The organism is Streptomyces sp. MB09-01, from assembly GCF_033794505.1.
Classification (GTDB): Bacteria; Actinomycetota; Actinomycetes; order Streptomycetales; family Streptomycetaceae; genus Streptomyces.
Window position 1 is genome coordinate 1 of record NZ_JARAYQ010000042.1, and the last position, 40724, is coordinate 40724.

General features: G+C 70.8%; 38 protein-coding genes and 1 pseudogene. 12 read left to right on the forward strand and 27 right to left on the reverse strand.

Features of this window, described 5'->3' with window-relative positions:
* Nucleotides 1-256, forward strand: a pseudogene (locus tag PV721_RS11970) (hypothetical protein); the annotation flags it as partial.
* Between the two features lie 258 nt (nucleotides 257-514).
* On the opposite strand, the gene dapD reads toward PV721_RS11970, so the two are convergent.
* Together dapD and PV721_RS11980 are read right to left on the reverse strand one after the other, a co-directional pair.
* Entirely contained in the window at nucleotides 515-1495 is a 981-nt protein-coding gene (gene dapD, locus PV721_RS11975) for a 2,3,4,5-tetrahydropyridine-2,6-dicarboxylate N-succinyltransferase (protein ID WP_319723165.1), read from the reverse strand.
* Nucleotides 1496-1504: 9 nt separating this feature from the next.
* Entirely contained in the window at nucleotides 1505-2707 is a 1203-nt protein-coding gene (locus tag PV721_RS11980; RefSeq protein ID WP_319723221.1) for an MFS transporter, read from the reverse strand.
* A gap of 119 nt (nucleotides 2708-2826) precedes the next feature.
* Between PV721_RS11980 and PV721_RS11985 the strand changes: the two genes are divergently transcribed.
* Nucleotides 2827-3702, forward strand: coding sequence for a winged helix-turn-helix transcriptional regulator (locus PV721_RS11985; protein WP_319723166.1), 876 nt, complete (start codon nucleotides 2827-2829; stop codon nucleotides 3700-3702).
* 35 nt (nucleotides 3703-3737) lie between these two features.
* Here PV721_RS11985 and PV721_RS11990 read toward each other — a convergent pair whose 3' ends face one another.
* Nucleotides 3738-4289 (reverse strand): TetR family transcriptional regulator, encoded by a 552-nt coding sequence (locus tag PV721_RS11990; protein WP_319723168.1) that lies wholly within the window; start codon nucleotides 4287-4289, stop codon nucleotides 3738-3740.
* Nucleotides 4289-4609: a multidrug efflux SMR transporter gene (locus PV721_RS11995; protein ID WP_319723170.1), complete on the reverse strand. Its 321-nt coding sequence runs from the start codon at nucleotides 4607-4609 to the stop codon at nucleotides 4289-4291. Before PV721_RS11995 ends, PV721_RS11990 begins: the two co-directional genes overlap by 1 nt.
* 124 nt (nucleotides 4610-4733) lie before the next feature.
* Here PV721_RS11995 and PV721_RS12000 point away from each other — a divergent pair, with 124 nt between their 5' ends.
* Nucleotides 4734-5576: a hypothetical protein gene (locus PV721_RS12000; protein ID WP_319723172.1), complete on the forward strand. Its 843-nt coding sequence runs from the start codon at nucleotides 4734-4736 to the stop codon at nucleotides 5574-5576.
* On the opposite strand, the gene PV721_RS12005 is transcribed toward PV721_RS12000, so the two are convergent.
* The 9 genes from PV721_RS12005 to PV721_RS12045 all read right to left on the reverse strand — a co-directional run bounded on the left by PV721_RS12005 (nucleotide 5560) and on the right by PV721_RS12045 (nucleotide 12382).
* Nucleotides 5560-5715 (reverse strand): hypothetical protein, encoded by a 156-nt coding sequence (locus PV721_RS12005; RefSeq protein WP_319723232.1) that lies wholly within the window; start codon nucleotides 5713-5715, stop codon nucleotides 5560-5562. The two genes, PV721_RS12000 and PV721_RS12005, sit on opposite strands and share 17 nt — an antisense overlap.
* Before the next feature lie 73 nt (nucleotides 5716-5788).
* Nucleotides 5789-6133, reverse strand: a complete 345-nt coding sequence (locus PV721_RS12010; RefSeq protein ID WP_030388904.1) for a metal-sulfur cluster assembly factor — start codon at nucleotides 6131-6133, stop codon at nucleotides 5789-5791.
* On the reverse strand, nucleotides 6130-6591 hold the full coding sequence (gene sufU, locus PV721_RS12015) for a Fe-S cluster assembly sulfur transfer protein SufU (RefSeq protein ID WP_319723175.1): 462 nt from the start codon (nucleotides 6589-6591) through the stop codon (nucleotides 6130-6132). The genes PV721_RS12010 and sufU overlap by 4 nt, the downstream gene beginning before the upstream one ends.
* A 36-nt stretch (nucleotides 6592-6627) precedes the next feature.
* Nucleotides 6628-7884, reverse strand: a complete 1257-nt coding sequence (locus PV721_RS12020) for a cysteine desulfurase (protein WP_319723176.1) — start codon at nucleotides 7882-7884, stop codon at nucleotides 6628-6630.
* Entirely contained in the window at nucleotides 7881-8645 is a 765-nt protein-coding gene (sufC, locus tag PV721_RS12025) for a Fe-S cluster assembly ATPase SufC (RefSeq protein WP_319723177.1), read from the reverse strand. The genes PV721_RS12020 and sufC overlap by 4 nt, the downstream gene beginning before the upstream one ends.
* Nucleotides 8646-8652: 7 nt before the next feature.
* On the reverse strand, nucleotides 8653-8970 hold the full coding sequence (locus PV721_RS12030) for a bifunctional 3-phenylpropionate/cinnamic acid dioxygenase ferredoxin subunit (protein ID WP_319723179.1): 318 nt from the start codon (nucleotides 8968-8970) through the stop codon (nucleotides 8653-8655).
* Nucleotides 8970-10148, reverse strand: coding sequence for a Fe-S cluster assembly protein SufD (sufD, locus tag PV721_RS12035; RefSeq protein ID WP_319723181.1), 1179 nt, complete (start codon nucleotides 10146-10148; stop codon nucleotides 8970-8972). Before sufD ends, PV721_RS12030 begins: the two co-directional genes overlap by 1 nt.
* A 60-nt stretch (nucleotides 10149-10208) precedes the next feature.
* On the reverse strand, nucleotides 10209-11624 hold the full coding sequence (sufB, locus tag PV721_RS12040) for a Fe-S cluster assembly protein SufB (RefSeq protein ID WP_214930288.1): 1416 nt from the start codon (nucleotides 11622-11624) through the stop codon (nucleotides 10209-10211).
* Nucleotides 11621-12382, reverse strand: a complete 762-nt coding sequence (locus PV721_RS12045; RefSeq protein WP_319723184.1) for a helix-turn-helix transcriptional regulator — start codon at nucleotides 12380-12382, stop codon at nucleotides 11621-11623. The genes sufB and PV721_RS12045 overlap by 4 nt, the downstream gene beginning before the upstream one ends.
* A 389-nt stretch (nucleotides 12383-12771) precedes the next feature.
* Here PV721_RS12045 and PV721_RS12050 point away from each other — a divergent pair, with 389 nt between their 5' ends.
* The 4 genes from PV721_RS12050 (at nucleotide 12772) to PV721_RS12065 (ending at nucleotide 16673) form a co-directional block, all read left to right on the forward strand.
* Nucleotides 12772-13698 carry an ABC transporter ATP-binding protein gene (locus PV721_RS12050; RefSeq protein WP_319723185.1) on the forward strand — a complete coding sequence of 309 codons (927 nt, stop codon included), beginning with the start codon at nucleotides 12772-12774 and terminating at the stop codon, nucleotides 13696-13698.
* The gene (locus PV721_RS12055; RefSeq protein WP_319723187.1) at nucleotides 13695-14477 is read left to right on the forward strand and encodes an ABC transporter permease; all 783 of its coding nucleotides are present in this window, start codon (nucleotides 13695-13697) and stop codon (nucleotides 14475-14477) included. Before PV721_RS12050 ends, PV721_RS12055 begins: the two co-directional genes overlap by 4 nt.
* A 68-nt stretch (nucleotides 14478-14545) precedes the next feature.
* A complete protein-coding gene (locus PV721_RS12060) occupies nucleotides 14546-15679 on the forward strand; it encodes a hypothetical protein (RefSeq protein WP_319723189.1) in 1134 nt (377 codons plus the stop codon).
* Between the two features lie 4 nt (nucleotides 15680-15683).
* The gene (locus PV721_RS12065) at nucleotides 15684-16673 is read left to right on the forward strand and encodes a COX15/CtaA family protein (protein WP_319723191.1); all 990 of its coding nucleotides are present in this window, start codon (nucleotides 15684-15686) and stop codon (nucleotides 16671-16673) included.
* A 119-nt stretch (nucleotides 16674-16792) separates the two neighbouring features.
* Here PV721_RS12065 and PV721_RS12070 read toward each other — a convergent pair whose 3' ends face one another.
* The 3 genes from PV721_RS12070 to PV721_RS12080 all read right to left on the reverse strand — a co-directional run bounded on the left by PV721_RS12070 (nucleotide 16793) and on the right by PV721_RS12080 (nucleotide 19313).
* A complete protein-coding gene (locus PV721_RS12070) occupies nucleotides 16793-17887 on the reverse strand; it encodes an amidohydrolase family protein (RefSeq protein WP_319723193.1) in 1095 nt (364 codons plus the stop codon).
* A gap of 94 nt (nucleotides 17888-17981) precedes the next feature.
* Nucleotides 17982-18350 (reverse strand): hypothetical protein, encoded by a 369-nt coding sequence (locus tag PV721_RS12075; protein WP_416371078.1) that lies wholly within the window; start codon nucleotides 18348-18350, stop codon nucleotides 17982-17984.
* 15 nt (nucleotides 18351-18365) lie between these two features.
* Nucleotides 18366-19313 carry a heme o synthase gene (locus PV721_RS12080; protein WP_319723223.1) on the reverse strand — a complete coding sequence of 316 codons (948 nt, stop codon included), beginning with the start codon at nucleotides 19311-19313 and terminating at the stop codon, nucleotides 18366-18368.
* A 327-nt stretch (nucleotides 19314-19640) separates the two neighbouring features.
* Between PV721_RS12080 and tkt the strand changes: the two genes are divergently transcribed.
* The 5 genes from tkt to pgl all read left to right on the forward strand — a co-directional run bounded on the left by tkt (nucleotide 19641) and on the right by pgl (nucleotide 26387).
* Entirely contained in the window at nucleotides 19641-21728 is a 2088-nt protein-coding gene (tkt, locus tag PV721_RS12085; protein WP_319723195.1) for a transketolase, read from the forward strand.
* Nucleotides 21729-21762: 34 nt separating this feature from the next.
* Nucleotides 21763-22881 carry a transaldolase gene (gene tal / locus PV721_RS12090; protein ID WP_319723196.1) on the forward strand — a complete coding sequence of 373 codons (1119 nt, stop codon included), beginning with the start codon at nucleotides 21763-21765 and terminating at the stop codon, nucleotides 22879-22881.
* A 5-nt stretch (nucleotides 22882-22886) separates the two neighbouring features.
* Nucleotides 22887-24413: a glucose-6-phosphate dehydrogenase gene (gene zwf, locus PV721_RS12095; RefSeq protein WP_416371079.1), complete on the forward strand. Its 1527-nt coding sequence runs from the start codon at nucleotides 22887-22889 to the stop codon at nucleotides 24411-24413.
* Complete coding sequence (opcA, locus tag PV721_RS12100; protein WP_319723197.1) at nucleotides 24410-25465, forward strand: glucose-6-phosphate dehydrogenase assembly protein OpcA; 1056 nt, start codon at nucleotides 24410-24412, stop codon at nucleotides 25463-25465. The genes zwf and opcA overlap by 4 nt, the downstream gene beginning before the upstream one ends.
* Nucleotides 25466-25607: 142 nt before the next feature.
* Nucleotides 25608-26387, forward strand: coding sequence for a 6-phosphogluconolactonase (gene pgl / locus PV721_RS12105; RefSeq protein ID WP_319723198.1), 780 nt, complete (start codon nucleotides 25608-25610; stop codon nucleotides 26385-26387).
* A gap of 58 nt (nucleotides 26388-26445) precedes the next feature.
* Here pgl and pgi read toward each other — a convergent pair whose 3' ends face one another.
* The 11 genes from pgi to uvrC all read right to left on the reverse strand — a co-directional run bounded on the left by pgi (nucleotide 26446) and on the right by uvrC (nucleotide 40612).
* Entirely contained in the window at nucleotides 26446-28101 is a 1656-nt protein-coding gene (gene pgi, locus PV721_RS12110) for a glucose-6-phosphate isomerase (RefSeq protein ID WP_319723227.1), read from the reverse strand.
* 151 nt (nucleotides 28102-28252) lie between these two features.
* On the reverse strand, nucleotides 28253-28588 hold the full coding sequence (locus tag PV721_RS12115; protein WP_010352468.1) for an RNA polymerase-binding protein RbpA: 336 nt from the start codon (nucleotides 28586-28588) through the stop codon (nucleotides 28253-28255).
* Nucleotides 28589-28770: 182 nt separating this feature from the next.
* Complete coding sequence (gene secG / locus PV721_RS12120) at nucleotides 28771-29001, reverse strand: preprotein translocase subunit SecG (protein ID WP_030388924.1); 231 nt, start codon at nucleotides 28999-29001, stop codon at nucleotides 28771-28773.
* Between the two features lie 130 nt (nucleotides 29002-29131).
* Nucleotides 29132-29908, reverse strand: a complete 777-nt coding sequence (gene tpiA, locus PV721_RS12125; RefSeq protein WP_319723230.1) for a triose-phosphate isomerase — start codon at nucleotides 29906-29908, stop codon at nucleotides 29132-29134.
* 18 nt (nucleotides 29909-29926) lie between these two features.
* Nucleotides 29927-31141: a phosphoglycerate kinase gene (locus PV721_RS12130; RefSeq protein WP_319723200.1), complete on the reverse strand. Its 1215-nt coding sequence runs from the start codon at nucleotides 31139-31141 to the stop codon at nucleotides 29927-29929.
* A 131-nt stretch (nucleotides 31142-31272) separates the two neighbouring features.
* Nucleotides 31273-32280, reverse strand: a complete 1008-nt coding sequence (gene gap / locus PV721_RS12135) for a type I glyceraldehyde-3-phosphate dehydrogenase (RefSeq protein WP_319723202.1) — start codon at nucleotides 32278-32280, stop codon at nucleotides 31273-31275.
* Nucleotides 32281-32489: 209 nt separating this feature from the next.
* Complete coding sequence (locus PV721_RS12140) at nucleotides 32490-35450, reverse strand: M14 family metallopeptidase (RefSeq protein WP_319723204.1); 2961 nt, start codon at nucleotides 35448-35450, stop codon at nucleotides 32490-32492.
* Between the two features lie 142 nt (nucleotides 35451-35592).
* Nucleotides 35593-36588, reverse strand: coding sequence for a DNA-binding protein WhiA (gene whiA / locus PV721_RS12145; protein ID WP_030009075.1), 996 nt, complete (start codon nucleotides 36586-36588; stop codon nucleotides 35593-35595).
* Nucleotides 36579-37634 (reverse strand): uridine diphosphate-N-acetylglucosamine-binding protein YvcK, encoded by a 1056-nt coding sequence (locus PV721_RS12150; protein WP_319723217.1) that lies wholly within the window; start codon nucleotides 37632-37634, stop codon nucleotides 36579-36581. The genes whiA and PV721_RS12150 overlap by 10 nt, the downstream gene beginning before the upstream one ends.
* Nucleotides 37631-38578: an RNase adapter RapZ gene (rapZ, locus tag PV721_RS12155; protein ID WP_030720410.1), complete on the reverse strand. Its 948-nt coding sequence runs from the start codon at nucleotides 38576-38578 to the stop codon at nucleotides 37631-37633. The genes PV721_RS12150 and rapZ overlap by 4 nt, the downstream gene beginning before the upstream one ends.
* Nucleotides 38579-38611: 33 nt before the next feature.
* On the reverse strand, nucleotides 38612-40612 hold the full coding sequence (gene uvrC / locus PV721_RS12160; RefSeq protein ID WP_319723219.1) for an excinuclease ABC subunit UvrC: 2001 nt from the start codon (nucleotides 40610-40612) through the stop codon (nucleotides 38612-38614).
* Between the last annotated feature and the right edge of the window lie 112 nt (nucleotides 40613-40724).

Sequence of the window (40724 nt, forward strand, 5' to 3'; positions counted from 1 at the left end):
CTCCCCTCCGGCCCCACCCCCGACCAGAGCGCACGTACTCAGTCGCGACCGAGTAGCAGCCGCTACGCCGCCGAGCGCTCTGGCAGGAGCCCGGGTTCTGCTCTTCGACAGCCCCCACGTAGCCGCGGAACTGGTTCAGTGGTGGGGCGACCACTACGAGCTCTGCCCCGATGATCTCCTGGTTGAGCTGAACGGTGCTGCCGACCACGCGAAGATCACCGCTCTCCTCAAGCGGTACGGGGCACAGAAGCGCTGAGTCTTCGTGCCCCATGCGTGCCCGTCGCGGCGGGGAACCGAAGGGTGTCAGCAGTGATAGACGGCGCCACACACCAAACGGCCCCTGACCATGTCTCCTGGTCAGGGGCCGTTCACCTGCGGTGGGCGTGGGATTGAACCCACGGCGACTCGCGCCACGACGGGTTTTCAAGCTTGTGGCCGCTGGCGTCGCGACAGCTCAGCCGTAGGTCAGCGCGCGAGGGTCGGTTGCTCAGCCGCAGGTCAGGGCAGCCGGGCGTCAGTTGTGGCTGTGCAGGACCTCGTTCAGGCCGCCCCAGGCCGCCTTGTACGGGCGGGCCTCGACGGCGCCGGTGACCGAGTTGCGGCGGAAGAGGATGTTGTTGGCGCCGGAGAGCTCCAGGGCCTTGACGATCTGGCCGTCCGGCAGGGTGACGCGGGTGCCCGCGGTCACGTACAGGCCGGCCTCGACGACGCACTCGTCGCCCAGCGCGATGCCGACGCCTGCCTCGGCGCCGATCAGGGTGCGCTCGCCGATCGAGATGATCTGCTTGCCGCCGCCCGAGAGGGTGCCCATGGTGGAGGCGCCGCCGCCGATGTCGGAGCCGTCGCCGACCACGACGCCCGCGGAGATGCGGCCCTCGACCATGGAGGTGCCGAGGGTGCCGGCGTTGAAGTTGACGAAGCCCTCGTGCATGACGGTGGTGCCCTCGGCGAGGTGCGCGCCGAGGCGGACACGGTCCGCGTCGGCGATGCGCACGCCCTTGGGGGCGACGTAGTCGGTCATCCGCGGGAACTTGTCGATCGAGGTGACCTGGAGGTGCAGGCCCTCGGCGCGCGCGTTGAGGCGGACGGTCTCGACCTGGTCGATCGCGACCGGGCCGAGCGAGGTCCAGGCGACGTTGGCGAGCAGGCCGAAGACGCCGTCGAGGTTCTGGCCGTGCGGCTTGACCAGGCGGTGGCTGAGCAGGTGCAGGCGCAGGTACGCGTCGTGCGCGTCGAGCGGCTTGTCCTCCAGGGAGGCGATCACCGTACGGACGGCTACGACCTCGACTCCGCGGACCGCGTCCGTACGGATCGCCTTGGCCGCGGCGGCGCCGAGGAGCTCCACGGCCTGCTCTGCGGTGAGGCGCTCGGTGCCGGCCGGGCCGGGCTCGGCGACCAGCTCGGGGGCGGGGAACCAGGTGTCGAGGACGGTGCCGTCGGCGGTGAGGGTGGCAAGTCCGGCGGCGACGGCGCCGGTGGTACGCGTAGCAGTCATATCCGAAACCTAACCGGCGACGGCCTTCGGTTGCGAACCGGTCTCATGTGCCGGTCGCGCCGGTCGCGGCGCATGCCGTTGCTGCCTGGCGTGGGCCCACAGGACCGCCGCTCCGGCCCCCGCCGCCAGCACCACGCACAGCGGCCACAGCAGCCCGGGCGCGGCGGAGTACAGCGCTCCGCCGAGCGGCGGGCCGAGCACGACGCCGCTGGCCGACACCCCGGCGTACAGGCTCTGGTACAGCCCGATGGCGTGTGCGGGCGCCTGGTCGGCGACGTAGGCGGTGGCGGGGGTCTTGTAGAGGATCTCGCCGAGGCTCAGCAGCACCATCATCGCGACGGCGGCCGCGATCCCGGTCCCGAGCAGCAGCGCCCCGTACCCGGCGCCGACGAGCAGGAGTCCGACGCCGACGACGCGCAGCGGCGGGCGGGCGCGCAGGGCGACGGCGGCCGGCAGTTCGAGGAGGAGGATCACGGCGCCGTTGAGGGCGATGATCAGGCCGTAGGCACCGGTGTCGAGGCCGTGGTCGGCGAGGTAGACGGGGAAGGTCGAGTACTGCTGGCGGTAGATGACGTCGACCACCAGGATCGCGCCGAGCAGGACGAGGACGGCGGGCCTGGCCCGGAGCTCCCCCCATACGCCGCGGCCCAGACCCCCGTCCGGGGCCGCGGCGGGGGTGGGTGCCACGCTGCGCGCCGGGACGACCCGGGCGGTCCACAGCGCGAAGAAGAGGGTGCCGACGCCGTCGGCGACGAAGAGCCAGTCGTAGGAGAGGCCGGTCGCGATCAGCGCGCCGACCGGCGGGCCGAGGGTGAAGCCGCCGTTGGAGACGCAGCGGACGACGGCGAAGGCCTGGCGGCGCGCCCCTTCCGGGACGATCACCGCGACGAGGGCCGCGTTGGCGGACCGGATCGCCCCGAGGGCGTACTGGGCGAGCGGCAGGACGGCGTAGAGCGCGCCGGTCGGCATGGTCGGCAGGAGGACGAGGCCACCGCCGGCGAGGAACGAGGCGATGAGCAGGACGCGGCGGTGGCCGTAGCGGTCTCCGTACCCGCCGCCGGTGAAGTTGCCCGCGATCAGGCCGATGCCGCCGACTCCGGTGACCAGGCCGGCCTCGGTGACGGAGAGGCCGCGCGGGCCGGTCAGGTACACGAACACGAAGACGAAGGTCAGGCTGGACACGGCGTTGACGAAAACGCCCGGCGAGAGCATCCAGACCGCTCTCGGCACCTCTTTGAACCCTTGCAGCACGCCCGCCCCCCGGGTGAGTTCCTTTTGGGAACTGACTATGTCAGCATGACAACCTCGGGTCAACGGACAAAGGAGCTCCCATGGCCCAGCGCACACACCTCGGCGACGCGGACTGCGCCATCGCCCAGGCCCTCGACGTGGTGGGCGACTGGTGGACGCTGCTGATCGTGCGGGACACCGCACGCGGCCTGCACCGCTTCGACGAGCTCCAGCGCGAGCTGGGGATGTCCCGCAAGGTGCTGACGGAGCGGCTGAAGATGCTCGTCGAGGCCGGGGTGCTGACGCGCGTGCCGTACCAGGAGCGCCCGGTGCGGCACGAGTACCGGCTGACCCCGCGCGGGCGGGGGCTGCTGCCGGTCCTGGTGGCCCTCCAGGACTGGGGAGACACCTGGGTCCTGGGAGAGGGAGAGATGACGGCGACGACCGACGAGGCCTCGCGGGAGGCGGAACGGGTGCACGCGCTGCGCGGCACGCGGGTGCCGGAGCTGCTGCTGCCGGACCGTTTCGGCGGGCTGAGCGACCCGGTGGCGGACACCCCGTTCACGGTCCTGTACTGCTTCCCCGGCGCGTACGCGCGCGCCGAGTCCTATCCGCCCGGCTGGGCCGGCATTCCGGGTGCCAAGGGCTGCACGTTCGAGTCGTGCACGTACCGCGACCAGCTCGCGGAGTTCACCGCGGCGGGCGCCACCGTGCACGGGGTGTCGGCCCAGCGCCCGGACGAGCAGCGGGAGTTCGCGGAGCAGGAGCGGCTGCGGTTCCCGCTCCTCTCGGACGCGGACCTGGCGCTGACGGCGGCGCTGCGGCTGCCGACATTCCGGGCGGCGGGCGTGACGCGGATCAAGCGGCTCACCCTGGTCGTGGACCGCGACCGCACGGTCCGCGAGGTGATCTACCCGATCCGGGACATCGAGGCGAGCGTGGCCGCGGCGCTGGCGACGGTCCGGGGCGCCGCCTGACGGGAGGCCACCCGGACCGGACGCCCCGGGCGGGCCTAGGTCCGGCGGAGCACCCGCCCCAGGACCTCGCGGGCGTACGCCTCGTCGTACGCGGCGTCCGTCAGCAGGACCTGCAGGCCGATGCCGTCCATGACCGCCACCAGCGCCCGCGCCGTCACCGGATCCGTTCGCGAGGCCAGTTCGGCGGCTGCGGCCTCGCACCACTGCGCCGCCACCGGCCGCAGCGCCGGGCGGCGCAGGGCCGCGAGGTAGAGCTCGTACTCCAGCTCGACCCGGCCCCGGTCCGCCGCCAGGAACTCCCCCAGCAGACGGGCCAGGGCCCCTGCGAGGTCCGCGTCGGGATCGGCCAGCGTCGGAGAGTCGGCCATCGCCCGGGCGAAGCCCTCGTTGGCCTGGCGCAGGGCCGCGACCAGCAGATCGTCGAGGGTCTTGAAGTGGTAGGTCGTCGACCCGAGCGGTACGTCGGCCTCCGCGGCCGCGCTGCGGTGGCTCAGCCCCGCGATGCCCTTGGCGTCCACCACCCGGATCGCCGCGTCGATGATCCGCTGCCGCCGGTCCGGGTCGTAGCGCCGCACGCCGGAGGGCATCAGTGCGCTCCGCCGAGGTTCAGCAGGACCACCCCGCCGATGACCAGGGCGATCCCGGCGATCTTGGCGGCGGTGGCCGCCTCCCCCATGAACACGATGCCGATGGCGGCAATGGCGGCCGTGCCGACGCCGGCCCATATGGCGTAGGCCGTGCCGACCGACATCGACTTCAGCGTCTGCGCGAGGAGGGTGAAGGCGATGACGTACCCCAGCAGGGTGCCCAGCGAGGGCCACAGCTTCGTGAAGCCGTCGCTGTACTTCATGGCGGTGGTTCCGGCGACCTCGGCGGCGATGGCCGCGGCGAGCAGTGCGTAGGGCATGTGTACAAGAGTACACATCGATGCGTACACCTGTACACAGAGGCGATCCGCCGCACGACCCGGGACTCCTGCGGTCCGCGGCGCTACCCTGTCCGCCTCCTGGGGAGGAAGGGGCGGCCCGGGCATGGCGCAGCATGGGACCCATCAGGGCGGCGGCTGGCTGCCCCCGCGCTCTCCACGGCCGGGGGTGGTACCCCTGCGCCCGCTCGCAGCGCAGGAGATCCTCGGCGGCGCCCTCGCCACCCTGCGCCGGTACGGCGGCCGACTGCTCGGCGCCCTGCTCCTCGGCCAGCTCGGCGGGCTGCTGCTGGTCGCCGCCGTCGCCGGGGCGGCCACCCTCGCCTCCGTGACCCGTACCGCCGGCAGCCGGGCCTTCGTCTACGCCCTGTTCCCGGCCGTCGCCCTGTTCCTGCTGTTCAGCTGGGCCCTGGCCGGCGCCCTGGCCGCGGCCCTGCTCCGGCCGGCCGTGCTCGGGCGGCGCGTGGCGGCGCGCGAGCTGCTCCGCGCGGCCCTGCCCCGGACCCCGGCGGTGCTGGGCGCCCGGCTGCTGTCCCTGCTCGCGGCCGCCGGACCGGGCGCCGCCGCGTTCGCCGCCGGGCTGCCGCCGCTCGCGCTGCTCCCCCTGGCCCCCGTCGCCCTGTGGCTCGCCGTGCTGTTCGCGCTGGCGCCCACGGCCGCCGGGTACGAGGGACTCGGCCCCGTGGCGGCCCTGCGCCGCTCGGCCCGCCTCGTGCGCGGCGGCTGGTGGCGGACGCTGTGCGTCACGGCTCCGGCCGGCGCGCTCGCGCTGGGGGCCGCGTACGCCCTCCTGCACTGGTTCGGTGCCCCGGGCGTCCTGCTCGCGCCGGCCCTGCTGCTGACCTTCCCCCAGGTGACCGTCGGTCTGCTCTACGCCGACCGGCGGCTCCGGCGCGAGCACGTCGCCGGGTCGCTCACGGCGGAGCCCCTGGTCACGGGTTCAGCGTGAACCAGGCCGCCCGCGCCTTCTTCCACTCGGCGTGCGTCAGGTCCTTGGCCTCGGTGCCGTCCCCGTAGAGGTCCGCGGACCCGCTGTCGGTGATCAGCTGCACCCGGGCTCCCGCGGCCGTCAGGTCCGGGACGTCCACGCCGGCCTCCCAGCGAACAGCGAGGGCCCCCGGCACGACCGTGCCGGGGGCCCTCCTGTGCGAGCGGCGGTGATCAGACGTTGAAGCCGAGCGCGCGGAGCTGCTCACGACCGTCGTCCGTGATCTTGTCCGGGCCCCACGGCGGCATCCAGACCCAGTTGATCCGGAGTTCGTTGACGATGCCGTCCGTCGCCGACTTCGCCTGGTCCTCGATGACGTCCGTCAGCGGGCAGGCCGCCGAGGTCAGCGTCATGTCCAGGGTGGCGATGTTCGCGTCGTCGATGTGGATGCCGTAGATCAGGCCCAGATTGACGACGTCGATGCCCAGCTCGGGGTCGACCACGTCGTAGAGGGCCTCGCGGACCTCTTCCTCGGTGGCCGGCTTGATCGACGCCTCGGGCGTCGCGTTCTCGGTCATGCCGTCTTCCTCTCCGCGTCGCCCAGAGCCTGGGCGGTCGCGTCCTTCCACGCCATCCAACTCAGCAGAGCACACTTCACGCGAGCCGGGTACTTGGAGACGCCGACGAACGCGACCGCGTCCTCCAGCACGTCCTCCATGGCCTCGTCCGGCTCGATCTTGCCCTTGGACTGCATCATCTCCAGGAAGACAGCCTGGATCTTCTGCGCCTCGGCCAGTTCCTTGCCGACCAGCAGCTCATTGAGTACGGACGCGCTGGCCTGGCTGATGGAGCAGCCCTGGCCCTCGTACGAGACGTCGGTCAGCGTCTCGCCGTCGTACTTCACGCGCAGCGTGATCTCGTCGCCGCACGTCGGGTTGACGTGGTGCACCTCGGCGTCGCCGTCGCGCAGGCCACGCCCGTGCGGGTGCTTGTAGTGGTCCAGGATCAGTTCCTGGTACATCGAATCCAGCTTCACAGCGTCCTCGTCAGCCTCATCGTCGTCGACTCGTCGTCACCCGAAGAAGTTCCGTACGTGCTCCAGCCCGTCGACCAGCGCGTCGACCTCGGCCGGAGAGGAGTACAGATAGAAAGACGCTCGCGTCGTCGCCGGAATTCCGTAGCGCAGGCAGACGGGGCGCGCGCAGTGGTGTCCCACGCGGACCGCGATGCCCTGCTCGTCCAGCACCTGACCGACGTCGTGCGGGTGGATGTCGCCGAGGACGAAGGAGATCGCGGCGCCGCGGTCCTCGGCCGTGGTGGGGCCGATGATCCGCAGGTCCGGCACCTCGGCGAGGCGCTTGATCGCGTACTCGGTGATCGCGTGCTCGTGCGCGGCGATCCTGTCCATGCCGATCGCAGACAGGTAGTCCACGGCCGCACCGAGGCCGACGGCCTGGGCGATCGGGGGCGTACCGGCCTCGAACTTGTGGGGCGCCGGGGCGTACGTCGAGGCGTGCATCGACACGGTCTCGATCATCTCGCCGCCGCCGAGGAACGGGGGCAGGTCCTCCAGCAGCTCCTGGCGGCCCCAGAGCACGCCGATGCCGGTCGGGCCGCACATCTTGTGGCCGGTGAAGGCCACGAAGTCGGCGCCGAGCGCCTGCACGTCCAGCGGCATGTGCGGAGCGGCCTGGGAGGCGTCGATCAGCACCAGGGCGCCGACGTCCTGGGCGCGCCGGACGATCGCCTCGACGGGGTTGACCGTGCCCATGATGTTGGAGACCAGCGTGAAGGAGACGATCTTCGTCTTCTCCGTGATGACCTCTTCGATGTTGGACAGGTCGAGCCGGCCGTCGTCGGTGAGGCCGAACCACTTCAGCTTCGCGCCGGTGCGCTGCGAGAGCAGCTGCCACGGCACGATGTTGGAGTGGTGCTCCATCTCCGTGATGGCGATCTCGGTCTCGCGGTCGACCCGGTAGGGCTCGTCCGCCCAGCCGAGCATGTTCGCGACCAGGTTGAGCGACTCCGAGGCGTTCTTGGTGAAGATCACCTCGTCGCGGCTCGGCGCGTTGATGAAGGCGGCGACCTTGTCGCGAGCGCCCTCGTACAGCGCCGTGGCCTCCTCGGCGAGCACGTGCACGCCACGGTGGACGTTGGCGTTGTGCTGCTCGTAGTACTCGTTCAGCGCATCGAGCACCTGGCGCGGCTTCTGCGAGGTCGCCGCGTTGTCCAGGTAAACGATCTTCTTCCCGTCGTGGACCACACGATCCAGCAGGGGGAAGTCCTTGCGGATCGCCTCGATGTCGAGGAGGCCAGGCAGCTGTGTCACGCGGTCGCGCCACCCTTCACGTACTTGTCGTAACCCTCGGCCTCCAGCTGGTCGGCGAGCTCGGCGCCACCGGACTCGGCGATGCGGCCGTTCGCGAACACGTGCACGAAGTCGGGCTTGATGTAGCGCAGGATGCGCGTGTAGTGGGTGATCAGCAGGGTGCCGACCTCGCCGGTCTCGCGGACGCGGTTGACGCCCTCCGAGACGATCCGCAGCGCGTCGACGTCGAGGCCGGAGTCGGTCTCGTCGAGGATCGCGATCTTCGGCTTCAGAAGCTCCAGCTGCAGGATCTCGTGGCGCTTCTTCTCACCGCCGGAGAAGCCCTCGTTCACGTTGCGGTCGGCGAAGGCCGGGTCCATGGAGAGCTGCTCCATCGCGGACTTGACCTCCTTCACCCAGGTGCGCAGCTTCGGGGCCTCGCCGCGGATTGCGGTGGCCGAGGTGCGCAGGAAGTTGGAGACCGAGACGCCGGGGACCTCGACCGGGTACTGCATGGCGAGGAAGAGGCCGGCGCGCGCACGCTCGTCGACGGACATCTCCAGGACGTCCTCACCGTCGAGGGTCACGGTGCCACCGGTGATGGTGTACTTCGGGTGACCGGCGAGCGAGTACGCCAGGGTGGACTTGCCGGAGCCGTTCGGACCCATGATGGCGTGCGTCTCACCCTGCTTGACGGTGAGGTCGACGCCCTTGAGGATCTCGCGGGCGCCGTTCTCGGCCTCGACGGAGACGTGCAGGTCGTGGATTTCAAGCGTTGCCATGGATACCTCAGGACTCCTGGGTGAGGGAGACGAGCACGTCGTCCCCTTCGATCTTTACGGGGTATACGGGTACGGGGCGCGTCGCGGGCAGACCGGAGGGCTTGCCGGTGCGCAGGTCGAAGGCCGACCCGTGCAGCCAGCACTCGATCATGCAGTCCTCGACCTCGCCCTCCGAGAGCGAGACGTTCGCGTGCGAGCAGATGTCGTTGATCGCGAACACCTCCCCATCGGTGGAGACGATGGACACCGGCGTGCCGTCGAGTTCCACCCGCTTCGGGGTGTTCTCCTCCAGCTCGCTCAGCGTGCAGGCCTTGACGTAATTCATCAGACGGAACCCTGGAGCTCGGTCTCGATCTTCGAGAGCAGACGCTCCTCGATGTCCGGGACACCGATCTGCTGGACGAGCTCGGCGAAGAAGCCGCGGACGACCAGGCGGCGGGCCTCGTCGGCCGGGATGCCGCGGGCCTGCAGGTAGAAGAGCTGCTCGTCGTCGAAGCGGCCGGTCGCCGAGGCGTGGCCGGCGCCGACGATCTCTCCGGTCTCGATCTCCAGGTTCGGCACCGAGTCGACCCGCGCACCGTCCGTGAGGACCAGGTTGCGGTTCATCTCGTAGGTGTCGGTGCCCTCGGCGGTCTTCTCGATGAGCACGTCGCCGATCCAGACCGCGTGGGCGTCCTGGCCCTGGAGCGCGCCCTTGTAGACGACGTTCGACTTGCAGTGCGGCGCGTCGTGCTGCACCAGGAGGCGGTGCTCCTGGTGCTGGCCGGCGTCCGTGAAGTACAGGCCGAAGAGCTCGGCCTCGCCGCCGGGGCCGGCGTAGCTGACGCGCGGGTGGATGCGGACGACGTCGCCGCCGAAGGTGACCACGATCGACTTGAAGGTCGCGTCGCGGCCGACCAGCGCGTTGTGCTGCGAGCAGTGGACGGCGGTGTCGTCCCAGTCCTGCACGGAGACGACCGTGAGCTTGGCGCCGTCGCCGACCAGGAAGTCGACGTTGGCGGCGCGCACGGCGTCACCGGTGTGGTCGATGACGATGACGGCCTCGGCGAAGGCCTGCACGTCGAAGACGGTGTGCCCGAAGGTGGTGCCGCCCTCGCCGTGCAGCGTGAGGCGCACCGGCTCGGTCAGGACGGCCTCCTTGGGCACGGTGACGACCGTGGCCTTGGCGAAGGACGAGAACGCCTGGGCGGCGATCCGGTCCACCGGGGTGCCGGCCTTGCCGATGCGCGCGTCGCCGCGCTCCACCGACTCCACCGTGACGCCCTCGGGCGCGTCGATCTGGGCCTTGATGGCGCCGTCGGCGACCGCGGTGCCGTCGTGGAGACCACGCAGGCGGGCCAGCGGAGTGAAGCGCCACTCCTCCTCGCGGCCGTGCGGCACGGGGAAGTCCGCCACGTCGAAGGACGGGGGGGCACTCATCCGGGTGGCGACGGTGGACTCGGCGGCCACCGCGATCGCGCCGGCGGTGGTCGAACCCGCCGGAATGTTCTGAGCCTCAGCCATGGCTGTCTTCGTGCTCTCTTCCTACGTCAAAGAATGTCTGCGGGACTCGGGCGGCCGGGACTAACCGACCGAACCCTCCATCTGCAGCTCGATCAGCCGGTTCAGCTCCAGGGCGTACTCCATGGGCAACTCACGCGCGATGGGCTCGACGAAGCCGCGCACGATCATGGCCATCGCCTCGAACTCCGTCAGACCGCGGCTCATCAGGTAGAAGAGCTGGTCGTCGGAGACCTTGGAGACGGTGGCCTCGTGGCCCATGGAGACGTCGTCCTCGCGGACGTCCACGTACGGGTACGTGTCCGAGCGGGAGATGGTGTCGACGAGGAGCGCGTCGCACAGCACGTTGGACTTCGAGCCGTGGGCACCCTCGCCGATCTCGACCAGGCCTCGGTACGAGGTGCGGCCGCCGCCCCGGGCCACCGACTTGGAGACGATGTTCGAGGAGGTGTTCGGCGCCATGTGGACCATCTTGGAGCCGGCGTCCTGGTGCTGGCCCTCGCCCGCGAAGGCGATGGAGAGGGTCTCGCCCTTGGCGTGCTCGCCCATCAGGTAGACGGCCGGGTACTTCATGGTGACCTTGGAACCGATGTTGCCGTCGATCCACTCCATGGTCGCGCCCTCGTACGCCACGGCGCGCTTGGTGACCAGGTTGTAGACGTTGTTCGACCAGTTCTGGATCGTCGTGTAGCGGCAGCGGCCGCCCTTCTTGACGATGATCTCGACGACGGCGCTGTGCAGCGAGTCCGAGGAGTAGATCGGGGCCGTGCAGCCCTCGACGTAGTGGACGTAGGCATCCTCGTCGACGATGATCAGCGTCCGCTCGAACTGGCCCATGTTCTCCGTGTTGATACGGAAGTAGGCCTGGAGCGGGATGTCGACCTTGACGCCCTTGGGGACGTAGATGAACGACCCGCCGGACCACACGGCGGTGTTCAGCGAGGCGAACTTGTTGTCGCCGACCGGGATGACCGTGCCGAAGTACTCCTGGAAGAGCTCCGGGTGCTCCTTGAGCGCGGTGTCCGTGTCGAGGAAGATGACGCCCTGCTCCTCCAGGTCCTCGCGGATCTGGTGGTAGACGACCTCGGATTCGTACTGGGCCGCGACACCGGCGACGAGGCGCTGCTTCTCCGCCTCCGGGATGCCGAGCTTGTCGTACGTGTTCTTGATGTCCTCCGGCAGGTCCTCCCACGAAGCGGCCTGCTTCTCGGTCGAACGCACGAAGTACTTGATGTTGTCGAAGTCGATGCCGGAGAGGTCGGAGCCCCAGTTCGGCATGGGCTTCTTGTCGAACAGCTTGAGGCCCTTGAGGCGGAGCTTCAGCATCCACTCGGGCTCGGACTTCTTCGCCGAGATGTCGCGGACGACATCCTCGGACAGACCCCGCTTGGCAGCGGCGCCGGCCGCGTCGGAGTCGGCCCAGCCGTATTCGTAGGTGCCCAGGCCATCGAGCTCAGGGTGAGCAGTCTCCGTGGTCATGCGGGGTTCCTCCCGGCCGTACTTGCAGATACTGATGTGTCGGTCTGTGTGGTGCTCGCGCTGCGCGGAATGAACGTGGTGCACACTCCGTCGCCGTGGGCGATGGTGGCGAGGCGCTGCACATGCGTCCCGAGCAGGCGTGAGAAGACCTCGGTCTCCGCCTCGCAGAGCTGCGGGAACTGCTCGGCCACGTGGGCGACCGGGCAGTGGTGCTGACAGAGCTGTTCACCGCTGTGCGGACCGGGAGCGCTCTTCGCCGTAGCAGCGTACCCGTCCGCGGTCAACGCCTTGGCCAGGGCCTCCGCGCGGTCCCCGGGGGCGGCCGCCTCGACGGCTTCCCGGTAGCTCCGCGCCTGCGTCTCCATCCGCGCCCTGGCGAAGGCGGCGACGGCCGCCTCGCCCTGCTCGCCCCCGCCGACCGACTGCGCGATCCAGCGCAGGGCGTCAGCGGCGAGGGTGTCGTAGGACTGGTCGAAGGCGTCGCGGCCGCAGTCGGTGAGCGCGAAGACCTTGGCGGGCCGACCCCGGGCGCGCGCACCGTACACACGCTGCTCACGGGGTTCGACCACGTCGTCGGTGACGAGCGTGTCGAGGTGGCGGCGGACGGCGGCCTGGGTGAGGCCGAGGCGCTGGGCGAGGTCGGCGACGGTGGACGGACCGTGGTCCAGGATCGAGCGCGCCACTCGGTTGCGGGTTGACCGCTCCCCGGTGGCGAGCTCCCCCTGGGGGGTCTCGATCTGCCGTTCGCCGTATTTCACAACGCCATTGTTGCGTAATTAGTCGAGCCCCGACAAGCCGTGACGGACGCCACTCCTGGTGGCCTCCATCACTAAGGGTTACCTTATTTGTCGACGCAGAGTTATTAGGAGGGGAGCATTCCGCTATTCGCCCGACCGGCTCCGGCAGGCCGGTGCACCGCTCCCACCAGCACACCTCCGCCCCCGATGTTTCCCGGCGCGGTGAACATCGAGTTCCGGAAAAGATCACGGAAAGCGGCCGGGGCCGTCCGAACGGCCGGAAAGAAAAGAACTTTCACCCACTACGCCGTGGTCACGAACGGACGGCCCGCACCCCCTCCACCCGGGGTCCCCGGCCCCTCGACCCCGGGGCCCGTGCACCCTCCCCCGGCTCCGTAGACTCACCCTTCATGAGCAACGACCCCGCCGTGGAGATCCGCGGACTGGTGAAGCGGTACGGCACCAAGAAAGCGGTGGACGGCCTGGACCTCACCGTCCGTACGGCCTCCGTCACAGCGGTCCTCGGACCCAACGGCGCGGGCAAGACGACCACGGTGGAGACCTGCGAGGGCTACCACCGCCCCGACGCCGGCACCGTCCGCGTCCTCGGCCTCGACCCGGTCGCCCAGGCCGGGGAGCTGCGCCCGCGGATCGGCGTGATGCTCCAGTCCGGGGGCGTCTACTCCGGAGCCCGCGCGGTCGAGATGCTGCGCCACATGGCCAAGCTGTACGCCGACCCGCTCGACGTCGACACCCTGGTGGAACGCCTCGGACTCGGCGGCTGCGGCCGCACCGCCTACCGCCGGCTCTCCGGCGGCCAGCAGCAGCGCCTGGCCCTGGCCATGGCCGTCGTGGGCCGCCCCGAACTGGTCTTCCTGGACGAGCCCACCGCCGGCCTGGACCCGCAGGCCCGCCGCGCGACCTGGGACCTCGTACGGGAGCTGCGCACCGACGGGGTCACCGTCGTCCTCACCACCCACCACATGGACGAGGCCGAGCAGCTCTCGGACGAGGTCGCCATCGTGGACGCGGGCCGGGTCATCGCCCACGGCAGCCCCGAGCAGCTCTGCCGGGGCGGCGCCGAGAACACCCTGCGCTTCACAGGCCGCCCCTCCCTCGACCTCGCCTCGCTGCTGAAGGCGCTGCCCGACGGCACCCAGGCCGCCGAGCTGGTCCCGGGCACCTACCGGGTCACCGGCGACGTCCACCCGCAGCTGCTGGCCACCGTCGCCTCCTGGTGCGCGCAGCACGGCGTGATGCCGGACAGCCTCACGGTGGAGCGGCACACCCTCGAAGACGTGTTCCTGGAACTGACCGGTAAGGAGCTGCGCGCATGAGCGCCGGTACGTTCACCCCCAATCCGGGGGCCGCGCCCGTGTCCCGCATGATCCTCGCGCAGACGGCCCTGGAGACCCGAATGCTGCTGCGCAACGGGGAGCAGCTCCTGCTGACCGTGATCATCCCGGCGCTGCTGCTCACCCTCTTCTCCGCCGTCGACATCATCACCGTGCCCGTCGAGGAGGGGGGCTCCGGGAAGTCCGTGGACTTCCTCGCCCCCGGCATCCTGGCGCTCGCCGTGATGTCCACCGCCTTCACGGGCCAGGCCATCGCCACCGGCTTCGACCGCCGCTACGGGATCCTCAAGCGGCTCGGGGCCTCTCCGCTGCCGCGCTGGGCCCTCATGGCCGCCAAGACCCTGTCGGTGCTGGTCACCGAGGTGCTGCAGGTCGCCCTGCTGACGGTGATCGCCCTCGCCCTGGGCTGGTCCCCGCACGGGAACCCGCTGTCGGTCGCCGCCCTGATCCTGCTGGGCACCGCCGCCTTCTCCGGGCTGGGGCTGCTGATGGCGGGAACGCTCAAGGCCGAGATGACCCTGGCCGCCGCCAATCTGGTCTTCCTGCTGCTGCTGGTCGGCGGCGGGGTGATCGTGCCCCTGGAGAAGTTCCCCGAGGCGGCGCAGTCCGTCCTCGGGCTGCTTCCCATCTCGGCCCTCTCCGACGGCCTGCGCGAGGTGCTCCAGCACGGTGCCGCGCTGCCGTGGGGCGACGCGGCCGTGCTCGCCGGCTGGGCCGTAGTCGGTCTGGGCGCCGCCGCGCGGCTCTTCCGCTGGGAATGAAACCCTTCCCCTCCCGCTGAGATTGCCGCGAGGATGGGCGCCTCCACACATGAAGCCGGGGGGCGGACATGGTGCAGCGGGAGGCCGTACTTCGGCTGGACGAGCAGTGGGCACAGGTGCGGTCGGGGGCGGCGCACGCGGGACCGGAGGAGCGCGAGCGGCTCCTCGACGCGCTCATCGGCGCCCTGCGCGCCCTCCCGGACGACCCGCAGTGCACCGCGCTGCTCGGGCTTCGCCTCGCCGACCGGGCCGCCCTGCGGTTCGCCACGGGGGACCGGGCGGGTGCGCTGGCCACGATCGAGGAGGCGCTGCGCAGCTCCGAGCGCGCGGCCCGGCACTCCGCCGAGTTCGCCCGCTGGTACGCCCGGGGGCTGATCAACCACGGGGTGTGGCTGGCCTGGCCGCTGAGCGACGGGGCCCGGCTGCCGAAGCACCCGCTGGGCCCGGCCGCCGGCGAGGGCCCGAGCGCCATGGAGCGGGCGGCCGGTGAGCGCGCCCGTGACCTGACCCGGACCGCGGTGGAGGTGTGGGCGGGCCTGGACCAGCACGATCCGGTCAACCGGCGGGGCCTCGCCCAGGCCAAGGTGTTCCTCGGCGACCGCCTCGCCGAGCTGGGCTTCGCCGAGGACGCGGTGGCCTGGGCCGTGGACGCGGAGTCCGACTTCCGGCAGCTGCTGCTCGCGGATCCCGGCGCCGAGGAGTCGGAGGAGGCCGAGGAGGCCCTCGACCACATCGGCCGCCAGCTGGAACTGCGGCTGCGCTTCCTGGCCTTCGAGTCCCTGGTCGGCCTGCGCGCGCGGGGGCTGATGCCCGAACGGCTGCTGCCGCAGGCCGTGGTGGCCGCCCGTATCCAGGGGGTGGAGGAGTCCGAGGTCGCGGCCCGGCTGCGCCTCGACCCCGAACAGGTGCGGACGATGCTGGAGGTCACGCCCTGGCTCGCGGTGTGGCGCGTGGAGGTGCGCGGTCCTGACGGCCTGTGGAACGTACTCCCTCATCCATGGCACAGCGCTGCGGAAGTGAGGAACCGGACGGCCGAGGACGTAGCGGGCGAATTGATACGGGGATTCCCGGGATCCGCGGACTACCCGGGCGACGGCGTCCCTTGGCGCATCCACGTGTGGTGGCACGAGGAGGGCGACCCGGCCGGGGCGAAGTTCCGGCTGGTCGCGGGCCCCGACGCACCCGCCGGCACCCCCTCGTGAAACTTTGCACAAGGCGCCGCCTACGATAGGTGCCGTGTTGAACCCCTTCGCTTACATCGCCGACCGCTGGACTCCGTCACCCCGGATCGTCCGGCGCGCGGCACTCGCCGCCCTCGTCATGAGCGTGGTCATCGTCGTCACCGGCGGCGCGGTGCGGCTGACCGGATCCGGTCTCGGCTGCGACACCTGGCCCAAGTGCACCGACGACAGCCTGATCGCGACGCAGGCCCAGGGCTTCCACGGCGCCATCGAGTTCGGCAACCGGATGCTGACGTACGTCCTCAGCGCGGCCGTCGGCTGGATCATCCTCGCTGCGCGCTCGGCCAAGCCCTGGCGCCACTCGCTGACGAAGCTCGGCTGGGTCCAGTTCGTGGTCGTGATGGCCAACGCCGTGCTCGGCGGCATCACCGTCATGACGGGCCTCAACCCGTACAGCGTGGCAGGGCACTTCCTGCTCGCCACCGCGCTCATCACGGTGACGACGGTCACCTGGCAGCGCACCGGCGAGGGCGACACCGCCCCCCGCCCGCGCGTACCGGGCCCGGTGCGCAAGCTGTCGTGGGCGCTGATCGCCACCACCCTCGTGCTGATCGCGGCGGGCACGGTGGTCACCGGTTCCGGACCGCACGCGGGCGACAGCAGCGAGATCAGGCGGATGCCGTTCGACTGGACGTCCACCGCCCACGTGCACGCCGTCGCCGCCTGGCTGGTGTGCGCGCTGGCCGTCGCGATGTGGCTGGTGCTGCGCGTGGTCGACGCCCCCGTCGACACCCGGGCGCGCGCCCGCGACCTGCTGATCGTGCTGCTCGCCCAGGGCGGCATCGGCTACGTGCAGTTCTTCACCGACCTGCCCGAGGTCCTCGTGGCCGCGCACATGCTGGGCTCCTGCCTGGTGTGGATCGCCGTGCTCCGGGTCGCGCTGAGCCTGCGCGAGCGGCCGTCCGAACAGGCGGGGATCCCGGCCCAGGGCGACCCGCAGCTCTCCGCCGTCTGAGCCGTGCGGGCTCGGGGGACGCGGGCCGGAGGCGCGTGGACCGAAGGGCCGCACGAGCCGGGCGGCACGCGAGCTGAGAGGCACGGGCTGAAGAGCGCCTGGGCTGAGGGCCTCCTGGGCTAGGGACCGTCCAGTCGGTAGACGCGGCGGGCGTTGCCCGCCGCGACCATGGCGGCCACGCGCTCCGCGTCCCGCCAGGACCAGGACCCCTCCGCGACCCAGCCGCCCAGCACCCGGCCCAGCGCCTCCCGGAACGCCAGGGCGCCCACCGCGTGCAGTTCCGGCAGCCGCCGCCCGCCGCTGGAGAACAGCAGTTTCCCGAACGGCGCGAGCTCGAGCAGCTCGGCCAGGACCGCTGCGGCCCCCGACCCGGTCCGCCCGAGGGCCGGTCCGGTGTCGGCGTAGACGTGCGGGAAGGCCGCCGCGAGCCGCGCCGCGTGCCGGTGGTGGTGCGTAGGTCCGCCGAGCAGCACCAGCCGCGCGCCCAGGCCCGCGGTGGCCTCTACGAACTCCGTCAGCGGCTCCGGATCGCCCGCGCCCGTGTGCAGCTGGAGCGGCAGCCCGGACGACACCGCGCTCCACAACAGGTGCCGCAGGAGTACGGGGTCCCGTACGGCCCCGCCCCTGGCCCGTCCGGCCAGCCACCGGCCGGCCGCCCCGCGCACCTCGCCCGGACCGGGCGGAACGGGTGCGAGGGCCGGGGTGCCCGCACCGTCGAAGGCGGCCGCGCAGGTGAAGGCGGCGGCCCCGGCGGCGGCGTGGTGGACGGCTTCGGCGAGATTGGCGAGGAAGGCGGACACCGTGCCGGAGGTGTCGGCGACCTGCTCGGCCAGCAACTCCAGCCGGACCGATTCGAAGGCCTCGGCGTCCCCGGAGAGCGCCAGCTCCTTGGGCCCGGTGAGGTCCCCGGCCGCCCCGGTGTCGACGAGGAAGGCGGCGACCCCGGATCCCCTGAGCAGCCGCCGCGCGGACTCGGCCGCGCCCAGCTCGCGCCGCCGGGCCAGATAGCGGGCGGGGGCGGCGTGCGGCTCCAGCCCCAGCAGCGGCGGGCACCAGCGGCGCACCGCGAAACCGGTCTGGGTGTCGAAGAAGGTGGTGCCCGCGGCGGGCGGGGCGGCCGAGCGGACCAGCTGGGCCTCGAAGGTGCCCAGGCCCAGCTCCGTACGGAGTACTCCCTGGCAGTACTGGTCCACCAGGGGCGGCGTTTCGATCATCCGGGCATCCCGTTGCGGACGTGAGGAAGGGGCTTCCACACGTCCTAACGGGTGAGCGGGGTGTGAGGTGTTGCTCGCGCTGTTGACCGAGAACCTAGTTCTCGCGTCCGCCGAGCTGGATGCCGGCCATCCGTGTCCACTCGTAGGGGCCGGTGCGCACGCGCGCCGCGAACTCCCCGTCGAACTCCTCGTGGAGGGTCAGCCCGGCCTTTTCGGCGGCCAGCTGCGCCACCGCGAAGGTCGGCGCCACCAGGTCGCCCCAGCCGCCGTCCGAACCCACGAGCACGATCCGGGTGCCGGCCTGGCCCATGTGGGCGAGCTGGCCCTCGGCGCCGCCGTGCTGCTTGGCGAAGGCGCCGATCTGCTTGGCGAGCTTCGCCGCCGTACGGTCCTGCTTCTTGTCCGCGGCGCCTGCGGTGTCCGCTGCGCCTGCGGTGTCTGCGGTGTCTCCCATGGAGGGCATGCTACCGGCGAGTAATCAGCGGAGGAAGGGATCCACGGCCACTGCCACGAACAGCAGCGACACGTAGGTGATCGACCAGTGGAACAGGCGCATCTCCTTGAGCTTCACGCCCGTCACGCCGGCCTTGGCCCGTGCGTGCAGCGCGTGCGCCTCCCACAGCCACCAGCCGCCCGCCGCCAGCGCGACCGCGGTGTAGAACCAGCCGGTGTAGCCCAGCGGGGTCAGCAGCAGCGAGACCGCCACCATCACCCAGCTGTAGAGGACGATCTGGCGCGCCACGGCCTTGTTGCCCGCCACGACGGGGAGCATCGGCACGCCGGCGCGCGCGTAGTCGTCCTTCACCTTCATCGACAGCGGCCAGTAGTGCGGCGGCGTCCAGAAGAAGATGACGAGGAAGAGGATGACCGCTGCCCAGGAGAGCTCGTTCGTGACCGCGGACCAGCCGATGAGCACCGGCATGCAGCCCGCGATGCCGCCCCACACGATGTTCTGGGCGGTGCGCCGCTTCAGCAGCATCGTGTAGACCACGACGTAGAAGAGGAGCGCCCCGAGCGACAGGGCCGCCGACAGCCAGTTGACGAGCAGGCCGAAGAACAGGGTGGAGACCACCGCGAGCGTGAGGCCGAAGGCCAGGCACTCCCGCGGGCTGACCATCCCGGTCACCAGCGGGCGCTGCGAGGTCCGGTCCATCAGCGCGTCGATGTCGCGGTCGATGTACATGTTCAGCGCGTTGGCGCCGCCCGCGGACAAGTAACCGCCGAAGCAGGTCACGAGGACCAGCCACAGTGACGGCACGCCCTGTTCGGCGAGGAACATCACCGGCACTGTGGTGATCAGCAGAAGTTCGATGATCCGCGGCTTGGTCAATGCCACGAAAGCCATGACGCGGGTCCCGAACGGCCGGTGACCGGGGCTCGTCCCGAGCACCGCCGCTGGACGGGATTCGACGGCCGTCACGCACACCCCTGAGAGAGAATCCAGCAAGCTCCGACTCGGGCCATTCACAACATGAAGGCCCGGTTAAGGCTTGCGCGTACCACGCCACTGTAGACGTTGCACTTACGTCGCCCGGCGCCGGGGTCGCCTCGTGTTGGGCCGATCGGACCGTGCATACCTACGGGGGACGCCGCGGTCCGGGCCCCCGTGCGCGGGTGAACACGGGTCGGCGGCGCGGTGACGGACTGCCTGCACTCGAATAGCTGCACGCCGTTGCGGGGGTAGGCTCGGAATCGCGCCGGTGCACCGTTCGTCACCGGGATTCATACATGTGGAGAGGAGCCCTGACCCACGGTGAGCACCAAGCCGACCACCACAGAGCTCGAGTGGACCGAACTGGACCAGCGGGCCGTCGACACCGCCCGCATCCTGGCCGCCGACGCGGTCCAGAAGGTCGGAAACGGCCACCCCGGTACGGCGATGAGCCTGGCCCCCGCCGCGTACACCCTCTTCCAGAAGGTGATGCGGCACGACCCGGCGGACCCCGAGTGGGTGGGCCGCGACCGCTTCGTGCTCTCCGCGGGGCACTCGTCCCTGACGCTCTACACCCAGCTGTACCTCGGCGGGTTCGGGCTCGAGCTGGACGACCTCAAGGCGTTCCGCACCTGGGGCTCGAAGACCCCCGGCCACCCGGAGTACGGCCACACGGCCGGCGTGGAGACCACCACCGGCCCCCTCGGCCAGGGCGTCGCCAACGCGGTGGGCATGGCCATGGCCGCCCGCTACGAGCGCGGCCTGTTCGACCCGGAGGCCGCCCCGGGCACCTCCCCGTTCGACCACATGGTCTACGCGATCGCGGGCGACGGCTGCCTCCAGGAGGGCATCTCCCACGAGGCGTCCGCGCTGGCCGGCCACCAGAAGCTCGGCAACCTCGTGCTGCTGTGGGACGACAACCACATCTCCATCGAGGGTGACACGGAGACGGCCGTCTCCGAGGACACCATCAAGCGCTACGAGGCGTACGGCTGGCACGTCCAGCGCGTCGCGCAGCAGGAGAACGGCGACCTCGACCCGAAGGCGCTGTTCGCCGCCCTCCAGGCCGCCAAGGCCGAGACCGGGCGCCCGTCCTTCATCGCGGCCCGCTCGATCATCGCCTGGCCCGCCCCGGATGCCCAGAACACCGAGGCGGCGCACGGCTCCGCGCTCGGCGACGACGAGGTCGCGGCCACCAAGCGCGTCCTCGGCTTCGACCCGGAGCAGACCTTCGAGGTCTCCGACGAGGTCATCGCGCACACCCGCAAGGCCCTCGACCGCGGCCGCGAGGCCAAGGCCGCCTGGGAGAAGGACTTCTCCGCCTGGCGCACCGCCAACCCGGAGCGCGCCGCCTCGTTCGACCGCATCAACGCCAACGAGCTGCCCGCGGGCTGGGAGGACGAGCTCCCCGTCTTCGAGGCCGGCAAGGGCGTCGCCACCCGCGCCGCCTCCGGCAAGGTGCTCCAGGCCCTCGGCGCGGTCATCCCGGAGCTGTGGGGCGGCTCGGCCGACCTGGCCGGCTCCAACAACACCACCATCGACAAGAACTCCTCGTTCCTGCCGAAGGACAACCCGCTGCCGGAGGCCGACCCGTACGGCCGCACCATCCACTTCGGCATCCGCGAGCACGCCATGGCCGCGGCCATGAACGGCATCGCCCTGCACGGCCACACCCGTGTCTACGGCGGCACCTTCCTGGTGTTCTCCGACTACATGCGCAACGCCGTGCGCCTGTCGTCCCTGATGCACCTGCCGGTGACCTACGTGTGGACGCACGACTCCGTCGGTCTCGGCGAGGACGGCCCGACCCACCAGCCGGTCGAGCACCTGGCCTCGCTGCGCGCCATCCCGGGCCTGAACGTCGTCCGCCCGGCCGACGCCAACGAGACCGCGATCGCCTGGCGCGAGATCCTCAAGCGCCACACCAAAGTGTTCGGCAAGGGCGCCCCGCACGGTCTGGCGCTCACCCGCCAGGGCGTGCCGACCTACGAGCGCAACGAGGACGCCGCCAAGGGCGGATACGTGCTCTTCGAAGCCGAGGGCGGTCCCGCCCAGGTCGTGCTCATCGGCACCGGCTCCGAGGTCCACCTCGCCGTCGGGGCCCGCGAGCAGCTCCAGGCCGAGGGCGTCCCGACCCGGGTGGTCTCCATGCCGTCCGTCGAGTGGTTCGAGGAGCAGCCGCAGGAATACAAGGACAGCGTCCTGCCCTCCTCGGTGAAGGCCCGCGTCGCGGTCGAGGCCGGCATCGGCCTGACCTGGCACCGGTACGTCGGCGACGCCGGCCGCATCGTGTCGCTGGAGCACTTCGGCGCCTCCGCCGACGCGAAGGTGCTGTTCCGCGAGTTCGGCTTCACCGCCGAGGCCGTGACCGCCGCCGCCAAGGACTCCCTCGCCGCCGCCGCGCGCTGACGCCGGTCCAGAACCAAGTAGGAGATGTAATCCCATGACAGACGCACTCAAGCGCCTCTCCGACGAAGGCGTGGCGATCTGGCTGGACGACCTGTCCCGCAAGCGCATCACGTCCGGCAACCTGGCCGAGCTCATCGACCAGTCGCACGTGGTCGGTGTCACCACCAACCCGGCGATCTTCCAGAAGGCGATCAGCGGCGGCGAGGGCTACGAGCAGCAGCTCACCGACCTCGCGACCCGCAAGGTCACCGTCGAAGAGGCCCTGCGCATGATCACCACGGCGGACGTCCGCGACGCCGCCGACATCCTGCGCCCCGTCTACGACCGCACCGACGGCCAGGACGGCCGCGTGTCGATCGAGGTCGACCCGCGCCTGGCGCACAACACGCCGGCGACCGTCGCCGAGGCCAAGCAGCTGGCCTGGCTGGTGGACCGCCCGAACACGCTCATCAAGATCCCGGCGACCAAGGCCGGCCTGCCGGCGATCACCGAGGTCATCGGCAAGGGCATCAGCGTCAACGTCACGCTGATCTTCTCGCTGGAGCGCTACCGCGAGGTCATGGACGCGTACCTGGCGGGCCTGGAGAAGGCCAAGGCCGCGGGCCTGGACCTGTCCCTGATCCACTCGGTCGCCTCCTTCTTCGTGTCCCGCGTGGACAGCGAGATCGACAAGCGCCTGGACGCCGTGGGCACCGACGAGGCGAAGGCCCTCAAGGGCAAGGCGGCGCTCGCCAACGCGCGTCTGGCCTACGAGGCGTACGAAGAGGTGTTCTCCTCGGACCGCTGGGCCGCCCTGGAGCGCGTCGGAGCCAACAAGCAGCGTCCGCTGTGGGCCTCGACGGGCGTCAAGGACCCGGCGTACAAGGACACCCTTTACGTGGACGACCTGGTCGCCCCGAACACGGTGAACACCATGCCGGAGGCCACCCTGGAGGCCGCCGCCGACCACGGGCAGATCACGGGCGACACCGTGCGCGGCTCCTACGAGCAGGCCCGCGCCGAGCTCGACGCGGTCGCGAAGCTGGGCATTTCGTACGACGATGTGGTGCAGCTGCTCGAGGACGAGGGCGTCGAGAAGTTCGAGGCGTCCTGGAACGACCTGCTGAAGTCGACCGAGGCGGAGCTTGAGCGCCTTGCCCCCACGGAGGCCTGAACACCTTGTCTGTGAACGGAGCGAACCCGCTTCGTGACGCACAGGACCGGCGGCTCCCGCGCATCGCGGGGCCGTCCGGCCTGGTCATTTTCGGCGTTACGGGTGACCTGTCGCGCAAGAAGCTGATGCCTGCCGTCTACGACCTGGCCAATCGCGGCCTGCTCCCGCCCGGCTTCTCGCTGATCGGGTTCGCCCGCCGCGAGTGGGAGCACGAGGACTTCGCCCAGGAGGTGTACGAGGCCGTCAAGGAGCACTCGCGCACCCCGTTCCGGGAAGAGGTCTGGGCGCAGCTGGTGCAGGGCTGCCGATTCGTGCAGGGCGACTTCGACGACGACGCCGCCTTCGAGACCCTGAAGGCGACGATCGACGAGCTGGACAAGGCGCAGGGCACGGGCGGCAACTTCGCCTTCTACCTGTCCGTCCCGCCCAAGTTCTTCCCCAAGGTGGTCCAGCAGCTCAAGGACCACGGCCTGGCGCAGAAGGAAGGCTCCTGGCGGCGCGCCGTCATCGAGAAGCCCTTCGGCCACGACCTGAAGAGCGCCGAGGAGCTCAACAAGGTCGTTCACGAGGTCTTCCCCCGTGACGAGGTCTTCCGGATCGACCACTACCTCGGCAAGGAGACCGTCCAGAACATCCTGGCGCTCCGCTTCGCCAACACCATGTTCGAGCCGATCTGGAACCGGTCGTACGTCGACCACGTGCAGATCACCATGGCCGAGGACATCGGCATCGGCGGCCGGGCCGGGTACTACGACGGCATCGGCGCGGCCCGTGACGTCATCCAGAACCACCTGCTGCAGCTGCTCGCGCTCACCGCGATGGAGGAGCCCGGCTCCTTCCACCCCAAGGCGCTGGTGGCGGAGAAGCTCAAGGTGCTCACCGCCGTGCAGCTGCCCGAGGACCTGGGCAAGCACACGGTGCGCGGCCAGTACGCGGCGGCGTGGCAGGGCGGCGAGAAGGTCGTCGGGTACCTCGAAGAGGACGGCATCGACCCCAAGTCGAAGACCGACACCTACGCGGCCATCCGGCTGGAGATCAACAACCGCCGCTGGGCGGGCGTCCCCTTCTACCTGCGCACCGGCAAGCGCCTGGGCCGCCGGGTGACCGAGATCGCCGTGGTCTTCAAGCGCGCCCCGTACCTGCCGTTCGAGTCGGGCGCGACCGAGGAGCTGGGGCAGAACGCGCTGGTCATCCGGGTCCAGCCGGACGAGGGCGTGACGGTCCGCTTCGGTTCCAAGGTTCCGGGCACCTCGATGGAGGTCCGGGACGTCACGATGGACTTCGCCTACGGCGAGTCCTTCACGGAGTCGAGCCCCGAGGCGTACGAGCGGCTCATCCTCGACGTGCTCCTCGGCGACGCGAACCTCTTCCCGCGTCACCAGGAAGTCGAGCTCTCCTGGAACATCCTCGACCCGATCGAGGAGTACTGGGACAAGCACGGCAAGCCCGCGCAGTACCCGTCGGGCACCTGGGGGCCGGTCGAGGCGGACGAGATGCTCGCACGAGACGGACGGAGCTGGCGCCGGCCATGAAGATCGACCTCACGGAGACCAACTCCAGCAAGATCAATGCCGCGATGGTGCAGGCACGCCGGGACATCGGCACGCCGGCCATCGGCATGGTCCTCACGCTGGTGATCGTGACCGACGAGGAGAACGCGTACGACGCGCTCAAGTCGGCGAACGACGCGTCCCACGAACACCCCTCGCGGATCGTCGTCGTCATCAAGCGGGTCAGCCGCTCCCCCCGCAGCCGCCGCGACGCCCGGCTCGACGCGGAGATCCGCGTCGGGGCGGACTCCGGCAGCGGTGAGACGGTCGTGCTCCGCCTTCACGGCGAACTGGTCGACCACGCCCAGTCGGTGGTTCTCCCCCTGCTCCTGCCGGACGCCCCGGTGGTCGTCTGGTGGCCGGACGGTGCGCCCGCGGACCTGGCGGGCGATCCGCTGGGGACGCTGGGCCAGCGCCGGATCTCGGACACGTACTCCTGCGAGGACCCGACCCGGGAACTCAGCGCCCGGGGGGCGGCGTACGCCCCGGGGGACACGGACCTTTCGTGGACCCGCATCACCCCGTGGCGTTCGATGCTGGCTGCCGCGCTGGACCAGCAGCAGCTGTCGGTCACCTCGGCGATCGTCGAGGGCGAGGACGAGAACCCGAGCTGCGAGCTGCTGGCCATGTGGCTGGCGGACCGGCTCAAGGTCCCGGTCACGCGCACGCTGTCGTCGGGCCCCGGCCTGACGGCGGTACGCCTGTCGACCAAGGACGGCGACATCGTCCTGGACCGCGCGGACGGGGCACTGGCCACGCTGTGCATGCCGGGGCAGCCCGACCGTGCGGTGGCGCTCAAGCGCCGCGACACGGCCGAGCTCCTGGCGGAGGAGCTGCGCCGGCTGGACCCGGACAACACGTACGAGTCCGCGCTGAAGTTCGGCGTGACCAGGCTCCAGCCGTCGGCTCAGCCGGCCCCGGCCAAGCCCGAGGCGGAGGCGAAGCCCGAAGCCCCGGCGAAGCCCGGGGCGGAGGCCGAGCAGGAGCCCCCGAAGCCGGCCGCCAAGCCGTCGAAGAAGGCCGCGAACAAGTAACGGGGCCCTGCGGGGCTCTCCCCCACCCCGCCCTTCCTCCGAGCCCGGTATGGGGAAGGGGCGGGGTGGGGGAAGGGCCCCGCGCAGCGGCACCCGCACCACCGCACCCCGGAACTACACAAAAGGCGGCAACACCATGGGTATGACGACTCCCCAGGTCGTCGTCCACCGGGACAAGGAGCTGATGGCCCAGGCCACCGCGGCCCGGCTCATCACGAAGATCGTGGATGCGCAGGCGGCCCGCGGCACCGCGTCCGTGGTCCTCACCGGCGGACGCAACGGCAACGGCCTCCTCGCGGCACTGGCCACCGCCCCCGCCCGCGACGCCGTCGACTGGGCGCGGCTCGACCTCTGGTGGGGCGACGAGCGGTACGTCCCCGCCGACGACCCCGAGCGCAATCACACCCAGGCCCGCGAGGCCCTCCTGGACTCGGTCCCGGTGGACCCCGCCCGCGTGCACGTGATGCCGGCCTCGGACGGCCCGTACGGGGCCGACGTCGACGCGGCCGCCGCCGCCTACGCGGCCGAGCTGGCGAAGGCGGCCGGCCCCGAGGACCACGGTCCGGTCCCCCGCTTCGACGTGCTGATGCTGGGCGTGGGCCCGGACACGCACGTGGCCTCGCTCTTCCCGGAGCACCCGGCGGCCCGCGAGAGCGAGCGGACGGTGGTCGGCGTCCACGGCGCCCCGAAGCCCCCGCCCACCCGGATCTCGCTGACGCTCCCGGCGATCCGGGCGGCCCGTGAGGTCTGGCTGCTGGCGGCGGGCGAGGACAAGGCCGGTGCGGTGTCCATCGCGCTCGGCGGCGCGGGCGGGGTCCAGGCCCCGGCCGCGGCCGCCTACGGCCGCTCCCGCACCCTGTGGCTGCTGGACCGGGCGGCGGCGGCCAAGCTCCCGACCGGGATGTACCCCCCGGCCTCCTGACCGGTACGACGCGAAGGGCCCGCTCTCCCGAGGAGAGCGGGCCCTCCGTCGTCGGCCGTCAGCTCCGGCCGCGCAGCTTCCGGTACGTGGCCACCAGCGCCTTCGTCGAGGCGTCCAGGCCCGGCACGTCCGCGCCCTCGGTCAGGGCGGGCTCGACGCGCTTGGCGAGCACCTTGCCGAGCTCGACGCCCCACTGGTCGAAGGAGTCGATGTCCCACACCGCGCCCTGGACGAACACCTTGTGCTCGTACAGCGCGATCAGCTGGCCCAGCACCCCCGGGGTGAGCTCGGTCGCCAGGATCGTGGTCGTCGGGTGGTTGCCGTGGAAGGTCTTGTGCGGGACCAGCGACTCCGGCGCCCCCTCGGCGCGCACCTCGTCGGCCGTCTTGCCGAAGGCCAGCGCCTGGGTCTGCGCGAAGAAGTTGGCCATGAGCAGGTCGTGCTGGGCCGCCGGGGCCGCCTCCAGCTCGGCCACCGGCTTCGCGAAGCCGATGAAGTCCGCGGGGATCACCTTCGTCCCCTGGTGGATCAGCTGGTAGTAGGCGTGCTGCCCGTTGGTGCCGGGCGTGCCCCAGACCACCGGGCCGGTCTGCCACTCGACCGGATTGCCGTCGCGGTCCACGGACTTGCCGTTGGACTCCATGTCCAGCTGCTGCAAGTACGCGGTGAAGCGCGAGAGGTAGTGGCTGTACGGGAGCACCGCGTGCGACTGCGCGTCGAAGAAGGCGCCGTACCAGATCCCCAACAGGCCCATCAGGAGCGGGGCGTTCTCCTCCGCCGGTGCCGTGCGGAAGTGCTGGTCCATCAGACGGAAACCGGCCAGCATGTCACGGAAGGCGCCCGGGCCGATCGCGATCATCAGGGAGAGGCCGATGGCCGAGTCGAAGGAGTAGCGGCCGCCGACCCAGTCCCAGAACTCGAACATGTTGGCCGGATCGATGCCGAAGTCGGTGACCTTCTCGGCGTTGGTCGACAGAGCGACGAAGTGCCGTGCCACGGCCTTCTGGTCGCCGCCGAGGCCCGCCAGCAGCCAGCCGCGCGCCGAGGTGGCGTTGGTGATGGTCTCGATGGTGGTGAAGGTCTTGGAGGCGATGATGAACAGCGTCTCGGCCGGGTCCAGGTCCCGCACGGCCTCGTGGAGGTCCGCGCCGTCGACGTTGGACACGAAGCGCACGGTCAGGCCGCGGTCGGCGAAGGCGCGCAGGGCGTCGTACGCCATGGCCGGACCGAGGTCGGAGCCGCCGATGCCGATGTTGACGACGTTCTTGATGCGCTTGCCGGTGAAGCCGGTCCACTCCCCCGACCTGACCTGGTCGGCGAAGGCGGCCATCTTGTCCAGGACGGCGTGCACGCCGGGGACCACGTCCTCGCCGTCCACCTCGACGACGACGTCCCTCGGCGCGCGCAGGGCGGTGTGCAGCACCGCCCGGTCCTCGGTCGTGTTGATCTTGTCGCCGCGGAACATCGCCTCGCGCAGCTCGGCCACGCCCGTGGCCGCGGCCAGCTCGCGGAGCAGCGCGAGCGTCTCGTCGGTGACGAGGTGCTTCGAGTAGTCGATGTACAGGTCCCCGACCCGCAGGGTGTAGCCGGCGCCGCGGCCGGGATTCTCCTCGAACAGCTCCCGCAGATGCGTCTGCCCGAATTCCTCCCGGTGCTTGCCCAGTGCAAGCCACTCGGGCGTCCGGTTGACCTTCGTACCGCTGCCTGCGTTCATCTCGGACATCAACCCGTTTCTTCCGTCCTGTCGTGCCCCGCCGTTCTCCAACTTAAGGGATCAGAAGCGGCTCAACGCACACAAAGAGGCCCGGCCCCGCAGGAGATGATTCCTGCGGAGCCGGGCCTCACGTCACACACTTGGGGCGGTGTCAGATCTCGCCGCGGAGTTTGGCGAGCGCCTCGGCGAGGATCGCCTCGCCGTCGGCGTCCGAGCGCCGTTCCCGTACGTACGCCAGGTGCGTCTTGTACGGTTCGGTGCGCGGCGGCGCGGGCGGGTTGTCCCGGTCCTGGCCGGCCGGGAACCCGCAGCGCGGGCAGTCCCAAGTGTCCGGCACCTGTGCATCGCTGGCGAAGCTCGGCTGCGTCTCGTGCCCGTTCGAGCACCAGAAGGAGATGCGCAGGCGGGGCGCGGACTCGCCGCGCTCTGCCTCACCCATCGGCCCCGCTCCGACCCGGCTACCACGGATCGCGTTGCCACTTGCCACGGTCGTAACTCCCTGCGTGATGGTGCCGCGGAGTGTGAGTGGAATTTCCGCCGCGGAGCGCCCAAGTCTACGTAAGGCCCAACGCACGTCCAGTGAGCGGAGTTACTGATTCCGCGCTGTGAACGCCGGACCTCATGATAGGCCGGGCACCACCGACAGGACTGCCGGAATGGCCAGAACGGTCAGCTGCTCGACTTCATCAGCAGACCGAGCGCGACGATGCACGCGAACCACAGCAGACCCACGACGACGGTGATGCGGTCCAGGTTGCGCTCCGCGACGGAGGAACCGCCGACCGACGACTGCATTCCGCCGCCGAACATGTCGGAGAGGCCGCCGCCCTTGCCCTTGTGCATCAGCACGAGCAGCATCAGCAGGGCGCTGAAGACGATCAGGGCGATCGAGAACCCCATAATCACGGCTGATTCCTACTTTCTGGCTTTTTCAGGCTTTCCGGCTTTGCGGGATGTGCGCGGGGGCCGGGGGCTGATGGCTCAGCCCCCGGCCCCCGCAAGGGTACGACGGATCGGCCCTACCGCATACTCACTGGTCGCGGAAGCGGACGATCTTGACGAACTCCTCCGCGTCCAGCGCCGCGCCGCCGATCAGGGCGCCGTCGACGTCGGGCTGGGCCATGATCGCCGCGATGTTCCCGGACTTCACGGAGCCGCCGTACTGGATGCGGACCTTGTCGGCCAGCTCCTGCGAGTACAGCTCCGCGAGGCGGGTGCGGATCGCCCCGCAGACCTCCTGCGCGTCGTCGGGGGTGGCGACCTCGCCGGTGCCGATGGCCCAGACGGGCTCGTAGGCGATCACGATGGACTCGACCTGCTCGGCCGGGACGTCCTTGAGGCCGCCGTCGAGCTGGCTCAGCGTGTACGGGACCTGCTGGCCGGCCTTGCGGACGTCCAGACCCTCGCCGACGCACAGGATCGGGGTGATCCCGTGCCGGTAGGCGGCCTTGACCTTGGCGTTGCAGATCTCGTCCGTCTCGCCGTGGTACTGGCGGCGCTCGCTGTGGCCGACGGCCACGTACGTGCACTTCAGCTTCGCCAGCATGGAGCCGGAGATCTCACCGGTGTAGGCGCCGGAGTCCTGCGCGGAGAGGTCCTGGGCGCCGTACTTGATCTTCAGCTTGTCGCCGTCGACCAGGGTCTGGACCGAGCGCAGGTCGACGAAGGGCGGCAGGACCGCGACCTCGACGGCGTCGTAGTCCTTGTCGGCGAGCGCGAAGGCGAGCTTCTGGACGTGGGCGATGGCCTCGAGGTGGTTGAGGTTCATCTTCCAGTTGCCCGCCATCAGCGGGGTACGGCCGTTCACAGCGTCAGACATAAGGGGTCAGCCCTCCAGGGCGGCGAGGCCGGGGAGCGTCTTGCCCTCGAGGTATTCGAGGGAGGCGCCGCCACCGGTCGAGATGTGGCCGAAAGCATTCTCGTCGAAGCCGAGGATGCGGACCGCGGCGGCGCTGTCTCCGCCGCCGACGACGGTGAAGGCGCTGCTGTCGAGCAGTGCCTGGGCGATGGCCGTGGTACCGCCGGCGTAGTCGGGGTGCTCGAAGACGCCGACGGGGCCGTTCCAGAAGACGGTCTTGGCATCGGCGATCTTCGACGCGTACAGCTCGCGCGTCCTGGGGCCGATGTCCAGGCCCTCCTTATCGGCGGGGATCTTGTCCGCGTCCACGGTCTCGAACTCGGCCGGGGTCTTGCCCTTGAGGTCCGGGAAGTCCGGGGAGACCAGCACGTCGACCGGGAGGACCAGCTCGACGCCGGTCTTCTCGGCGCGCTCCATGTACTCCTTGACCTTGTCCACCTGGTCCTTCTGGAGCAGGGAGATGCCGACCTCGTAGCCCTTGGCGTAGAGGAAGGTGTAGGCCATGCCGCCGCCGATGAGGATGCGGTCGGCCTTGCCGAGCAGCTCGTCGATGACGGCCAGCTTGTCGGAGACCTTGGCGCCGCCGAGGACCACGACGTACGGGCGCTCGACCTCGGCGGTGAGCTTCTTCAGGACGCCGACCTCGGTGGCGATGAGGTAGCCGGCCGCGTGCGGGAGGCGCGCGGGCAGGTCGAAGACCGAGGCGTGCTTGCGGTGGACGGCGCCGAAGCCGTCGCCGACGTAGACGTCGGCGAGCCCGGCGAGCTGGTCCGCGAACGCGCCGCGCTCGGCGTCGTCCTTCGAGGTCTCACCGGCGTTGAAGCGCAGGTTCTCGATGACGGCCACCTGGCCGTCGGCGAGGGCCGCGACGGTCTCCTTGGCGGAGGCGCCGACGGTGTCGGTGGCGAAGGCGACGTCCGCACCGAGCAGTTCACCGAGGCGCGTGGCGGCGGGGGCGAGCGAGAAGGCCGGCTCCACGCCGGTTCCCTTGGGCCGGCCCAGGTGCGAGGCCACGATGACGCGGGCGCCGGCGGCGGCGAGCTTCGCGATCGTGGGCTGGACGGCGCGGATGCGGCCGTCGTCGGTGATGGTGCCTTCGGCCAGCGGGACGTTCAGGTCCGCGCGGACGAAGACCCGCTTGCCCTTGACGCCCTCGGCGAGGAGTTCATCGATCGTCTTCATGTGTACCTACTCCTTTGTGCCCTTCACTCGAAGGGCGAGGAAGGGAGAACGAGGCAAGCAACAGGGCCCGTGCGGCGCTTCGTCGCGCTGCTCGGACCCTGTGCTCACATCGTGGTGCCTTGCCTACGTGCTTAGAGCTGACCGCCGACGAAGACGGTGAGGTCGACGAGACGGTTGGAGTAGCCCCACTCGTTGTCGTACCAGCCGACGACCTTAACCTGCGTGCCTTCCTGGACCATGGTCAGGGAGGAGTCGAAGGTGCAGGACGCGGGCCAGTTCACGATGTCGGAAGAGACGATCGCGTCCTCGGTGTAGTCGAGGATGCCCTTGAGCTGCCCCTCGGCGGCCTTCTGGAAGGCCGCGTTGATCTCTTCCACGGTGGTCTCGCGGGAGAGCTCCAGGACCAGGTCGGTGACCGAACCGGTCGGAACCGGGACGCGCATGGCGATGCCGTCCAGCTTGCCCTTGAGCTGCGGCAGGACCAGAGCGGTGGCCTTGGCGGCACCGGTGGAGGTCGGGATGATGTTCTCGGCGGCGGCGCGGGCACGGCGCAGGTCCGAGTGCGGGAAGTCCAGGATGCGCTGGTCGTTCGTGTACGCGTGGACCGTCGTCATCATGCCCTTGACGATGCCGAAGTTCTCGTCGAGGACCTTGGCCATCGGCGCCACGCAGTTGGTGGTGCAGGAGGCGTTGGAGATGACGTGGTGGTTGGCCGCGTCGTACTTGTCCTGGTTGACGCCCATCACGATGGTGATGTCCTCGTCCTTGGCCGGAGCCGAGATGAGGACCTTCTTCGCACCGGCCGCGATGTGCTTGGCGGCGTCGGCCTTCTTGGTGAAGATGCCGGTCGACTCGATGACGATGTCGGCGCCCAGCTCACCCCAGGGGAGGTTCGCGGGGTCGCGCTCGGCGAAGGTCTTGAACGTCTGGCCACCGACGGTGATGCTGTCGTCGGTGTGGCTGACCTCGTGCTTCAGCCGGCCCAGGATGGTGTCGTACTTGAGCAGATGCACCAGGGTCGCGTTGTCAGTCAGGTCGTTGACACCGACGATCTCGATGTCCGCTCCCTGCTCCAGGAGCGCCCGGAAATAGTTACGGCCAATGCGGCCAAAACCGTTGATGCCTACGCGGATCGTCACGAACCGATCTCCTCGTTGGTGCGCCGGTTAGTGCGCCGGCGAGCTGAAATGGGATGTCCCCGACCGCTTACGACCCTACCTCTCCGTGAGCTTTTGGGTGACATCGGTCGGGGCCTGACACGCCCCCCGGTCCCGTACCTGACGCTCCGGAACCGGACCGGGGGACTTTGGTCCTTGTCACTCAGGGTGAGTGGTGAAGGGGCCGCTGATCAGCGGTTCAGCGTGCGCAGTGCCTTACCGACGAGTAGCGCGCGATCCGCCGCGGCGGGCACGTGCTCCAGGCCGAAGCCGAGCAGGACGGTGTCACGGGTGGTGATCGCCGCGAAGGACTTGAACAGCTCGCCGGACCGGGACCAATCGCCGGGAACTTCGGGGCTTCCGGCGGGTGCGCCCTGAGCCGTCCAGACGCCGAGCGAGGACTCGAAGCCCTCGACGGCCCGGTCCGCTCCGCCGACGGACAGGCGCGCCTCGTCCGCGAAGACGCCGCGGCCGCCCGAGCCCGGGTCGGTGATGTAGGAGAGCGAGACCTCGACGGTCTTGCCCGCGTACGCGCTCAGGTCGAAGGAGACCTGCTTCCAGCCGCCGGAGGAACCGGTGAAGCTGTTCCACGCGCCGCTGGTGCCCTGCGCGGTGCAGCCGCCGGAGTCCAGGGTGAGGTAGCGGCGGAGGAAGGGGTGGCCGTTCATGAAGAACCCGGCCGCGCACTCCTCCGGCACCGCGGTGCTGCTCAGGCCGCCCGCGTCCGGCAGCGTCGTCCAGTCGTCGCCGCCGGCCGTACGGGCCTCCAGCGCGGCGTGGTCGTAGCCCTCCTCGACGTTCCAGTTGAGGGCGAGCTTCAGTTGCGGCTGGTCGGCCGCGGTGACGCCGGTGAGGTCGATCGTGCGGACGAGGCGCTTCCAGTCGTCGTCCGCGTGCAGGGCCGAGGCCATCCCGGTGCCCGCGTAGGGGGCGTACGGGTTCACGACCCCGGTGAACTGGCCCGCCTGGGCGCTCTTGAACTGCGGGAACTGCGCGGGGGCCAGGGTGTCGGAGGTGACCGTGTAGGCCCCCGGGGCGTTGAGCGGGTTGCCCGCGGCGTCGCCGAGGCCGCCCTTCGCCCCGCTCAGGGAGCCGGCGCCGGTGAAGCCGCCGGCACCGGGAGTGCTGGTACGGCTGTACGCGCCGAGCCAGTACTGGCTGAAGTCGTTGGTCACGGCGCGGCCGACCTGGGCGTTGCCGCCCGCCAGCTCACCGGCCTCGATCAGCTTGCCGCCCTCGTTCAGGAAGTCGCGCACCGCCAGCTGGGTGTCGCCGCCCGGGGACTTGCCCCCGGTGTAGTGAACGGCCGTACGGAAGTGCGAGAGCACGCCCAGGTGGTGCGGGGCGCCCTGGGCCGCCACGTCCCAGACCGCCGCGGACTTCCCGTTGGCGCGCAGGGCGTCGACGTAGCTCTGGGCGTGCTGGGCCTTGGCCCCCTCCTCGGCGATCACCAGGACGTCCGCGCGCGGCCGTTCGGCCACCGTGTAGGTGAAGTGCTCGCTGGAGACGCTCTTGCCGGAGCGGTCCCGGCCGGTGAACCAGACCTCCACCTTGTCGCCGGGCTTCGCGCCGTCCACCTTGGCGCGGTACTCGTCGAACCAGTTGTTGTCCTCGCCGCCGTAGACCTCGCCGCCCTTCCAGGCCTTGAGGTCCTCGTCGTGGGTGCGGCCGCCGTTGATCCGGAAGTTGAGCTCCTTGTCCTTCAGCGCCTTACGGGCCGTGACGGAGACCGTCTGGTCCTCGCCGCGGGCCACGTAGGAGGTGGTGAAGGGGTCGAGGGTGAAGTCCGCGGCGCTCAGGCCCACGGAGGACACCGGGCGGTCCGGCTGCGCGGCGCTCTCGCCCACCGAGAGGGCGAAGGGGACGTTCTTGGCGAACTCCGCCTGGATGAGTTTCTCGTCGTCCGGGAAGTTGAAGCCGGAGGCGCAGTCCTCGGGCTTCCACTGGTCGTTCGGGTCGGCCGCCGAGGCGGTCTGGCAGGTGGTCATCTCCGGCGTGAACATCATGATGCCGTTGACGTTGGAGGCGTGGCCGTCGGCCTCGCCGTTCGTGGTGTAGAGCTCGGAGGAGACCTGCGGGTAGTAGCCCGGGACCGCGGGGTTCTCCGGGGTGCCGGCGAGCGCCTCGTAGGCGACGTCGTCGGGGGTGGGGGTGGCCACCTGCCAGCCCACGCCGTAGAGCAGCAGCTCGGCGGCGGAGTGGTAGTTGATGGCGTAGTCGAAGCCGATGCGCTTCTCGAAGGCGTCGAGGGCGGCGGTCTCCGGCTCGGAGGAGGCCTTCGGGCCACGGTAGGTCTCGCTCGCCTGGTTCGGCGAGGAACCCTCGTTGTCGTAGCCCCACTTGAAGGCGAAGTTGCGGTTGAGGTCGATCCCGTCGCCCGCACTGGTCTTGCCGTCGCCGTTGTTGTCGCGCAGGTTCTTGCGCCACAGCCGCTCGCCGTCGGGCGCGTGCGTGAAGTCGTACCCGTCCGGGTTGGCGGAGAGCAGGAACCACAGCTCGGTCGAGTCCACCAGCTTGGTGATCCGCTGGTCCTTGCCGTAGCTGTCGATCGTGTGGTGCATCAGCCGCCGGGTCATCTCGGGGGTGATCCACTCACGGGCGTGCTGGTTGGACATGTAGAGCACGGAGGGCTTGTCGCCGTCCTTGGTCTTCTTGGCGTTCTTGCTGACCTTGAGGGCGAGGATGTCCTTGCCCTGGACGGTCTTGCCGATGGAGACGACCTTGGTGAGCGCCGGGTTCTCCTGCGCCGTGCGCAGGATCTCCTCCTGGAGGCCGCCCTTGCCGCTGTACGGGCGGAACACGCCGTCGCCCGCCGCCTTGGCGCGGGCCAGCCCCTGGGCCCCGATCCTGCGCTCGGCGAGCTTGACGCCCTGGGCGGCGAGCTCCTTGGCCTGACCGCCGGTGAGGAAGAGCTCGACCCGCGCGGTCCCGGTCTCCGGGGCGCGCTCGCTGAGCTCGTGGGCGTCCTGGCCGGCGGCGAGGACGAGCGGGACCTGTTCCCGGGTGATCTCGGCGTCGTAGACCCGCACCTCGTCGGCGCCGGGTGCGGTGCCGGAGCCGGGCCGGGCCTGGGCCGCCACGGGTAGTGCGGCGAGTGTGCTTGCGAAGACGAGTGCGCTTGCGGCGAGGATCGATCTCGCGCGGTGCCTCATATGCCCCCCTGGGCGTCGTCTGCCACGAAAGCTTCGGACGCCAGACTCAAGACCGGCCCATGCTCATGTCAATGGGGCCTACGGCAAAGGGGCCCGCACGAGTGATCGCACGGACCCCTTTGCCGTACAAGGGGATCAGCGGCTAACCGGCCATGTTGTCGGCCATCTCCTCGCTGAGGTCGAGGTTCGACTCGGTGCCCGGGATGCCGAGGTCCTGGGCGCGCTTGTCGGCCATCGCCAGCAGGCGGCGGATCCGGCCCGCGACCGCGTCCTTGGTCAGCGGCGGGTCGGCGAGCGCGCCGAGCTCCTCCAGGGAGGCCTGCTTGTGCTCCATGCGCAGCCGGCCGGCCGCGGCGAGGTGCTCGGGGACCTCCTCGCCGAGGATCTCCAGCGCGCGCTGCACGCGGGCTCCGGCGGCCACCGCGGCCCGCGCCGAGCGGCGCAGGTTGGCGTCGTCGAAGTTGGCGAGGCGGTTGGCGGTGGCGCGGACCTCGCGCCGCATCCGCCGCTCCTCCCAGGCCAGCACCGACTCGTGGGCGCCGAGGCGGGTCAGCAGGGCGCCGATCGCGTCGCCGTCGCGGACCACGACCCGGTCGACGCCGCGCACCTCGCGCGCCTTCGCGGCGATGGAGAGCCTGCGGGCGGCGCCCACCAGGGCCAGGGCGGCCTCCGGGCCGGGGCAGGTGACCTCCAGGGAGGAGGACCGGCCCGGCTCGGTGAGCGAGCCGTGGGCCAGGAAGGCGCCGCGCCACGCCGCCTCGGCGTCACAGGTGGCCCCGGAGACCACCTGCGGGGGAAGACCCCGGATGGGGCGGCCGCGGCCGTCCACGAGGCCCGTCTGGCGCGCCAGCTGGTCGCCGCCGGCCACGACGCGGACCACGTAGCGGCTGCCGCGGCGCAGTCCGCCGGGGGCCATCACCACCAGGTCCGAGGAATGGCCGAAGATCTCCAGGATGTCCTTGCGCAGGCGTCTTGCCGCGATCCCGGTGTCGAGCTCCGCCTCGATGACGATGCGGCCGCTCACCAGGTGCAGGCCGCCCGCGAACCGAAGGATCGCCGAGACCTCCGCCTTCCTGCAGCAGGTCCGGGTGACGGGGAGGCGGGAGATCTCATCCTTCACCGCGGGCGTCATCGCCATGGGCCGATCCTTCCATGCATCCGAAAAATACGGTCGTACGCGGCGGCCAGCAGCTCCGGGTCGTGCTTCGGAGAACCGTCCTGCCTGGCCACGGGGGCCAGCTCGACCGCGGCACCGAACCGTTTCGCGGCATCGGAGAGGGACTCGCGGTCGGGTACGGCGGCCTCGTCGGCCAGCACCACGTCCAGGGCGAGTTTAGGGGCGTGTCGGGCCAAAACCTCCAAATGACGCTGCGGAGAGAAGCCCTCTGTTTCGCCGGGCTGCGGCGCGAGGTTCAGAGAGAGGACCCGCCGGGCCTTCGTCTCGACCAGCGCGTCGAGCAGTTCCGGCACCAGCAGGTGCGGAATGACGGAGGAGAACCAGGACCCCGGGCCGAGCACCACCCAGTCGGCGTCCAGCACCGCCGCCACGGCCTCCGGCACGGCCGGCGGGTCGCTCGGCACCACCTGTACGGAGAGCACCTCGCCCGGGGTCAGGGCCACGGTGGCCTGCCCGCGGACGGTGTCCACGTCCTCGGGGCGGGCCGGGTCGTGCCCCCTGACCAGGGCCTGCAGCTCCAGCGGCACCGCCGACATCGGCAGCACCCGGCCCTGGGCGCCGAGCAGCCTGCCCACCAGGTCGAGGGCCTGGACGGGGTCGCCGAGCTGTTCCCACAGGGCGACGATCAGCAGGTTGCCGACGGCGTGCCCGTGCAGGTCGCCCTCGGACTGGAAGCGGTGCTGGATGACCCGGGCCCAGGTCTGGCCCCAGTCGTCGTCCCCGCACAGCGCGGCCAGCGCCTTGCGCAGGTCGCCGGGCGGCAGCACGCCGAGCTCCTCCCGGAGCCGGCCGCTGGAGCCGCCGTCGTCGGCGACGGTGACCACGGCGGTGAGGTCACCGGTGATCCGGCGCAGGGCGGCGAGGGAGGCCGACAGGCCCTGGCCGCCGCCGAGCGCGACCACCTTGGGCGCGGCGCCGCGCCGGCGGCCGGAGCGGCCCGCGCCGTCCTCGCCCCGTCCCGGGGTGAGGCGGCGCAGACGGCTCAGGCGCGGGGTCCGTGCGGTCACTCGCGCCCCATGTCCCTGTGGACGACGACGGTCTCGACTCCCTCGGAGGCGAGGCGGGCGGCGAGCTTCTCGGACATGGCCACGCTGCGGTGCTTGCCGCCCGTGCACCCGACCGCGATGGTCACGTACCGCTTGCCCTCGCGGCGGTAGCCGGTCGCGATGAGCTGCAGCAGCTCGGTGTAGCGGTCGAGGAACTCCTTGGCGCCGGGCTGGCTGAAGACGTACCCCGACACCTCCTCGTTGAGCCCGGTGAAGGGGCGCAGCTCCGGGACCCAGTGCGGGTTCGGGATGAAGCGGCAGTCGACGACCAGGTCGGCGTCGACGGGGAGGCCGTACTTGTAGCCGAAGGACATGACGGTGGCCCGCAGCTCGGGCTCCTCGTCCCCCGCGAACTGGGCGTCCATCTTGGCGCGCAGCTCGTGCACGTTGAGGCTGGAGGTGTCGATCACCAGGTCGGCGTCGCCGCGCAGCTCGCGCAGCAGGTCCCGCTCGGCGGCGATGCCGTCGGTGATGCGGCCGTCGCCCTGGAGCGGGTGCGGGCGGCGGACCGACTCGAAGCGCCGGACCAGGGCGTCGTCGGAGGACTCCAGGAAGACGATGCGCCGGGTGACGCCCTTGCTGTCGAGGTCGGCGAGGGACTCGCGCAGGGCGTCGAAGAACTGGCGGCCGCGGACGTCGACGACGACGGCGATCCGCGCCACGTTGCCCTGCGAGCGGGCACCGAGCTCCACCATGGTGGGGATCAGTGCCGGCGGAAGGTTGTCGACGACGAACCAGCCGAGGTCTTCCAGACACTTGGCCGCCGTGCTGCGGCCGGCCCCGGACATGCCGGAGATGATCACCAGCTCGGGGATGGCCGCCTCGGCGGTCTCGCCGGGCTCCACTGTCGTGCCCGTACTCACCTGTGCTCCGTCTCGGTCGTGCGTGGTCTCGTGCTCGGTCATTGCTCGGTCCCCCGTTCGGACGATGGCTCCCGGCTACTGCCGGGAGGTGCCCCCACCCGCGGGGGCGGGGTTCTCATCCTCAATGATCTCTCCTGTGGCCGTGTTGACGGCAGGGCCGGCGGGGACCGCCCGGGCGAGGGCCGCGGCCACGGTCTCGGCCGTCTTCCGTCCTATGCCCGGGACCTCGCAGATCTGGTCGATTGTCGCCTGTCTCAGCTTCTTCACGGAACCGAAGTGCTTGACCAGGGCCTGTTTGCGGCTCTCGCCGAGGCCGGGCACCTCGTCCAGCGGGCCCGACTTCAGGCGCTTGCCGCGCTTGTTGCGCTGGTACTGGATGGCGAAACGGTGGGCTTCGTCACGCACCCGCTGGAGCAGGTAGAGGCCCTCGCTGGTGCGGGGCAGCACGACCGGGTCGTCCTCGCCGGGAAGCCAGACCTCCTCCAGCCGCTTGGCCAGGCCGCACACGGCGACGTCGTCCACACCGAGCTCCTCCAGGGCCCGCTTGGCGGCAGCGACCTGCGGCTGCCCGCCGTCGACCACCACGAGCTGGGGCGGGTACGCGAAGCGCCTGGGCCGCCCGTCGTCCTCGGGCACCGCGCCCTCGCCCTCCTCGGCCTCCCACTCGCCCGTCTTCAGCTTCTCCTGGAGGTAGCGGCGGAAGCGCCGCGAGACCACCTCGTGCATGGAGCGGACGTCGTCCTGCCCCTCGAACGTCTTGATCTGGAAGCGCCGGTACTCGCTCTTGCGGGCCAGCCCGTCCTCGAACACCACCATCGACGCGACGACGTCGTCACCCTGCAGGTGGGAGATGTCGAAGCATTCGATGCGCAGCGGGGCGCCGTCGAGCTCCAGGGCCTCGGCGATCTCCTCCAGGGCCCGGGAGCGGGTGGTGAGGTCGCTGGCGCGCTTGGTCTTGTGCAGGGCGAGGGACTGCTGCGCGTTGCGGTGGACGGTCTCCATCAGGGCCTTCTTGTCGCCGCGCTGCGGTATCCGCAGGCTGACCTGGGACCCCCGGCGGTCGGCGAGCCACTGGCTGAGCGCGGGCGTGTCCTCCGGCAGCGCGGGGACGAGCACCTCCTTGGGGACGGCCTCGCCCTTCTCCTCGCCGTACAGCTGCTGGAGGGCGTGCTCGACGAGCCCCGCGGTGTCGACGGCCTCCACCTTGTCGGTGACCCAGCCGCGCTGGCCGCGGACGCGGCCGCCGCGCACGTGGAAGATCTGCACCGCCGCTTCGAGCTCGTCCTCGGCGACCGCCATCAGGTCGGCGTCGGTGGCGTCGGCCAGCACGACGGCGTTCTTCTCCATGGCACGGCGCAGCGCCCCCATGTCGTCGCGCAGCCGGGCGGCCTTCTCGTACTCCATCTCCTCGGCGGCCTCGTGCATCTCCTTCTCCAGGCGGGAGAGGTACGTCCCCGTCCGCCCGGCCATGAAGTCGCAGAAGTCCTCGGCCAGTTCGCGGTGCTCCTCGGGGGTGACCCGGCCGACGCAGGGCGCGGAGCACTTGCCGATGTAGCCGAGCAGGCAGGGGCGGCCGATCTGGGCGGAGCGCTTGAAGACTCCGGCGGAGCAGGTCCGTACCGGGAACACGCGGAGCATCAGGTCGACGGTCTCTCGGATCGCCCAGGCGTGCCCGTACGGACCGAAGTAGCGCACGCCCTTCTTCTTGGGCCCCCGCATGACCTGGACCCGGGGGTATTCCTCGTTCATCGTCACGGCGAGGGAGGGGTAGCTCTTGTCGTCCCGGTACTTGACGTTGAACCGGGGGTCGAACTCCTTGATCCACGAGTACTCCAGCTGGAGCGCCTCGACCTCGGTGGACACCACGGTCCACTCGACGGAGGCGGCCGTGGTCACCATGGTGGCCGTACGGGGATGCAGGCCGGCCACGTCCTGGAAGTAATTGGCCAGGCGCTGGCGCAGGCTCTTGGCCTTCCCGACGTAGATCACCCGGCGGTGCTCGTCGCGGAATCTGTAGACCCCCGGGGAGTCGGGGATCTGTCCCGGCTGGGGGCGGTAGCTGGAAGGGTCGGCCATGCCAACCACCCTACTGGCGCGGTCCGACAACCGACCGCAGGCCTCCGGCCCGGTGCGCGGCCCGGGGGCCCCGCCGCGCACCGGGCCGGAGGCCTGCGGTCGGTTGTCGGAC

What these genes read in the sequence shown, in the direction of transcription:
- dapD (WP_319723165.1), bottom strand. Translation starts at nt 1,495, where the DNA reads ATGACTGCTACGCGTACCACCGGCGCCGTCGCCGCCGGACTTGCCACC.
- PV721_RS11980 (WP_319723221.1), bottom strand. Translation starts at nt 2,707, where the DNA reads ATGCTCTCGCCGGGCGTTTTCGTCAACGCCGTGTCCAGCCTGACCTTC.
- PV721_RS11985 (WP_319723166.1), top strand. Translation starts at nt 2,827, where the DNA reads ATGGCCCAGCGCACACACCTCGGCGACGCGGACTGCGCCATCGCCCAG.
- PV721_RS11990 (WP_319723168.1), bottom strand. Translation starts at nt 4,289, where the DNA reads ATGCCCTCCGGCGTGCGGCGCTACGACCCGGACCGGCGGCAGCGGATC.
- PV721_RS11995 (WP_319723170.1), bottom strand. Translation starts at nt 4,609, where the DNA reads ATGCCCTACGCACTGCTCGCCGCGGCCATCGCCGCCGAGGTCGCCGGA.
- PV721_RS12000 (WP_319723172.1), top strand. Translation starts at nt 4,734, where the DNA reads ATGGCGCAGCATGGGACCCATCAGGGCGGCGGCTGGCTGCCCCCGCGC.
- PV721_RS12010 (WP_030388904.1), bottom strand. Translation starts at nt 6,133, where the DNA reads ATGACCGAGAACGCGACGCCCGAGGCGTCGATCAAGCCGGCCACCGAG.
- sufC (WP_319723177.1), bottom strand. Translation starts at nt 8,645, where the DNA reads ATGGCAACGCTTGAAATCCACGACCTGCACGTCTCCGTCGAGGCCGAG.
- PV721_RS12030 (WP_319723179.1), bottom strand. Translation starts at nt 8,970, where the DNA reads ATGAATTACGTCAAGGCCTGCACGCTGAGCGAGCTGGAGGAGAACACC.
- sufD (WP_319723181.1), bottom strand. Translation starts at nt 10,148, where the DNA reads ATGGCTGAGGCTCAGAACATTCCGGCGGGTTCGACCACCGCCGGCGCG.
- sufB (WP_214930288.1), bottom strand. Translation starts at nt 11,624, where the DNA reads ATGACCACGGAGACTGCTCACCCTGAGCTCGATGGCCTGGGCACCTAC.
- PV721_RS12050 (WP_319723185.1), top strand. Translation starts at nt 12,772, where the DNA reads ATGAGCAACGACCCCGCCGTGGAGATCCGCGGACTGGTGAAGCGGTAC.
- PV721_RS12055 (WP_319723187.1), top strand. Translation starts at nt 13,695, where the DNA reads ATGAGCGCCGGTACGTTCACCCCCAATCCGGGGGCCGCGCCCGTGTCC.
- PV721_RS12060 (WP_319723189.1), top strand. Translation starts at nt 14,546, where the DNA reads ATGGTGCAGCGGGAGGCCGTACTTCGGCTGGACGAGCAGTGGGCACAG.
- PV721_RS12070 (WP_319723193.1), bottom strand. Translation starts at nt 17,887, where the DNA reads ATGATCGAAACGCCGCCCCTGGTGGACCAGTACTGCCAGGGAGTACTC.
- PV721_RS12075 (WP_416371078.1), bottom strand. Translation starts at nt 18,350, where the DNA reads ATGCCCTCCATGGGAGACACCGCAGACACCGCAGGCGCAGCGGACACC.
- tal (WP_319723196.1), top strand. Translation starts at nt 21,763, where the DNA reads ATGACAGACGCACTCAAGCGCCTCTCCGACGAAGGCGTGGCGATCTGG.
- opcA (WP_319723197.1), top strand. Translation starts at nt 24,410, where the DNA reads ATGAAGATCGACCTCACGGAGACCAACTCCAGCAAGATCAATGCCGCG.
- pgl (WP_319723198.1), top strand. Translation starts at nt 25,608, where the DNA reads ATGACGACTCCCCAGGTCGTCGTCCACCGGGACAAGGAGCTGATGGCC.
- pgi (WP_319723227.1), bottom strand. Translation starts at nt 28,101, where the DNA reads ATGAACGCAGGCAGCGGTACGAAGGTCAACCGGACGCCCGAGTGGCTT.
- secG (WP_030388924.1), bottom strand. Translation starts at nt 29,001, where the DNA reads ATGGGGTTCTCGATCGCCCTGATCGTCTTCAGCGCCCTGCTGATGCTG.
- PV721_RS12130 (WP_319723200.1), bottom strand. Translation starts at nt 31,141, where the DNA reads ATGAAGACGATCGATGAACTCCTCGCCGAGGGCGTCAAGGGCAAGCGG.
- PV721_RS12140 (WP_319723204.1), bottom strand. Translation starts at nt 35,450, where the DNA reads ATGAGGCACCGCGCGAGATCGATCCTCGCCGCAAGCGCACTCGTCTTC.
- whiA (WP_030009075.1), bottom strand. Translation starts at nt 36,588, where the DNA reads ATGGCGATGACGCCCGCGGTGAAGGATGAGATCTCCCGCCTCCCCGTC.
- rapZ (WP_030720410.1), bottom strand. Translation starts at nt 38,578, where the DNA reads ATGACCGAGCACGAGACCACGCACGACCGAGACGGAGCACAGGTGAGT.
- uvrC (WP_319723219.1), bottom strand. Translation starts at nt 40,612, where the DNA reads ATGGCCGACCCTTCCAGCTACCGCCCCCAGCCGGGACAGATCCCCGAC.